46 protein-coding genes and 1 rRNA gene (1 of these 47 cut by a window edge) are annotated in these 45485 nt (G+C 70.7%); 32 read left to right on the top strand and 15 right to left on the bottom strand.

What is annotated here, in order from left to right; all coding sequences use genetic code 11:
• From rrf to ABT112_RS10895, 10 genes are all read left to right on the top strand, one after another.
• Nucleotides 1-84: ribosomal RNA gene (gene rrf / locus ABT112_RS10940) — 5S ribosomal RNA — on the top strand; the annotation flags it as partial.
• Between the two features lie 200 nt (nt 85-284).
• The gene (locus ABT112_RS10935) at nt 285-932 is read left to right on the top strand and encodes an HAD family hydrolase (RefSeq protein ID WP_351507897.1); all 648 of its coding nucleotides are present in this window, start codon (nt 285-287) and stop codon (nt 930-932) included.
• Nucleotides 933-975: 43 nt separating this feature from the next.
• Nucleotides 976-2247 (top strand): MFS transporter, encoded by a 1272-nt coding sequence (locus ABT112_RS10930; RefSeq protein WP_351507896.1) that lies wholly within the window; start codon nt 976-978, stop codon nt 2245-2247.
• Nucleotides 2198-3370 (top strand): acetoin utilization protein AcuC, encoded by a 1173-nt coding sequence (locus ABT112_RS10925; protein ID WP_351507894.1) that lies wholly within the window; start codon nt 2198-2200, stop codon nt 3368-3370. Before ABT112_RS10930 ends, ABT112_RS10925 begins: the two co-directional genes overlap by 50 nt.
• A 160-nt stretch (nt 3371-3530) precedes the next feature.
• Nucleotides 3531-4346 (top strand): phosphatase, encoded by an 816-nt coding sequence (locus ABT112_RS10920; protein ID WP_351507893.1) that lies wholly within the window; start codon nt 3531-3533, stop codon nt 4344-4346.
• A 127-nt stretch (nt 4347-4473) separates the two neighbouring features.
• Nucleotides 4474-4683 carry a helix-turn-helix domain-containing protein gene (locus tag ABT112_RS10915; RefSeq protein ID WP_351507891.1) on the top strand — a complete coding sequence of 70 codons (210 nt, stop codon included), beginning with the start codon at nt 4474-4476 and terminating at the stop codon, nt 4681-4683.
• A 111-nt stretch (nt 4684-4794) separates the two neighbouring features.
• A complete protein-coding gene (locus ABT112_RS10910) occupies nt 4795-4893 on the top strand; it encodes a 30S ribosomal protein bS22 (protein WP_003948845.1) in 99 nt (32 codons plus the stop codon).
• Nucleotides 4894-5100: 207 nt separating this feature from the next.
• On the top strand, nt 5101-6153 hold the full coding sequence (locus ABT112_RS10905; RefSeq protein WP_351507890.1) for an NAD-dependent epimerase/dehydratase family protein: 1053 nt from the start codon (nt 5101-5103) through the stop codon (nt 6151-6153).
• Between the two features lies 1 nt (nt 6154).
• On the top strand, nt 6155-7165 hold the full coding sequence (locus ABT112_RS10900; RefSeq protein WP_351507888.1) for a lysophospholipid acyltransferase family protein: 1011 nt from the start codon (nt 6155-6157) through the stop codon (nt 7163-7165).
• Nucleotides 7166-7244: 79 nt separating this feature from the next.
• Nucleotides 7245-7643, top strand: a complete 399-nt coding sequence (locus ABT112_RS10895) for a hypothetical protein (protein WP_351507886.1) — start codon at nt 7245-7247, stop codon at nt 7641-7643.
• 208 nt (nt 7644-7851) lie between these two features.
• On the opposite strand, the gene ABT112_RS10890 is transcribed toward ABT112_RS10895, so the two are convergent.
• From ABT112_RS10890 to ABT112_RS10875, 4 genes are all read right to left on the bottom strand, one after another.
• The gene (locus ABT112_RS10890; protein WP_351507884.1) at nt 7852-9054 is read right to left on the bottom strand and encodes a DUF5667 domain-containing protein; all 1203 of its coding nucleotides are present in this window, start codon (nt 9052-9054) and stop codon (nt 7852-7854) included.
• Between the two features lie 218 nt (nt 9055-9272).
• A complete protein-coding gene (locus tag ABT112_RS10885; RefSeq protein WP_351507882.1) occupies nt 9273-10061 on the bottom strand; it encodes an ECF subfamily RNA polymerase sigma factor, BldN family in 789 nt (262 codons plus the stop codon).
• Between the two features lie 488 nt (nt 10062-10549).
• A complete protein-coding gene (locus tag ABT112_RS10880; protein WP_351507881.1) occupies nt 10550-11491 on the bottom strand; it encodes an HAD family hydrolase in 942 nt (313 codons plus the stop codon).
• A 140-nt stretch (nt 11492-11631) separates the two neighbouring features.
• A complete protein-coding gene (locus ABT112_RS10875; protein WP_351507879.1) occupies nt 11632-11910 on the bottom strand; it encodes a glutaredoxin family protein in 279 nt (92 codons plus the stop codon).
• 357 nt (nt 11911-12267) lie between these two features.
• Here ABT112_RS10875 and ABT112_RS10870 point away from each other — a divergent pair, with 357 nt between their 5' ends.
• Genes ABT112_RS10870 through hemB form a run of 5 tightly spaced genes read left to right on the top strand, consistent with a single transcriptional unit; the run spans nt 12268 to nt 18044 of the window.
• Nucleotides 12268-13035 carry a redox-sensing transcriptional repressor Rex gene (locus ABT112_RS10870; protein WP_351507877.1) on the top strand — a complete coding sequence of 256 codons (768 nt, stop codon included), beginning with the start codon at nt 12268-12270 and terminating at the stop codon, nt 13033-13035.
• A complete protein-coding gene (locus tag ABT112_RS10865) occupies nt 13032-14378 on the top strand; it encodes a glutamyl-tRNA reductase (RefSeq protein ID WP_351507876.1) in 1347 nt (448 codons plus the stop codon). The genes ABT112_RS10870 and ABT112_RS10865 overlap by 4 nt, the downstream gene beginning before the upstream one ends.
• Nucleotides 14375-15397 (top strand): hydroxymethylbilane synthase, encoded by a 1023-nt coding sequence (gene hemC, locus ABT112_RS10860; RefSeq protein WP_351507874.1) that lies wholly within the window; start codon nt 14375-14377, stop codon nt 15395-15397. Before ABT112_RS10865 ends, hemC begins: the two co-directional genes overlap by 4 nt.
• The gene (locus tag ABT112_RS10855; protein ID WP_351507873.1) at nt 15394-17052 is read left to right on the top strand and encodes a bifunctional uroporphyrinogen-III C-methyltransferase/uroporphyrinogen-III synthase; all 1659 of its coding nucleotides are present in this window, start codon (nt 15394-15396) and stop codon (nt 17050-17052) included. The genes hemC and ABT112_RS10855 overlap by 4 nt, the downstream gene beginning before the upstream one ends.
• Entirely contained in the window at nt 17049-18044 is a 996-nt protein-coding gene (gene hemB, locus ABT112_RS10850) for a porphobilinogen synthase (RefSeq protein WP_351507871.1), read from the top strand. The genes ABT112_RS10855 and hemB overlap by 4 nt, the downstream gene beginning before the upstream one ends.
• A 110-nt stretch (nt 18045-18154) precedes the next feature.
• On the opposite strand, the gene ABT112_RS10845 is transcribed toward hemB, so the two are convergent.
• The gene (locus ABT112_RS10845; protein ID WP_351507868.1) at nt 18155-18760 is read right to left on the bottom strand and encodes an AMIN-like domain-containing (lipo)protein; all 606 of its coding nucleotides are present in this window, start codon (nt 18758-18760) and stop codon (nt 18155-18157) included.
• 119 nt (nt 18761-18879) lie between these two features.
• Nucleotides 18880-19077, bottom strand: coding sequence for a DUF397 domain-containing protein (locus tag ABT112_RS10840; RefSeq protein WP_351507866.1), 198 nt, complete (start codon nt 19075-19077; stop codon nt 18880-18882).
• 309 nt (nt 19078-19386) lie between these two features.
• Between ABT112_RS10840 and ABT112_RS10835 the strand changes: the two genes are divergently transcribed.
• From ABT112_RS10835 to ABT112_RS10825, 3 genes are all read left to right on the top strand, one after another.
• A complete protein-coding gene (locus ABT112_RS10835) occupies nt 19387-19578 on the top strand; it encodes a hypothetical protein (protein ID WP_351507864.1) in 192 nt (63 codons plus the stop codon).
• Nucleotides 19579-19742: 164 nt separating this feature from the next.
• Complete coding sequence (locus ABT112_RS10830; protein ID WP_351507862.1) at nt 19743-20369, top strand: hypothetical protein; 627 nt, start codon at nt 19743-19745, stop codon at nt 20367-20369.
• Nucleotides 20370-20392: 23 nt separating this feature from the next.
• Nucleotides 20393-21463 carry a hypothetical protein gene (locus ABT112_RS10825; protein WP_502975312.1) on the top strand — a complete coding sequence of 357 codons (1071 nt, stop codon included), beginning with the start codon at nt 20393-20395 and terminating at the stop codon, nt 21461-21463.
• A gap of 69 nt (nt 21464-21532) precedes the next feature.
• Here the strand turns inward: ABT112_RS10825 and ABT112_RS10820 are convergent, their stop codons facing one another.
• Both ABT112_RS10820 and ABT112_RS10815 read right to left on the bottom strand, forming a co-directional pair.
• Nucleotides 21533-21739 carry a DUF397 domain-containing protein gene (locus ABT112_RS10820; RefSeq protein WP_351507858.1) on the bottom strand — a complete coding sequence of 69 codons (207 nt, stop codon included), beginning with the start codon at nt 21737-21739 and terminating at the stop codon, nt 21533-21535.
• A 13-nt stretch (nt 21740-21752) separates the two neighbouring features.
• Nucleotides 21753-22604 carry a helix-turn-helix domain-containing protein gene (locus ABT112_RS10815; RefSeq protein ID WP_351507856.1) on the bottom strand — a complete coding sequence of 284 codons (852 nt, stop codon included), beginning with the start codon at nt 22602-22604 and terminating at the stop codon, nt 21753-21755.
• Between the two features lie 268 nt (nt 22605-22872).
• On the opposite strand from ABT112_RS10815, the gene ABT112_RS10810 reads away from it, so the two are divergent.
• Both ABT112_RS10810 and ABT112_RS10805 read left to right on the top strand, forming a co-directional pair.
• Entirely contained in the window at nt 22873-23295 is a 423-nt protein-coding gene (locus ABT112_RS10810; protein WP_351507854.1) for an ATP-binding protein, read from the top strand.
• A 125-nt stretch (nt 23296-23420) separates the two neighbouring features.
• On the top strand, nt 23421-23975 hold the full coding sequence (locus tag ABT112_RS10805) for a Uma2 family endonuclease (RefSeq protein ID WP_351507852.1): 555 nt from the start codon (nt 23421-23423) through the stop codon (nt 23973-23975).
• A gap of 142 nt (nt 23976-24117) precedes the next feature.
• Here ABT112_RS10805 and argS read toward each other — a convergent pair whose 3' ends face one another.
• Entirely contained in the window at nt 24118-25884 is a 1767-nt protein-coding gene (argS, locus tag ABT112_RS10800; RefSeq protein WP_351507850.1) for an arginine--tRNA ligase, read from the bottom strand.
• Between the two features lie 266 nt (nt 25885-26150).
• Here argS and lysS point away from each other — a divergent pair, with 266 nt between their 5' ends.
• A complete protein-coding gene (gene lysS, locus ABT112_RS10795; protein ID WP_351507920.1) occupies nt 26151-27911 on the top strand; it encodes a lysine--tRNA ligase in 1761 nt (586 codons plus the stop codon).
• A gap of 280 nt (nt 27912-28191) precedes the next feature.
• Here lysS and ABT112_RS10790 read toward each other — a convergent pair whose 3' ends face one another.
• The 3 genes from ABT112_RS10790 to ABT112_RS10780 form a co-directional block, all read right to left on the bottom strand.
• Nucleotides 28192-29769 (bottom strand): DUF2637 domain-containing protein, encoded by a 1578-nt coding sequence (locus ABT112_RS10790; RefSeq protein ID WP_351507848.1) that lies wholly within the window; start codon nt 29767-29769, stop codon nt 28192-28194.
• A 307-nt stretch (nt 29770-30076) separates the two neighbouring features.
• Nucleotides 30077-30931, bottom strand: a complete 855-nt coding sequence (locus ABT112_RS10785) for a DUF3558 domain-containing protein (protein ID WP_351507846.1) — start codon at nt 30929-30931, stop codon at nt 30077-30079.
• A 27-nt stretch (nt 30932-30958) separates the two neighbouring features.
• On the bottom strand, nt 30959-32023 hold the full coding sequence (locus tag ABT112_RS10780) for a hypothetical protein (RefSeq protein WP_351507844.1): 1065 nt from the start codon (nt 32021-32023) through the stop codon (nt 30959-30961).
• Between the two features lie 161 nt (nt 32024-32184).
• On the opposite strand from ABT112_RS10780, the gene ABT112_RS10775 reads away from it, so the two are divergent.
• Complete coding sequence (locus ABT112_RS10775) at nt 32185-33378, top strand: RtcB family protein (RefSeq protein ID WP_351507842.1); 1194 nt, start codon at nt 32185-32187, stop codon at nt 33376-33378.
• A gap of 239 nt (nt 33379-33617) precedes the next feature.
• Here ABT112_RS10775 and ABT112_RS10770 read toward each other — a convergent pair whose 3' ends face one another.
• Nucleotides 33618-34373: an SDR family NAD(P)-dependent oxidoreductase gene (locus ABT112_RS10770; RefSeq protein ID WP_351507840.1), complete on the bottom strand. Its 756-nt coding sequence runs from the start codon at nt 34371-34373 to the stop codon at nt 33618-33620.
• Between the two features lie 337 nt (nt 34374-34710).
• On the opposite strand from ABT112_RS10770, the gene ABT112_RS10765 reads away from it, so the two are divergent.
• Nucleotides 34711-35307 carry a hypothetical protein gene (locus ABT112_RS10765; protein ID WP_351507838.1) on the top strand — a complete coding sequence of 199 codons (597 nt, stop codon included), beginning with the start codon at nt 34711-34713 and terminating at the stop codon, nt 35305-35307.
• 112 nt (nt 35308-35419) lie between these two features.
• Here the strand turns inward: ABT112_RS10765 and ABT112_RS10760 are convergent, their stop codons facing one another.
• Nucleotides 35420-35755: a YnfA family protein gene (locus tag ABT112_RS10760; protein ID WP_351507836.1), complete on the bottom strand. Its 336-nt coding sequence runs from the start codon at nt 35753-35755 to the stop codon at nt 35420-35422.
• Nucleotides 35756-36005: 250 nt separating this feature from the next.
• Here ABT112_RS10760 and ABT112_RS10755 point away from each other — a divergent pair, with 250 nt between their 5' ends.
• The 4 genes from ABT112_RS10755 to ABT112_RS10740 all read left to right on the top strand — a co-directional run bounded on the left by ABT112_RS10755 (nt 36006) and on the right by ABT112_RS10740 (nt 40127).
• The gene (locus ABT112_RS10755) at nt 36006-36785 is read left to right on the top strand and encodes an SDR family NAD(P)-dependent oxidoreductase (RefSeq protein ID WP_351507834.1); all 780 of its coding nucleotides are present in this window, start codon (nt 36006-36008) and stop codon (nt 36783-36785) included.
• A 707-nt stretch (nt 36786-37492) separates the two neighbouring features.
• The gene (locus ABT112_RS10750) at nt 37493-37951 is read left to right on the top strand and encodes a hypothetical protein (RefSeq protein WP_351507832.1); all 459 of its coding nucleotides are present in this window, start codon (nt 37493-37495) and stop codon (nt 37949-37951) included.
• Nucleotides 37952-38226: 275 nt separating this feature from the next.
• Nucleotides 38227-39456 (top strand): AAA family ATPase, encoded by a 1230-nt coding sequence (locus ABT112_RS10745; protein ID WP_351507830.1) that lies wholly within the window; start codon nt 38227-38229, stop codon nt 39454-39456.
• Nucleotides 39453-40127, top strand: coding sequence for a hypothetical protein (locus ABT112_RS10740; protein ID WP_351507828.1), 675 nt, complete (start codon nt 39453-39455; stop codon nt 40125-40127). Before ABT112_RS10745 ends, ABT112_RS10740 begins: the two co-directional genes overlap by 4 nt.
• A gap of 87 nt (nt 40128-40214) precedes the next feature.
• On the opposite strand, the gene ABT112_RS10735 is transcribed toward ABT112_RS10740, so the two are convergent.
• Nucleotides 40215-40769, bottom strand: coding sequence for a hypothetical protein (locus ABT112_RS10735; RefSeq protein WP_351507826.1), 555 nt, complete (start codon nt 40767-40769; stop codon nt 40215-40217).
• Nucleotides 40770-40885: 116 nt separating this feature from the next.
• On the opposite strand from ABT112_RS10735, the gene hemL reads away from it, so the two are divergent.
• The 5 genes from hemL to ABT112_RS10710 all read left to right on the top strand — a co-directional run.
• On the top strand, nt 40886-42202 hold the full coding sequence (hemL, locus tag ABT112_RS10730; protein WP_351507824.1) for a glutamate-1-semialdehyde 2,1-aminomutase: 1317 nt from the start codon (nt 40886-40888) through the stop codon (nt 42200-42202).
• Entirely contained in the window at nt 42199-42927 is a 729-nt protein-coding gene (locus ABT112_RS10725; RefSeq protein WP_502975309.1) for a histidine phosphatase family protein, read from the top strand. The genes hemL and ABT112_RS10725 overlap by 4 nt, the downstream gene beginning before the upstream one ends.
• A 98-nt stretch (nt 42928-43025) precedes the next feature.
• A complete protein-coding gene (locus ABT112_RS10720) occupies nt 43026-44258 on the top strand; it encodes a polysaccharide deacetylase family protein (protein WP_351507918.1) in 1233 nt (410 codons plus the stop codon).
• A 136-nt stretch (nt 44259-44394) separates the two neighbouring features.
• Complete coding sequence (locus ABT112_RS10715; protein WP_351507820.1) at nt 44395-45012, top strand: TlpA family protein disulfide reductase; 618 nt, start codon at nt 44395-44397, stop codon at nt 45010-45012.
• Between the two features lie 10 nt (nt 45013-45022).
• Nucleotides 45023-45485 carry the 5' portion of a cytochrome c biogenesis CcdA family protein gene (locus ABT112_RS10710; protein WP_351507916.1) on the top strand. It continues 299 nt past the right edge of the window, so the window shows 463 of its 762 coding nt (coding positions 1-463); its start codon is at nt 45023-45025; the stop codon falls past the right edge of the window.

The following is a 45485-nucleotide window of genomic DNA, read 5'->3' as shown; positions in this document are numbered from 1 at the left end:
TACATTCCGAACCCGGAAGCTAAGCCTTTCAGCGCCGATGGTACTGCAGGGGGGACCCTGTGGGAGAGTAGGACGCCGCCGAACAATCATTGAGACTCAACCCCCGGGCATGTGCCCGGGGGTTGAGTCATTTCCGGACCCGTTTCCCTGCACGCCCGGGACCGGATTCCCGTATCCCTGGGGCCCGGATTCCCGTTTCCCGCACCCAACACCGCAGCCCGATGCGGACCTTGGCAGGAGAAGAGCGGAGCTCCCGCACAGAGACCTGCGTTTAGGCTTCCCGCATGCGCTACGACGTGGTGATCTTCGACAATGACGGCGTGCTCGTGGACAGCGAGCCGCTCTCGAACGCGATCCTGGCCGGATATCTCACCGAGTCGGGCCACCCCACCACGTACGAGGAGTCGATCCGCGACTACATGGGATCGGCCATGCACCGGATCCACGACCTGGTGCGGGAGCGTTCCGGGAAGCAGTTGCCGGCCGACTTCGACGACGTCTTCCACGCCCGGGTCTTCGACGCCTTCCGCCGTGAACTCCAGGCCGTCGCAGGAGTCGAGGAGGTGCTGGAGAAGCTGACGGCGGACGGTGTCCCCTACTGCCTCGCCTCGTCCGGCAGTCATGACCGGATCCGCGTGGCCCTCCACAAGACCGGGCTGTACGACCGCTTCGGGGAGGAGCGCATCTTCAGCTCGCAGGACGTCGGGCGGGGCAAGCCGGCGCCGGACCTCTTTCTGCACGCCGCCCGCACCATGGGGGTCCGTCCCGAGCGGTGTGCCGTCGTCGAGGACAGCCCGCTCGGGGTGCAGGCCGCGGTCGCGGCCGGGATGGACGTGTACGGCTTCACCGCGATGACGCCGCCCGCCCGGTTCGAGGGACGGGCCACGGCGCTCTTCTCGGGCATGGGAGAGCTGCCGCAACTCCTGCTGTGAACGGCCTACCCAGCGGTAGCGGCGGGCCGTACGCTCCTCGGCCATGGACGCAGCGCTGCGGCACGGCAGGGTCTCGTTGACGGTCGGATTCCTCGCGCAGGGTGTGGTGTTCGCGCTCCTGGTGACCCGCATTCCGGCGATCCAGGAGCGCTACGGCATGTCCGACGCGCTGCTGCCGGTCTTCCTCGCCGCCGTTCCGGTGCTGGCGGGGGTGGGGAGCGTGGCGACCGAGGGCCTCGTCCGGAGGCTGCGGCCGAGTGCCGTGCTCCGCTGTGCGCAGCCGGTCGTGGCGCTCGCTCTGGTGGCCGTCGGCGCCGGCCGGGGCCTCCTGCAACTCATCGCGGCCCTCGCCGTGTTCGGACTAGCCCTCGGTGCGCTGGACGCCTCCATGAACATGCTCGGCGTCAGTCTTCAGCAGGCGTACGGGCGGAGCATCATGCTCGGCTTCCATGCCGCGTACAGCCTCGGCGGCATCCTCGGGGCCTCGCTCGCCTGGGTGGGTGCACAGGGGGAGTTACCGCTCGCCGCGCTCTACGGGCCGGTGGTGGTCGTGCTGATCCCGTTGGCACTCGTCGCGAGCCACTGGTACGCCGATGGGGCGCGGGCCCGCGTCCCGCGGCCCCGTGAACCCGGGTCCGCCGGCGTGCCGCTGACGGCGGGACAGAGCGACGGCGCCGCGCGGGAGTCCGTACCGTCGCCCGTCGCGATGCGGGTGCTGATGCCCCTGTGCCTGGTGATGGCCTGTGTCTACATCGGTGACTCCACGGTGGCCAACTGGAGCGCGAAGTACCTCCAGGACGTGCTCGGCAGCTCCGAGCAGCTGGCCACCGTCCCCTACAACGTCTACATGGTCACCACGCTCCTCGGACGGGCGGTCGGCGACCGCGGGGTACGGCGCTTCGGCGCGGTGCCGGTGGTGCGCGGCGGGACGGTGCTGGCGGCCGCGGGCTTCGCCGTGGTCGCCCTGGCACCCGGGGCGGCGGTCGGGATGGCCGGCTTCACGCTGCTCGGGCTGGGGCTCTGTGTGATCGTTCCGCAGACCTTCGCGGCCGCGGGGCGCCTCTTCCCCGGCTCGTCGGACGCCGCCGTCGCCCGGCTGAACATCTTCAACTATGTCGGCTTCCTGGTCGGCTCACCGCTCGTGGGCGTGCTGGGGGACGCCTGGAGCTACCGCGGGGCGATGCTCGTGCCGATGGTCCTGGTGCTGGTGACACTCCTGTACGCCAGTTCGTTCGGCGCCGAATCGACCCGATACGGTGGCGAGCATGAGCGGCCGCGCACAGCTGATGTGGGACGAGGCAGTAACGGGCTATGACTTCGGGCCCGGGCACCCGATGGATCCGGTGCGGCTGGGGCTGACCATGCGCCTGGTCGAGGCGTTCGGTCTGGACCGGGCGCTGGACGTGGCGTCCGCCAAGTCCGCCGGCGACTCCACGCTGCGGCTCGTGCACCGCTCGGACTACATCGACGCCGTGCGGCGCGCGTCGGCCGACCCGAAGTCCGCCGAGGCGTCGTACGGCCTGGGGACCGAGGACGACCCCGCGTTCGCCGGCATGCACGAGGCGTCGGCGCTGATCGCCGGGCAGTCGGTCGGGGCGGCGGAGGCCGTCTGGCGCGGTGAGGTGCAGCACGCGGTGAACTTCGCCGGCGGACTGCACCACGCGATGCCCGGCGGGGCGGCCGGGTTCTGCATCTACAACGACGCGGCGCTGGCCATCGCCCGGCTGCTGGAGCTGGGGGCCGAGCGCGTCGCCTATGTGGACGTGGACGTGCACCACGGCGACGGCGTCCAGGCCGCCTTCTGGGACGACCCGCGCGTGCTGACCGTCTCGCTCCACGAACACCCCCGGACGCTCTTCCCGCAGACGGGCTGGCCCGAGGAGACGGGCGGCACGGCCGCCGAGGGCAGCGCGGCCAACATCGCGCTCCCGGCGGGGACCGGGGACGAGGGCTGGCTGCGGGCGTTCCACGCGGTGGTGCCGGAGCTGATCGAGGCGTTCGCGCCGCAGGTGCTGGTGACCCAGCACGGGGCGGACACGCACTTCGAGGACCCGCTCGCCCACCTCGCGGTCAGCCTGGACGCCCAGCGGGCGGTGGCGGAGTCCTGTCACGACCTGGCCCACCGGCACGCCGACGGCCGCTGGGTGGCGCTGGGCGGGGGCGGATACGCGGTCGTGGAGGTCGTGCCCCGCTCCTGGACGCATCTGGTGGCGATCGCCGCCGGACGCCCGATCGCACCGACCACCGAGGTGCCGGAGGAGTGGCGGCACCATGTGTACGCCAAGACGCGGCAACCGGCCCCGTACCGGATGACGGACGGGCGGGAACCGCACTGGCGGGACTTCGAAGGCGGCGGTTACGACCCGGCGGACCGGCTGGACCAGGCGATCCTGGCCACGCGCCGCGCGGTGTACCCGTCCCACGGGCTGCTGCCGTAGACCCGTCACCGTCGTGGCTCCGCCCGTGCCGTAGTCCGTCACCGCCGCAGCCCGGCCACTGCGTCCCGGTGCCGCCATGGCACCGTCACCGCCATGTCCCCGTGACTGCCACGCCCCTGTCCCCTGCCGCGGGGGCCCTCTTGTGGCCGGCATCGTGGGCGTGTTGAGTGCTGGAGCGCTGCGTGCCCATCTGCCGGAGGCCCGGTTGGCGGGGTCCATGGCGACCTCACGGGAGACCGGCCCGCGGAGCCACCGGCTCGTCGCCGCCCGTGACCCGAGGGTGCTGCTCGGGCTCGGTCCGGAACGGACCTGGCGGCAGCCGGAACCGCTGCGGCTGATGGCCGGCCGGTGCGGTGTCCCGGGCGACCCGGAGCCGGCGTCCGGGCCCGACCGGATCGACCCCGACCGCACCCCGGCCGATCTCGGGGCGTTCGCCGACCGGCTCCGCGCCGCTGCCCGCGCCCGTGCGCGTGTCCTGCTCGGCACCGGCCACCCGCACCGTCTCCTGGGCTTCTACGCCGCGTTGGCCCGCTCTCTCTCGGCGGCGGGATGCCCCGATCTCACCCCGGCGCAGGGGCGATGTATCGACATAACGACCCGGTTCGGGGTACGCACCCGCACCCTCGCCTACGCACGAGGGGACGCGTCGGTGTGCGCGGGGCGGGGCGCCGCGGAGGGCTGTGGAACCGGCGTGCACACCCACTCCCCGCTCCCGGTTCGGACCGCCCTCGGGGCCGCCGCCGACGCCGGAGGGCTCCTCCCCGCGCTCGTCGTCGGGGACCACGGCTGGGTCTGCGGAGCAGGTCAGCCGGGGATCGAGGCCATCGGCCCGGCCGGCACGGACGACCCGGCGCTGTTCGTCGGCGAGGCCGAGGACCGGGTGGCGGTGGCTGTTCCGCTTGATGACGCTGTGCGGTCCGGTTACTACCGACCGCTTACTCGCTATGTACTCAATCGAGCGTGTCTGTCACAGTAGGCGGCCGATCGCTACTCCTCTTCCCCACTTGCATCACACGCCCCTAATCTGGGGAGGAGCGCACAGCGACGCGAAGTCACCGGAGGGGAAGCCGGTGACCGTCATGTGCGGAAGGTTCAGGTGTGTCATGGCTGCTGGCGAGAGGCCTCTGAACGAGGTGCAGTTCCTGACTGTGGCGGAAGTCGCCACAGTGATGCGCGTATCCAAGATGACCGTGTACCGGCTGGTGCACAGCGGTCATCTGCCTGCGATCAGGGTGGGGAGGTCCTTCCGGGTGCCGGAGCAGGCGGTGCACGACTACCTCCGCGAGTCCTATGTGGGGGTGGAGACCGCCTGAGGGTGACCCGCGGATTACGCTCCTCAGTCGGCGCCGGGTAGGCTGGGCCGACGTAGGTAGTGTGGGCTCGGACGCCCCGCACCGAGTGATTCGAAGTGAGCGAGGGTAGTCGTGGGCTCTGTTATCAAGAAGCGGCGCAAGCGGATGGCGAAGAAGAAGCACCGCAAGCTGCTCAAGCGCACCCGCGTTCAGCGTCGCAACAAGAAGTAAGCGAACGCCGAGCGTGACACGCCGCCCTCCTGCCGTTCCGGTGGGAGGGCGGCGTCGTCGTATCGGGGGAAGAGCGTCCGGCATCCGGCCGAAATGTAGCTCTGTGCATCCTTCGGTCACCACAGCGCAACAACCACCCGATACGGTGACCGCTGCGGGAAGAAACACGCCAGCCGCGATCCGGATGTGGAAGGAAGGCGCTGAATCTTGGGCAAAGTCGTGCTCGTCACCGGTGTCGCCCGGCAGCTCGGGGGACGATTCGTACGACGCATCCAGCGGGAGCCCGGTGTCGACCGGGTGATCGGAGTGGACGCGGTGCGGCCCGAGCACCATCTCGGCAGCGCGGACTTCGTCCGGGCCGACATCCGCCAGCCCACCATCGCCAAGGTCCTCGCCGAGCACACGGTCGACACCGTGGTGCACATGGACGTCACCGGCACCCCGCTGGGCACCCGCGGCAGCCGGAGCACGATCAAGGAAACGAACGTCATCGGCACCATGCAGCTGCTCGGCGCGTGCCAGAAGGCGCCCTCCGTGCAGCGGCTCGTGGTCAAGTCCAGCACCAGCGTGTACGGCTCGGCGCCGCGTGACCCCGCCGTCTTCACCGAGAGCACGCCGCCCAAGTCCCTGCCCAGCGGTGGCTTCGCCAAGGACGCCGTCGAGGTCGAGGGGTACGTCCGCGGCTTCGCCCGCCGCCGCCCCGACGTCGCCGTCTGCGTACTGCGGTTCGCCAACATCCTCGGGCCCCGGGCCGAGTCCCCGCTCATCGACTACTTCTCCCTGCCGGTGCTGCCCACCGTGTTCGGGTACGACCCGCGGCTGCAGTTCGTGCACGAGGACGACGTCGTCGAGGTGCTGCGGATCGCCTCGTCCGAACCGCGCCGCGGCACGCTCAACAGCGGCACCTTCAACATCGCCGGCGACGGAGTGCTGCTGCTGTCGCAGACCGCGCGGCGGCTCGGCCGTCCCACGGCGCCCGTGCTGCTCCCGGCCGTCACCTGGGTCGGCTCCGCGCTCCGCTCCATCGGCATGACCGACTTCTCCCCGGAGCAGCTCCGGCTGCTGACCCACGGCCGGGTGGTGCAGACCACGCAGATGCGGGAGACGCTGGGGTTCCGGCCGGAGTACACGACCGCCGAGACCTTCGCCGACTTCGCCCGCAGCCGCGGCCCCGGGCTGCTGCCGCCCGAGACCCTCGCCCGTACCGTCGACCGGCTCGCGGACCTCGTCTCCGCCGGCCCCAGTGAGGAGCGCACCTGACATGGCCGACGCCAAGGTCATTCCCTTCGGTGACGACCCGAGGTCGCGGCGCGGCAAGCCCAAGCCGAAGTCCCGGGTGAACGGGCGTGCGTCGGGGCCGCTGGCGCCCGTCCCCGAGCAGGCCGTGTCCCCCGATGCGGCGGCCGCGGCGGCCGGGGACGGGCCGCGGAGCGGCCCGTGGGAGCGCCGGCTCGCGCACGGGCTGTCGTTCCTGCGCCGCCGGGTCACCGGGGACTACGAGGTCGACGACTTCGGCTACGACGAGGAGCTCACCGACCAGGTCCTGATGTCCATGCTCCGCCCGGTGTACGACAAGTACTTCCGCGTCGAGGTGAAGGGCATCGAGAACATTCCGGACACCGGTGGCGCGCTGATCGTCGCCAACCACTCCGGGACCCTGCCGCTGGACGGGCTGATGCTCCAGGTCGCGGTGCACGACCACCACCCCGCCGACCGTCATCTGCGGCTGCTCGCCGCCGATCTCGTCTTCATGCTGCCCGTCGTCAACGAGCTGGCGCGCAAGGCGGGCCACACCCTGGCGTGCTCCGAGGACGCCCAGCGGCTGCTGGAGCGCGGCGAGGTGGTCGGGGTCATGCCGGAGGGCTTCAAGGGCATCGGCAAGCCCTTCTCCGAGCGGTACAAGCTGCAGCGCTTCGGGCGGGGCGGGTTCGTCTCCACCGCGCTGCAGGCGGGGGCGCCGATCGTGCCGTGCTCGATCGTCGGCGCGGAGGAGATCTACCCGATGATCGGGAACGCCAAGACGCTCGCGCGGCTGCTCGGCTTCCCGTACTTCCCGCTGACGCCGACGTTCCCCTGGCTCGGCCCGCTCGGTGCCGTACCGCTGCCGACGAAGTGGACGATCCAGTTCGGCGAGCCGATTCCGACGGACGGCTATCCGCTGGAGGCGGCCGAGGACCCGATGCTGATGTTCAACCTGACCGACCAGGTCCGGGAAACGATTCAGCACACGCTGTACAAGCTGCTCGTCCAGCGGCGGTCGGTCTTCTTCTGACCTGTTCTTCCGGCCTGAGTCCGGTACCCGGGCGGCGGACGGCCGGGAACGCCGTGTCCGGCAGGGCCGTTCGCCGGATGTGGCAAACGACATCATCTTCATCGCGGGCACCCTCGCAGCCCTGGGCGCCGCCGGGTTCCTCGCCGATCGCCTGCTGTTATGGATGGAGCGCCGCGGCTGGATCTACTGGCGCAAGCGCAAGGGGCTGTCGGGGATCGGCGCCGACTTCCTGCAGGGCACCAGTCCGCAGGCGCAGGCCAACAAGAGGGCCATGGAGCAGGAACGCGTCCGCAAGAACGTCCGCCCCGCGGAGGAGCCGCCGTTCTCGGTGGATCTGGACGCCGGCGTGGTCCGGCTGCGCCGGCCCGAGGGCAGAGGCGGCGCAGGTCGCGAGGACGGCAGCGGGCGCGGGAGCGCTGCCCACGCTGACACCGGCTCCTGGTCCGGGGGCGGCGGCCGGTCCGGGGCCGATCACTGACGGACGCCCTGAACGCCTTGGCGCCGTGCCTCCGCACAGCCCCCGCCCCGGAGCGCAGCCGCTCTCTATGGAAGACGCCCGTATGCAGCCGCCCGGGCACAGCCGGCATGGCGAACGGCGCCCGGTCCTCCGGCGCCGTAGCGCGGGGGACCGGACGCCGTCCGGAGAGCGGGAACCGCCGGGCGAGGGGCGGCAGGCGCGGTGCTGCCTACCGGGCGTCCTCGCCCTCGATGCCCAGGCCCGGCAGCAGGCCGGGCAGTACGGGCGGCAGGGTGACGTCCGGCTTGGCCGGGGCGCTGCCCTTGCCGCTGTCCCGGCCGGAGGGCGACGGGCTGGCCTTCGGCGGGTCGAGCAGATCGTCGGCGCCGTCGATGAGCCCGCCCTCGGACTGTCGCGACTCCGACGGGTGCGGCTTGCTCTCCTTGCCGCGCCGCCGCTCGGACGGGGCGTCGGTCGCGGGCTCGGACTGCCGTGACCGGCTGTGCGAACCGGTCGGGCCCGAGGAGCGGCCGGAGTCCGTCCGGGCGTCGTCCCCGCCGGGCGGGGTGGGGAGGAGCGACTTCAGGGGGCCGACCTCCTCGTCCATCGCGTCGAAGACCGAATTCACCTGGTCGCCCACGTCCGTGAGCTGGGCGGGCAGCCGGTCGCGGAGCTCCCGCCAACTGCGCCGGTGCGAGGCCGAGAAGGACTCCAGGGTCTGGATCGGGCCCAGCGAGCCGTCCTGCGCGTAGGCCTGGGACAGCAGCCGGTGCCCCTCCGAGGCGTCGTGCCGCATGCCGGAGAGTGCCCGGCGGACCTCGCCCAGCGACTCGTGGTCGAGGTCACCGGCGCGGCCGCGCTCCATGAGCCTGCGGGCCTCGTACATCCGCGTCGAGGCCTGGTCCAGATACACCTTGCCCCGGTCGGAATCGCCGTCCGCCAGGCCGCGCTTCATGTCCTCCATGCCGCGCTTGAGCCCGTACAGCGAATCCCCGGGCAGGGCGTCGGAGCTGGCCGCGGCCACACCGCTGAACGCCCCGGCCGCGACACCGACCGTCAGCCCGCCCGCGGCGAGCCCCTTCGACCAGCGGGACCGCGGACGGAGCGACCGGCCCGGTCCGGCCCGGTGGGCGCCCTTGCCGGAGTGCTGGCCGGAGCGCTGGCCGGGCAGTGCCGGGCCCTCGCTCGCGGTGCCCTCGGCGAGCATCGCCTCCATGGCAGCGACCAGTTGTGCCCGCTGCACCGTCCTGACGTCCGGATCCAGCTCCGGCTTCGGCAGCCGACCGAGCCCGCCCGCCAGGGCGAGCAGCTGGTCCTGCCGGATGTCCGCCGTGGCGTCGGACCGCTCGGCCGTCCTGTCCTGGTGAGCCTGCTCGTCCAGGACGTGGGCGAAGGCGTTCGCCCGCCGGTGCGCCGATACGTTTGCGATCACAGGCGGCACCTCCTCTCGTCATCACCCTCGACTCCCCGGCATGGATGGAAGGTTGCGCACCTTGAGCGCAACCACTCGATCGAGTGAGCAGAAGCGATCAGGGGACGACTAGAGGGAGCCTGCAATCCGGACAACGAGCAGCTCGGCAGTCGGGTTACGCGCGGACGATGATCGGACCGGGGGGTCATGTTGGGTCACCGTAGGGGTTGTCGTGGTGGTCAGCGGGCGTCGTCGGGGAGCAGCCGCGCCAGCGTCCGGACGGCCCGGTACTGGAGCGTCTTGATCGCGCCTTCGTTCTTCCCCATCACCCGGGCGGTCTCCGCGACCGACAGGCCCTGGAGGAACCGCAGGGTCACGCACTCCTGTTGCTGCGGGTTGAGCTTGCGGACGGCCTCCAGCAGGGCCGCGTTGGACAGCGATTCGAGGACCGAGTCCTCGGGGCTGCGCTCGACCTCGTTGGCGTCGAGCATCTCGCCGGTGGTGATCTCGAGGCGGAACCGGCTGGACTTGAAGTGGTCGGCGACGAGGTTGCGGGCGATCGTCACCAGCCAGGCGCCGAAGTCGCGGCCCTGCCAGGTGAAGGTGCCGATCCGGCGCAGGGCGCGCAGGAACGTCTCGCTGGTGAGGTCCTCCGCGGTGGCCTTGCCGCCCACCCGGTAGTAGATGTACCGGTACACGGTGTCGGCGTACTGGTCGTAGAGGCGGCCGAAGGCCTCGGCCTCGCCGGCCTGGGCGCGTTCGACGAGGTCCATCATGCGACGGCTGTCGCTGTCGGCGGCTGGGCGGCGAGCGGCGGGGGCGCCGGTCCGGGTGCGTCGGCCGACCGCGGCGGTGCGCTCGGCGAGGGCATAGGCGGGGCCGACGGGTCCGGTGGGTCCGGCGGCAGGGACAGGCACGGCGAAGGCGGGGACGGCGTACGCGGCAGGGACGAAGCCGCGCAGATGGTCGGCGACCGTCGCGCGGAGCGTAGCCAGGCCCGAGGCGTCAACCCCGACGTGTGGGTACACGGGACTCCCAGAGGCAGAGCTTCCATCACGTGCAGTACGGATACATTCACCCGTCGTAGCGACGTGCGGGTACCCGTTTGCGTCTGAGGAGAATAACGCTTCGTACAGGCAGTGCTACACCGAGTTGCTCAAATCACCGCTTCGGAGCGCTCTGTTATGGATTGATGACCGATTGCGTAGAGAACGCAGTGCGCAGAGCGATCGATTCGCTGCGCAAATTGCTCGATCGCGGGTCAACTTGTGGCGATGCGGCGGCATTGGGACTGGCGGGGAGCCGCGGGGGGTAAGAAGGCCGGAATGGCCGCGCGTCGCACCGGCGCAGCACGGCCGGGCCGGAGCGGGCGGTGCGGTCCGCGGGGTCGTTGCCCTGAGTGCGGCCGGATCTCCGGGCGGAGCGGGGCAGTTCCTCGTCGTTGCAGGCCGGTCCGGCGGGGCGGTGACCGGACCGTCGCGGTCGGGGACCGGCGGCGGGGTGCGAAGAGGGTGCGTCAGCGGCGGCGGCGCTGGAGGGCGACCGCGGCGGCCGCTCCGCCGGCCAGCGCACCGACTCCGGCGGCGGCCGGGATGCCGACCTTCGCCGCCTTGCGGCCCGTGCGGTAGTCGCGCAGCCGCCAGCCGTGCTCGCGGGCGTGCTTGCGCAACCGCGTGTCCGGGTTGATCGCGTACGGGTGCCCGACGATCGACAGCATCGGGATGTCGTTGGCGGAGTCGCTGTACGCGGCGCAGCGCGAGAGGTCGAGCCCCTCCGCGCCGGCCAGGGCCCGTACCGCCTCGGCCTTCGCGGGGCCGTGCAGCGGTTCGCCGACGAGCTTGCCGGTGTAGATGCCGTCGAGGGACTCGGCGACGGTGCCCAGCGCGCCGGTCAGGCCGAGCCGGCGGGCGATGATCGTCGCGGTCTCCACCGGGGCGGCGGTGACCAGCCAGACCTTCTGGCCCGCGTCGAGGTGGGCCTGGGCGAGGGCGCGGGTGCCCGGCCAGATCCGCTCCGCCATGTACTCGTCGTAGATCTCCTCGCCCATCTCCATGAGCTCGGAGACCCGGTGGCCCTTCACGATGGACAGCGCGCTGTTGCGGGCGTCCTCCATGTGCGCCGGGTCCTCCACGCCCGCCAGCCGGAACCACGCCTGCTGCCAGGCGAAACGGGCCAGTTCGCGCTTCTGGAAGAAGCGTCGCTTGTAGAGGCCGCGGCCGAAGTGGAAGAGGGCCGCGCCCTGCATGACGGTGTTGTCGAGGTCGAAGAAGGCGGCGGCCAGGTGGTCCCCCGCGACGGGGAACTCCGGCTCGCCGGCGGCCTCGGCGCTCTCGCTCCCGGCGTCCCGCGCGGCGTCGAGCGAGGACTTGCGGGCTGCCTCGGCAGCCGCTTCGCCTGCCAGCACGCTGCGTGCCGTGGCGGAGCGCCTTCGCGGTGTGAGCCATCCCAGTGCGGCCATGACGTGAGCATAGCCAGTGACCTCCCCCAAACCGGAGTCGGGAGGATTCGGGCGCGTGAACTTCCTGCGGCGTTTCTGTTTCCGGTCCGTGTGTCCGCTGTGCCGGTGTGTGACCACCGGCAGCCGTCGCCGGACGGGCCTCAGCCGCCCAGGGCCGTGCGCAGCCGCTTCGGGTCGACCCGCCAGAAGTCGTGCTGGGCGCCGTCGACGAGGACGACCGGGATCTGCTCCCAGTACTTGCGGTGCAGGTCCGCGTCCTCGGTGATGTCCTTCTCCTCCCAGGCCGCCCCCAGCTCGGTGCAGACGGAAGAGATCACCTCCCGGGCGTCGTCGCAGAGGTGGCAGCCCGGTTTGCCGATCAGGGTGACGGTGCAGTCGGCGGGGTTCTTGCGGGGCGTGCGGCGCAGCAGCGGGCTCATGACTGCATTGTGCAGCGCGCGGACGTGCGCCGGGGAGCGGCCTCCGGTTGGATGGCGGCATGGACGATTCGGGTGGTTCGGGGGCGAAGTCGTAGGGAACGTGGCCACGCACCCCTGCCGGCCGCGGGTCCGTCCCGGCGGCCGGGGGTGGGGGTCCTCTCCCGGCGGCGACCGGGGGAGATCCGCATTGTGGGCGGTTCCGCGATCATGCGATCGATACGCGTGACCCCGGTCACTTTGGTCGGACAAAGCGGACACCATCTTTGTGCACGCGTTCACAAAGACATAGCCTGCTGTCGACGGGGTGGCCCTGGGACGTGTGGCCGCCTGCAGCCCCGCTCTACCCGCAGGAGCACCGTGGCAACTGGCCGAACTCACCGACCGGCGACCCGTAGCCGAGGGATTCCCGAGGCCACCGTCGCCCGGCTTCCGCTGTATCTGCGTGCGCTGACGGCGCTGTCCGAGCGTTCGGTTCCGACGGTCTCGTCGGAGGAGCTCGCGACCGCGGCCGGGGTGAACTCCGCCAAGCTCCGCAAGGACTTCTCCTACCTCGGCTCGTACGGCACGCGTGGTGTCGGCTACGACGTCGAGTACCTCGTCTACCAGATCTCGCGCGAGCTCGGCCTGACCCAGGACTGGCCGGTCGTGATCGTCGGTATCGGTAACCTCGGCGCCGCCCTCGCGGGCTACGGCGGCTTCGCCTCCCGCGGCTTCCGGGTCGCCGCGCTGATCGACGCCGATCCGGCCATGGCCGGCAAGCCGATCGCCGGGCTGCCCGTCCGCCACACCGACGAGCTCGAAGCGATCATCAACGACAACGGCGTCTCCATCGGGGTCATCGCCACCCCGGCCGGCGCCGCCCAGCAGGTCTGCGACCGGCTCGTCACCGCCGGCGTGACCTCCATCCTCAACTTCGCCCCCACCGTGCTGTCGGTGCCGGACGGGGTGGACGTCCGCAAGGTCGACCTCTCGATCGAACTCCAGATCCTCGCCTTCCACGAGCAGCGGAAGGCCGGCGAGGACGGTGCGCACGAGGGCGCCGTGGCGCCGCCGCCGCTGCGCGCCGGAGCCGACGGGGGCCGGAAGGGGCCCGACGGGGACGTGCCCGCCGTGATGCCGGCATGAGTCTTCTGGTCGTCGGGCTGAGCCACCGCAGCGCGCCGGTGAGCGTGCTGGAGCGGGCCGCCCTCGCCGCCGACACGCAGGCCAAGCTGCTGCAGGACACCCTCGCCGCCGAGCCGGCGGCCGAGGCCGCGGTGCTCGCCACCTGCAACCGCATCGAGCTCTACGCCGACGTGGACAAGTTCCACGCCGGTGTCGCCGAGCTGTCCACGCTGCTCTCCGTGCACTGCGGGGTCGGCATCGACGAGCTCACCCCGTACCTCTACGTGCACTACGAGGACCGGGCCGTCCACCACCTGTTCTCGGTGGCCTGCGGCCTGGACTCGATGGTCGTCGGCGAGGGCCAGATCCTCGGCCAGATGAAGGACGCCCTCGCGCTCGGCCAGGAGCTGCACAGCGCCGGGCGGCTGCTGAACGACCTGTTCCAGCAGGCGCTGCGGGTCGGCAAGCGGGCGCACAGCGAGACCGGGATCGACCGGGCCGGCCAGTCGTTGGTCACCTTCGGTCTCGAACAGCTCGCCGCGGGCGGCCCCGTCGAGCCGTGGGCGTCCGGCAAGCGCGCCCTGGTGATCGGCGCCGGATCGATGTCCTCGCTGGCCGCGACCACGCTCGCCCGCGCGGGCGTCGTGGAACTGGTGATCGCCAACCGAACGATCGACCGCGCCGAGCGGCTGGCCGCCGCGCTCGCCGACCAGACCGGTCCCGGCCTCACGGCGCGCGCCGTACCGATGGACGAGGTCCCCGGCGAGCTGTCCCGCGCCGACCTCACCGTCTCCTGCACCGGCGCGACCGGGCTGGTGCTCACCGGCGAGGCCGTGGCCACCGCGGTCGCGGAGCGCGCCGGGGAGAGCTTCCTGCTCGACCTGGCGATGCCGCGCGACATCGACCCGGCGGCGCACCGCGTCGACGGCGTCCGGCTGGTGGACATAGAAACCCTCGCCGAGGCCTCCGCCGACGCTCCCATGGCCGCCGATGTGGACCGGGTCCGGGGCATCGTCTCCGAGGAAGTCGCCGCGTTCGGCGCCGCTCAGCGTGCCGCCCACATCACCCCCACCGTCGTCGCCCTGCGGACCATGGCCGCCGACGTCGTCGCGAGCGAGATCGCCCGCCTCGACGGCCGCCTCCCCGGACTGGACGACAAGCAGCGCGCCGAGATCACCCAGACCGTGCGCCGCGTCGTCGACAAGCTGCTGCACGCGCCCACCGTGCGGGTCAAGCAGCTCGCGGGCGAGCCCGGCGGCGCCGGGTACGCGGACGCGCTGCGGGAACTCTTCGACCTCGACCCGCAGGCGGTCGCCGCCGTCAGCCGGGCCGACAGCACCGACCCCGGGCAGGAGCGGGCATGAACGACACCACCACCCCCGCCACCACCGCGCGCGAAGCGGCCGGCTCCGGCAGCGGTCCGCTGCGCCTGGGCACCCGCCGCTCCACCCTGGCCATGGCCCAGTCCGGGCAGGTCGCGGACGCCGTCCGCCGGCTCACCGGACGCCCGGTCGAGCTGGTCGAGATCACCACGTACGGCGACACCTCCCGGGAGCAGCTGGCGCAGATCGGCGGCACCGGGGTCTTCGTGACCGCGCTGCGCGACGCGCTGCTGCGCGGCGAGATCGACTTCGCCGTGCACTCGCTCAAGGACCTGCCGACCACGCAGCCCGAGGAGCTCGTGGTCGCCGCCGTGCCGCCGCGCGAGGACCCGCGGGACGCCCTCGTCGCCCGCGACGGCCTCACCTTCGAGCAGCTGGCGGACGAGGCCCGGAAGGCTCCGGTCCGCATCGGCACCGGCTCCCCGCGCCGGATGGCGCAGCTCAACGCGTGGGCCCGCACCCTGGGCCGCGACATAGAAACCGTTCCGATACGCGGCAACGTCGACACCCGTATCGGATACGTGCGCTCCGGCAAGCTGGACGGCGTCGTCCTCGCCGCCGCCGGGCTCACCCGGATCGGCCGTATCGACGAGGCGACTGAGAAGCTGCCCGTCGACAACGTCCTGCCCGCCCCCGGCCAGGGGGCACTGGCGGTCGAGTGTTCCGCGTCCGACGCGGGCCTCGCCGCCCGGCTCGCCGAGCTCGACGACCCGTACACCCGGGCCGCCGTGACCGCCGAGCGATCCCTGCTCGCCGCCCTGGAGGCCGGCTGCAGCGCACCTGTGGGGGCGCTGGCCGACCTTCTGGCCGACGGGCAGGTTGTCACCGAAATGCGCCTGCGCGGCGTCGTCGGCACGACCGACGGCAAGACGCTGGTGCAGCTGTCCACCACCGCTCCCGTACCCGCGTCTCACGACGACGCCCTGCAGCTCGGCAGTGAACTCGCCGCCGAACTGCTCGCCAAGGGTGCGGCCGGTCTGATGGGGGAGCGAGCACTTTGAGCCCCACTGCCGCAAAGATCCAACGAGCACCACAGGCTGGTCTCGGTCACGTCACCTTCCTCGGTGCCGGACCCGGAGATCCGGGACTGCTGACGCTGCGCGCCGTCGAGGCGCTGGCGACCGCGGACACCCTGGTCGCCGATCCCCAGGTGCTCGACGTGGTGCGTACGCACGCCAGGGCAGGGGTGGACATCCCGCAAGCGGGGCATGACGCGTCGTCAGCCCCTGCGACGGAGCCCGCCTCAGGGGATGCCGCCAATCTTGTCATGGGGGCCGCACGGGGCGGCAAGCGGGTCGTGCGGGCGGTCGCGGGCGACCCCGGCATGGACTGCGACGCCGCCGCCGAGATGCTGGCCTGCGCCGCCGAGAACATTCCGTTCGAGGTGGTGCCCGGCGTGGCGACCGCGGTGGGTGTACCCGCGTACGCCGGTGTGCCGCTGCGCAACGGGACGGGCGCCGACGTCCGCTTCCTGGACGCCCGGACCGCCACCGACCGGTCCTGGAGCGAGGTCGGCACCAGCGACGCCACCGCCGTCGTCTCGACCACGCTGGACTCGGTCGCCTCGGCCGCCGGTGAACTCGTCGCCGCCGGGCGGAAGCCGGACACCCCGATGACGGTCACCGTCGCCGGCACGACCACCCGGCAGCGCACCTGGACCGCCACGCTGGGCACGGTCGCCCAGGTGCTGAAGTCCGCGAAGGTGCTGCCGTCGCCGGACGGCGGGCAGTCCGTGATAGCCGTCGTCGGCGAGCACAGTGCCGCGGAACGGCGCGACCAGCTCTCCTGGTTCGAGTCGAAGCCGCTGTTCGGCTGGAAGGTCCTGGTCCCGCGGACCAAGGAGCAGGCGGCCTCGCTCTCCGACCAGCTGCGCAGCTACGGCGCGGTGCCGCACGAGGTGCCCACCATCGCCGTCGAGCCGCCGCGCACCCCGCAGCAGATGGAGCGCGCGGTCAAGGGCCTGGTCACCGGCCGCTACGAGTGGATCGCCTTCACCTCGGTCAACGCGGTGAAGGCCGTCCGGGAGAAGTTCGAGGAGTACGGGCTCGACGCCCGCGCCTTCGCCGGGATCAAGGTCGCGGCCGTGGGCGAGCAGACCGCCAAGGCGCTGGTCGACTTCGGTGTGAAGCCGGATCTGGTGCCCAGCGGCGAGCAGTCGGCGGCAGGCCTGCTGGAGGACTGGCCGCCGTACGACCCGGTCTTCGACCCGATCGACCGGGTGTTCCTGCCGCGCGCCGACATCGCCACCGAGACCCTGGTGGCCGGTCTGATCGAGCTGGGCTGGGAGGTGGACGACGTCACGGCCTACCGGACCGTGCGCGCCTCGCCGCCGCCGGCCGAGACCCGTGAGGCGATCAAGGGCGGCGGGTTCGACGCGGTCCTGTTCACCTCGTCCTCCACGGTGCGGAACCTCGTCGGCATCGCCGGCAAGCCGCACAACGTCACCGTCATCGCCTGCATCGGCCCGGCCACCGCGAAGACCGCGGAGGAGCACGGCCTGCGCGTGGACGTCCTGTCGCCCGAGCCGTCGGTGCACAAGCTGGCCGAGGCGCTCGCGGACTTCGGCGCCCAGCGCCGGGACGCCGCCGTCGAGGCGGGCGAACACGTCACCAGGCCGAGCGAGCGCCGGCCCGGATCGCGCAGGAGGCGCACGTGAGTGTTTACGGACGCTTTCCCGGGGCCCGTCCCCGACGGCTCCGTACCACCCCGGCCATGCGACGGATGGTCGCCGAGACCCGGCTGCACCCGGCCGAGCTGATCCTTCCCGCCTTCGTGCGGGAGGGCATCAGCGCGCCGGTGCCGATCTCGGCGATGCCGGGCGTCGTGCAGCACACCCGCAACACCCTGCGGAAGGCCGCCGCGGAGGCGGTCGAGGCCGGGGTCGGCGGGCTCATGCTGTTCGGCATCCCGGAGGTCAAGGACGCGGTCGGCAGCCAGGGCACGGACCCGAACGGGATCCTCCAGGTCGCCATCCGGGACGTGAAGGCCGAGGTCGGCGACGACCTCGTCGTCATGTCCGACCTGTGCCTGGACGAGTACACCGACCACGGCCACTGCGGCGTGCTGGACGACGACGGCCGGGTCGACAACGACGCGACGCTGGAGCGCTACGCCGAGATGGCGCGGGTGCAGGCGGACGCGGGCGTCCATGTGGTGGGCCCGAGCGGCATGATGGACGGCCAGGTCGGGGTGATCCGCGAGGCGCTGGACGGCACCGGGCACCAGGACGTCGCGATCCTCGCCTACACCGCGAAGTACACCTCGGCGTTCTACGGGCCGTTCCGCGAGGCCGTCGCCTCGTCGCTGAAGGGCGACCGGAAGACGTACCAGCAGGACCCGGCCAACGCGCGGGAGTCGCTGCGGGAGCTGGCGCTCGACCTCGAAGAGGGCGCCGACATGGTGATGGTGAAGCCGGCGCTGCCCTACCTGGACATCCTGCGGCAGATCGCCGACACGGTGGACGTGCCGGTCTCCGCGTACCAGATCTCCGGCGAGTACGCGATGATCGAGGCCGCGGCCGAGAAGGGCTGGATCGAGCGGGACCGCGCGATCATGGAGACCCTGACCGGGATCAAGCGCGCGGGCGCGGGCACGATCCTGACGTACTGGGCGACGGAGGTCGCGCGGCGGTTGCAGGGCGGGGAGTAGTTCTCCCGGCCAGGATCGCGGGATGTGAACGGGCTTGTGAACGACGGCGGCGCCTCCGTACTCGGTACGGGGCGCCGCCGTCGTCATGGGCCGTGCGGAGGTGCTTTCGGTCAGCGCGCGGTGGACCAGGTGTGGGCCACGTCGATCACCAGGCGGTCGGGGAGCTGGAGCACGCGGAACGGCAGGCGGGCGCGGACGCCGAGGCCGATCTGGGTGTCGCCCTCGAAGCTGCCGACGAACCGGGTGTCCTTGAACGTCCGGTAGCCGCTGATGTTCACGCCGGGCAGCGGCTTGCCGGCGCGTCCGGGGTACGTCGCCGCGCCCGTCTCGGGGTCGTAGCTCGGCGCGGCCACCCGGACTTCGAGGACGGCGCCGCCGCCGACGGGGATCGCCGTGCCGGAGCCGTCCTGGTAGACCTTGTCGACGTACCGCACCTGGTAGCCGACCTTGTTGCCGCCCGCGGCGCGGGTGTCGATGACCATCCGGTCGTAGCAGTCGTGCCGGCCGGTCCTGATGTTCGTCAGCGGCGTGTACGCGGTCACGTCCGCGGTCTTGTCGCCGCTGCCCCAGGCGGTGGCGCAGGCCTCGGCCCGGGTGTTCGCCTTCGTGGCCGTGGCCGTGGCCGTGGCCGTGGCAGCGGTCGCCGAGGCGGCCGTTGCCGTCAGTCCGGCGGCGGCGAGCACGAGCGCGGCCGCCGCGGTACCCCAACGTCGCATGATGTTTCCCCCCTGGAAATCGATCGGATGCGGTGTCGCCGGGTTGGACGGCCGGATTCGCCGGATGGTTGTTCGGGTGGGGGGATTTGGCCGGATCTGGGGGGTGCTGGGAGTTTCGGTCACGAGATGAGGTGGTCGAACTCTCCTGCCTTGATGCCGAGGATGAAGGCTCGGAGCTTGTCGGGGGTGGTCGTGACGATCACGTCGGGCTCCGCGCTCTCGCGGAGGAGGACCGTTCCGTCGGGGCCGAGGGCGAGGCCGAGGCAGTTGCTTGCGCCTTGGCAGAGGGAGGAGGTTTGCCAGTGGGGTGTGGGCATCGTTTTCTCGCTTTCGTGATGAGGGCGTGAGCAGCCAGGTGGGGACGCGGTGGTGAGTGTTCGCGCCGAAGGCTTTGAGTCCGGTCGACATCTGCCGGGAGAGCCGTCCGAACACTGCTCCGACACCTGTCCGCGGAGGGGCAGGGCGCGGGATGGGGAACGGGTGCCCCGGTTGGTGGGGAAGTGGAACACGGTTGTTCCGTGTTCCACAGGGTTAGGCGGGCCGTCGTGGGCGCTGAGGCCGATGCCTTCCGCGCTTCTCACAGTGTGAGGTCGTGCAGTGAGTGAAGCCAGGTCTGGGATCGCTCAGTGCTGAGCAGCGGACGCATCGAGCGGGACGTGGATCGCGACTGTGCCCAGGTCAGCTTCCGCAAGCCCGCCAAGAAGCCTGATGCGCGCTTGAACAACGCGGAGTTGTTGCTGGTGCCGGGCAAGGGGACGGTCGGATTCCCTCCCGCCACCCGGTTCGGTGCAACTGGTGTTGAGTTTCACCGAAGTTGACGCTTCACATGTCCGCGTTCCGGGAGAATTGCGCACTATGTGGTTCCTTTCGAAGGAATCGCCACGCATCACCCGTGAGTTGGGCCTCGCTTATCCCGCTCGATGGTTCACTCCGTGCCGTACTACTGTGGGTACTCCTTGTCACTGTTCTGGAGGGGAAGCTCTTGACTGCCCGACGCCTGACCGTCGCCGCTACCGCGATTGCCGCTGCCATGGTGCTGACGGCCTGCGGGGGTAGTGAGAGCAGACCAAAGGACGGCAAGATCAGTGGGGCTGAGGAAGGGCCTGGCAAGCCGAGCGCGTCGCCGTCCGCTGGTGTCGACCGTCCGGAAGTCAAGCTCCCGAAGAGCTTTCAGATGAACTTCGAGAATTGGACGAATGGCGATCCGAAGCTTCAGGCGATCCTCGACGACGGGAAGGAAGAGCTGCGGGCCGACCACGCCGCGATCATCGAAAAGGATCTCAACTCCGAAGCTGTCAAATTCTATAATGCCCCCAAGGCGCGCAAGACGTCCCACGAATACGTCAAGGGGTACGTGGACGATGACGTGACGCTCGTCGGAAAGGCCCGGGTGTTCAACCCCCAGGTGCGCATCAGCAGCGAAGGGTTCGGGATCCTCTTCTATTGCGTTGACGAGAGTCGTGGATACACGAAGGATCGGAAGACTGGTAAGCGTACGGGAACTCCTTCCAATGTGAATCCACATGTCCAGTACCGGACCACGCTGGCTAAGCATCGCAATGGTGTATGGGTGACCACTCATTCCGAGACGGAGCGAGGGGGCTGCTGATGGCGCATGTTCTGTGGCGCCGGATGACGATGGTCCTGATGCTGTCTCTCGTAGTGCCTGTCATGGCGCATGATTTGGCGTATGCGTGGGGAGAGGACGGCGACAAGGGTCCAAGCAAGCCACAGGACTCCGTCGGGGGCGGCTCGGGCAGTCGGAGCCTGATGGCGTCGGTCTCTCGTTCGAGCATCGTGGTGAAGAACTCAGGAAACGGGACGTCCAAACGTGTGGGTGAGCTCGCCCCTGCCGACATCAACTGGGAGCCCCCGGCCTGTTGGTACGAGCCGGCCCTCTCGCCCCAGCAGCTCAAGGCCGCTGTGAAAGGCGGTGACGGTGGATATGTGAATCCGCGTGAATGGTGGAGTAATCGAATCTTCGTAGACCACTATGACAAGGGCATACCGCAGGAGAACTTCAGCGCCAAGGATCCCGTTCACAGTAAGTGGAAGGGATACAAGAACTATAACCTTGGCAAGGACGGGATGTTCTGGCGGAGCGTGGTCCGCAAGGGTCACGAGAGTGACGACAGGGCGTGGGACTGCGGCCGGATCATGTTCTGGCAGGACGCCGGTACGGTCCCGGACGATAAGAACGCTCCGACCCCGAAGGTCCTTGCCTCCTACGCCTACGACAAGATCCGCGTGCCGGACACCGAGGTCGAACTGAATCCCAAAGCCCGGTCGACCGTGAACCTGCCCACCTGGGCGTGGCTGGACAAGGGGAAGTTCAAGGACGTCAAGGTCCGTGCCGAGCTGCCGGGTACCGGACTGTGGGCGGAGACCACGGCGAAGCCGGTCGGGCTGCACTTGGAACCGGGGACCAAGGACGCCCAACTCCACCCCGCCTCCGGGGAGTGCGCGATCAATGACGACGGCAGCATCGGGACCCCGTACACGAAGGGCCAAGGGGACAAGACCCCGCCGTGCGGGATCACGTACCTGCGAGCGACGAGCGGGAAGCCGTACGCCATGAAGGCATCCGTGACCTGGGAGGTCTCCTGGGAAGGGTCCGGGGGTGCGAAGGGCGACCTGCCGAACGGCACCTTCGAGACCACACAGGACGTGAACGTCCAAGAGCTGCAGGCTGTGGACCGCTGACCCTTTGGGGCAGTCGGAGGCTCCGGACGATGTGCGCTGCCCCGCCCGTGGAGGGCGGGGCACTGCTGTTCAGGGCGCCGGCTTCACGAGGTGGTCGAACTCGCCTGCCTTGACCCCGAGTATGAAGGCCTTGAGCTTGTCCGGGGTGGTCGTCACGATCACGTCGGGGGATTCGCTCTCGCGGAGGAGGATGGTTCCGTCGGGGCCGGTGGCGAGGTTGAGGCAGTTGTTCGCAGCCTGACAGTAGGAGGACTGCTGCCAGTTCGGAGTCGTCATTGCAGTTCGCCTTTCAGAGATCTCGTGCGATCTCGTGGATGAAGTCGCGCGATGCATCGGGTTTCAGAGCCAGGTCCTCCAGCCGGTCCAGAATATTGCGGTACTTGTCCAGCTGGGCCGTGGCGTCGAGAAAGACCGGTCCGTGCACCTCATCGAGTTGAACGGTGTCGAGTTGGGGCACTGAGCCCGTCGCATAGAAGATGGTCTGGCCGGGTGCAGGGATTGCGCCGGCTGTGAACGGAACGACCCGCACGGTGATGTTGTCCCGCTCGCTCATCTCCATGATGTGTCCGAGTTGGGCTCGGGCAGTGGCGGCGCCTCCGAACTGCATGCGCAGAGCGGCTTCATGGATGGTCGCCGAATAGTGGGTGGGGGTGTCCCCGTGCAGAACCGCCTGGCGCTTGATGCGGTGGGAGGTGCGGTGCTCGACTTCGTGGGCAGGTAGGGGCGGTACGGACTCTGCGAAGATCGCCCGCGCATGGTCGGCCGTCTGGAGGAGGCCGGGCAGCGTGGCTGTCTGCGCGGTGCGCATCCGGGTGGAGTGGTGTTCGAGTTCGGCCAGGTCGAGGAAACCGTTGGGCAGCACACCCCGATACTCGTCCCACCAGTGCCGCATGCGACCGACGGTCATTGCTGCGAGCGCCGCGATGAGCGGTTCGTCCGTGCAGCAGTAGTGACCGGCGAGTGTGCGGACCCGCTCCGCGCTGAGCCCAACCCTCCCCGTCTCGATGCTGCTCATCTTGGCGCGGTCGACCCCGAGGAGAGCGGCAGCCTCGGTGGGGGAGAGCCCTGCGCGTTCTCGCAGCTTGCGGAGCTCGACCCCGAGTCGCTGTTGACGGGGTGTTGGGGAACTTCTCGGTGGCATGCACCTCTCCTCGATCGATCACAGTCTGACGCCGTCAACCCGGAGAATCCAGGGAGTACTAGTTTTCCGAACTTGGGAGTACAGGTACCCCCGAACCCTCTACTGTGTGTGGCACGTCACTCACGTTGTGTCGCTGTCCGTCCGGAAGTGCACCGTATCCCTCCCTGTCCTGCTGCCCTGGCACAGGTATGCCCTGGGAGATGCGGTAGAGCCACCGCACGGCGCCGGACTGGCGTGGGTCAACCATCCCCGCACACAGGAGAGTTGCATGATCCGCGCCCCGCAGGGACCCGACTGGGACTACACCCTCCAGATCCCGCACGACCCCATCGCCCCGCGCATCGCCCGACGTACCCTGCGAACGATCCTCGACGCCTATGACGTCCGTGAACCGGCCGACACCGCCGAGCTGTTGGCGTCGGAGCTCGTCACCAACGCCCACCGGTATGCGCCCGGGCCCGCCTCGATGCGGATCTGCCAGGACGGCAAGCTGCTGCGGGTCAGCGTGTGGGACACCGATCCCACGCTGCCCGGGCTCGATGCCTACGATCCTCCGGGGCCGGAGCAGGAGGGAGGGCGGGGGCTGCCGCTGGTGCGGATGTGTGCCGACGACTGGGGTGGGTTCGCGTTGGGTGAGTCGCCGTACGGGCTCAGCGGCAAGCTGCTCTGGTTCGAGCTGGGGGGAGGGTGATGCGGACCCGTTTCGCCGTAGCGCCGTGCCCTTGCGGCCTTACGATGCAGAGGACGGTTCCAGCCCCGACCATCAGCTTCCGTCCTACGGTGCTGCCGCTCCGTACCGCAGAGGGAGAACGCCCGATGAGCGCCATGTCGCATGACTATGCGGATGTCGATCCGGAAGCCGCCCTGAAGTATGCCGTTCAGCACATCAAGGGCGACCGTGCCCAGATCGTCGAAGGAGTCATCGAGCCGGTGTCGCCGACGTGGGATCACGAGGCCGCAGCCGACGCCGTCCGGCTGCAGATCGCGCCCAGGGTGCAGGAGCTGAAGTGTGTGGCCGGGTCCGGGAATCTTGATCTGCCGGGCAGCAGCAACTGGTACGTGCCGGACATCGCCGTCGTGGAGCGGTCGGTGGCCAAGGGCGGGGGCGCGTTGCTGCCCGATCAGACCCTGCTGATCGTCGAGGTGACGAGCGAGTCGAACGCGGAGACGGACCGTACGGTCAAGCGCCGCCGGTACGCGGAGTACGGGGCTCCGCTGTATCTCCTGGTGGACCGGCAGGAACGGACGTGCACGCTGTTCTCGGAGCCCGGGGAGCTCGGATACACACGGGCGGAGGGGCCGTTTCCGTTCGGTACGCCGGTTCAGCTGCCGCAGCCGTTCGGTCTGGCTCTCGACACGGCCGACTTCTGAGGTTTTTGGTCGCCGAGCCGGGTCAAACACGGCCCTCGGCGCCAACGCGCCACCCCCGGACACGCGGAACCCCGCCCCCTGAGCCAAGGGGCGGGTTCCGTCGACGGATCGTCGGTCCGCGCAGCGTCAGAGCAGCGCAGTGTCAGAGCCGCTCGGGCGTCCGGATGCCCAGCAGGGACATGCCCTGGCGCAGCGTGCGGGCGGTCAGGTCGCAGAGGAACAGGCGGTTCTCGACCATGGCCGGGGTCTCCGCCTTGATGACCGGGCACTGGTCGTAGAACGTCGTGTAGTGCGAGGCCAGCTGGTAGAGGTACGCGGCCAGCTTGTGCGGCTCGTACGTCTCGGCGACGGAGGACAGCACCTCGGCGAACTCGTCCAGGTGCAGGCCCAGCGCGCGCTCCGCCGGGGCCAGCGGGAGCTCCGGGTGGGCGGCCGGGGCGACGTCGCCCGCCTTGCGGAGGATCGACTGGATCCGGGCGTAGGCGTATTGGAGGTAGACGCTGGTGTCGCCGTTGAGCGAGACCATGCGGTCCAGGTCGAAGATGTAGTCGCGGGACATCGAGGTCGACAGGTCCGCGTACTTCACCGCGCCGATGCCGACCTGGCTGCCGCGCTCGACGGTCTCCTCCTCGGAGAGGCCCAGGTTCTCGCTCTTCTCGCGGACGACCGCGGTGGCCCGCTCGATCGCCTCGTCGAGCAGGTCGACCAGCCGGACCGTCTCGCCCTCACGGGTCTTGAACGGCTTGCCGTCCTTGCCGAGCACGGTGCCGAACGCGAGCTGCTTCGCGGTGTCCTCCGGCAGCCAGCCGGCCCGGCGGGCGGTCTCGAAGACCATCCGGAAGTGCAGCGACTGGCGGGCGTCGACCACGTACAGCAGGGTGTCGGCCTTGAGGGTGCCGATGCGGTTGCGGATCGCGGCGAGGTCGGTGGCCGCGTAGCCGAAACCGCCGTTGGACTTCTGGACGATCAGCGGCGTCGGGTTGCCGTCCGGGCCCTTCACGTCGTCGAAGAAGACGCAGAGCGCGCCCTCGGAGCGGACGGCGACGCCCGCCTCCTCGAGGTCCTTCACGACGGCCTGGAGGTCGTCGTTGTACGCGCTCTCGCCGACGATGTCCTCGTCCACGATCTCGACGTCGAGCTTGTTGTAGACGCCCTGGAAGTAGATCTTCGACTCGTCGACGATCTTGTGCCAGAGGGCCAGGGTCTCGGTGTCGCCGGACTGGAGCGCCACGACCCGGTCCCGGGCGCGGGTCTTGAACTCCTCGTCGGAGTCGAAGAGCGCGCGCGAGGCCTTGTAGAGGCGGTTGAGCCGGGACATGGCCGCCTCGCCCTCGCCGTCGGCGGCGTCGGACTCGTGGTCCAGCTCGTGCGGGTGCTCGATCAGGTACTGGATGAGCATGCCGAACTGGGTGCCCCAGTCGCCGATGTGGTGGCGCCGGACCACGGTCTCGCCCCGGTGCTCCAGGATCTGCACGACCGCGTCGCCGATCACGGTGGAGCGGAGGTGACCGACGTGCATCTCCTTGGCCACGTTCGGCTGGGAGTAGTCGATCACCGTGGTGCCCGGGTTCTCCGCGTACGGGACGCCCAGCCGGTCGTCGGCGGCCCGCGCGGCCAGGGTGGAGACGATCGCCGCGTCGGTGATCGCGATGTTGAGGAAGCCGGGGCCGGAGACCTCGACGTCGGCGAGGACGCCGTCGGCCGGGAGCCCCTGGACGACCTGGGCCGCCAGCTCCCGCGGGTTCGCCTTGAGCTTCTTGGCGAGCCCCAGCACCCCGTTGGCCTGGAAATCCGCCCGGTCGCTTCGTCGCAGCAGCGGGTCGGCGGCGCCGGCCTCCGGCAGTGCAGCCGAGAGGGCGTCCGCGACGCGCTGGTGGACCGTAGCGGCGAGCGAGGGGACCGAAGCCATGGGGTGCGTACCGTTCCGTCGTGGGGAAGGGGATTCCGGCCAGTATCCCACGCTGCCGCCCCCGCCCCGCCAGGCAATAACCGGGGCCGACGGGAAGGGCCGTGACCGGGGCGGCGGCCGGGCCGCCCGGCCGGCAGGAACCGCCCCGCCCCGTCGGTCGGAACCGCCCCGCCCCGCCCGGCGAAAACCCCGTCCGCCCGTCCCGGGCCGTCTGGGACAATGGGTCCGCCAGGCTTTCGAGCATGAGGAAGCAGAGGAAGAAGGAAGTGCCAACCGTGGCTCAGAGCACCGAGGCCGACTGGGTCTCCCGTTTCGCGGACGAGGTCATCGCCGAGGCGGAGCGACGAGCCCCGGGCAAACCGATCGTCTGCGCCTCGGGCCTCAGCCCGTCCGGGCCGATCCACCTCGGCAACCTCCGCGAGGTCATGACCCCGCACCTGGTCGCCGACGAGATCCGCCGCCGCGGCCATGACTGTGTGCACATCCTGTCCTGGGACGACTACGACCGGTTCCGCAAGGTGCCGGCCGGCGTCGACCCGTCCTGGTCCGAGCACATCGGCAAGCCGCTGACCAGCGTCCCGGCCCCGCCCGGCAGCCCGTACGCCTCCTGGGCCGAGCACTTCAAGGCGCCGATGATCAAGGCGCTCGACGAGCTGGGCATCGAGTTCCACGGGATCAGCCAGACCGAGCAGTACACCTCGGGCGCCTACCGCGAGCAGATCCTGTTCGCGATGCGCGAGCGTGCGCGGATCGACGCCGTCCTCGACCGCTACCGGACGAAGGACAAGGACAAGGACAAGGCCAAGGGCGCCCAGGGCAAGAAGCCGCAGCAGCAGAAGGGCAAGGTCGACGAGGCCGACGCCGCTGCCGCCGAGGCCGCGGCCGAGGGCTCCGGCGCGGCGAGCGAGGACGACGGCACGGCGGCGGCGGGCTACTTCCCGTACAAGCCGTACTGCTCCGTCTGCGACCGCGACCTGACCACGGTCACCGCCTACGACGAAGAGACCACCGAGCTGAGCTACACCTGCCAGTGCGGTCACTCCGAGACGGTCCGGCTCTCCGAGCACAACCGCGGCAAGCTGGTCTGGAAGGTCGACTGGCCGATGCGCTGGGCCTACGAGGGCGTGGTGTTCGAGCCGTCCGGTGTCGACCACTCCTCGCCGGGCTCCTCGTACGTGGTCGGCGGGCAGATCGTCAAGGAGGTCTTCGGCGGCGAGCAGCCGATCGGCCCGATGTACGCGTTCGTGGGCATCAGCGGTATGGCGAAGATGTCCAGCTCCAAGGGCGGGGTGCCGACCCCGGCCGACGCGCTGGAGATCATGGAGGCGCCGCTGCTGCGCTGGCTGTACGCCCGCCGGAAGCCGAACCAGTCCTTCAAGATCGCCTTCGACCAGGAGATCCAGCGGCTGTACGACGAGTGGGACGCGCTCAACCGCAAGGTCGGGGACGAGAGCGTCCAGCCGGCGGACGCGGCCGCGTACAGCCGGGCCGTCCGCACGGCCGCGGGTGAGCTGCCCCGCACCCCGCACCCGCTGCCGTACCGGACGCTGGCCTCGGTGGTCGACATCACCACCGGCCACGACGAGCAGACGCTCCGCATCCTGCGCGATCTCGACCCGGAGAACCCGGTCGGCTCGCTGGACGACGCGCGGCCGCGGCTCGACCGGGCCGAGCGGTGGATCACCACCCAGGTCCCGGCCGAGCAGCGCACCCGGGTCCGGGACGAGCCGGACACCGAGGCGCTGTCCGCACTCGGCGACACCGAGCGGGAGTCGCTGCGGCTGCTGCTCGACGGGCTGGACGAGCACTGGTCGCTGGACGGCCTGACCACGCTGGTCTACGGCGTGCCGAAGGTGCAGGCCGGTCTGGAGCCCGACGCCAAGCCGACGCCGGAGCTGAAGGTGGCGCAGCGGTCGTTCTTCGCGCTGCTGTACCAGCTCCTCGTCGGACGGGACACCGGGCCGCGGCTGCCCACGCTGCTGCTGGCGGTGGGCGCGGACCGGGTGCGGAAGCTGCTCGGCGCGTAACGGTTGCGCAGGCTGCTCGGCGCGTAGCGGCGGCGGGGCGCGGGCGTACTGCCGGGGGCGGTGCGTGTGTCGTCTGGTGGGTGTCGCCCGGTACGTGTACCGCCGGTGCGGTGCGGTGCCGCGCTCGGCGTCGTGGCCGTGGAGTCGTCGGAGGGTCGTCAACCCGAGGCATTGCTTCTCGGGGCGGCGGCCCTTCGTGCTGTCCGGAAACCGCCGGTGGCGGTGGTGATGTCGGCCGGTCGGGTCAGGCTCTCCGGGCCCGTCCTCCGGGCCCGTCGGCTCACGGGGAGTGTTCGGTCTGCATCTCCATCCGCAGCCGGTCGCGGAACTCCCGGGTGTAGCCCCGCAGGTAGTTCTCGCTGAGCGGGCCGCCGCTGCGCCCCCGGACGCGGTACCGCTCCAGAAGGTACCGGCCGAACTGGCGGGCGTCGGGCCAGACCCCGCTCTCCGCGACGTACTGGCGGTAGGCGGCGAAGTACGCCTCGTCGCGCGGTACGTCGTCGGGCAGACCGGCGACCGGGTCGTCGGCGTCGGTCCCGGTGCCGGCGAACGGGTCGACGAACAGCTCGTGGTCGGGCGTGGGCACCGGGTCCCGCGGCTGGGCCGCCTCGCGCGGGGGCACCTCCGGCCGGGGCACGTCGGCCCGTACGTCCCCCCGTATGTCCTGTTCCTGCCCATCCTGTTCCTGCCCATCCTGTTCCTGCCCGTCCCGTTGGGGCGCGTCCCGGTGCGGTGCGGGGTAGGCGCCGGTCCCGGCCGAGTAGCCGGTGAGCTGGGCGTTGCGCAGGGCGCGGACCCGGCCCGGCGCGACCGGCACGGTCACCTGCTGCATCGGTGGCCCCTCGGGCACCTGCTCGCCGGAGGGCACAACGGCCTCGTCCCGCGGGGCGGCGCCCCATGCCGGGTCCGTCAACAGGCCGGCGCCGGGCCCGTTCTGCGGACTCCCGGACTCCGGGGGCGTCCGGCCGTCCTCCTGCGCCGGCGGGTGCGGCCGCGCGCCGAAGTCGGTCCCGTCCGGCGCGGACACCGCGGTGTGGCCGTCCGACCGTTCCGGACCACCGGACCGCCCTGCCCGCTCCGGGTCGCCGGGCCGGCCGTCGGCCCCGGACGCCGGCAGCGCGGCCTGCCCGGTGCGGTCCGCGGACGGGCCGCCGGCCGACAGCACTGCCGGGTCGATGCCGGCGGCTGCCAGCCCCGCCGCACCGGTACGGGAGAGCGGCACGCCGTAGCGCGCGAGCCGGAGCGGCATCAGGGACTCGACGGGTGCCCTGCGGCGCCAGGAGCGGCCGTAGCGGGCGCGGAGCCGGGCCTGGTAGACCAGCCGGTCCTGTTCGAGCTGGATGACCTCGTCGTAGCTGCGCAGCTCCCACAGCTTCATCCGCCGCCAGAGCCGGAAGGTGGAGGGGAAAGCCAGTAGCCAGCGGGCGACGCGGACCGACTCCATGTGCCGGTCGGCGGTGATGTCGGCGATCCGGCCCACCGCGTGGCGGGCCGCTTCGACGGCGACGACGAAGAGGACGGGGATCACCGCGTGCATGCCGACGCCGAGCGGATCCGGCCAGGCGGCCGCGCCGTTGAACGCGATGGTCGCGGCGGTCAGCAGCCAGGCCGTCTGCCGCAGCAGGGGGAACGGGATGCGGATCCAGGTCAGCAGCAGGTCCAGGGCCAGCAGGACGACGATGCCCGCGTCGATGCCGATGGGGAAGAAGGCGGAGAAGCTGCCGAAGCCCTTCTTCGCGGCGAGCTCGCGCACCGCCGAGTACGAACCGGCGAAGCCGATGGCCGCGATCACGATCGCGCCGGCGACGACCACGCCGATCAGTATGCGATGTGTGCGTGTGAGCTGCGTCGCGGCCACCCGCGATCCCCTCCAACGGTCGGCATCAGGCGCGGACACTCTGGCACACGCGTACGAACAGCGGTGCCCGGGTCCATGGGAACCCGGGCACCGCTGTCGGCGTATTCGGTGATATGCGGCTCAGGTGCCGGAGCCGGACCTGCCGGAGCCGGCACCCTCGGAGTCCGCGCTGCCGGAGCCGGTCCGGCCGGCGTCAGGCCTCGTCGCGACCTCAGGCCTCGTCGACCTCAGGCGCTGACGACCTCAGGCCCCGTCCGGCTCAGGCCTCGTCGACCTCAGGCCCCGTCCGGCTCAGGTCCGGCCGACCTCAAGCCTTGTCGGAGTCGTCCTTGTCCGAAGCGGACGGATCCGTTCCGGTCTTCTCGGAGTCGTCCTTCTCGGAGTCGCCCTTGTCGTCCTTCTCCGCCGCGTCGTCCTTTTCCGTGTCGTCCTTGCCGGAGTCGGCCGGGGCGCCGGCGCCGTTGGCCTCGGCCACCGACGCGACGACCTCCTTGGCCGCCTTCTCGGCGTCCTTCAGCAGGTCCTCGCCCTTCGGCGTCTTGCCGCTCTCGTAGCCGGCGCCGTTGTAGTTGAGCGTGATGACGACGTTCTCGGTCCGGACCACGACGGTCTGGTTCCGGAAGTCCTCCTTGTCCTTCTCCAGTTCGAAGCGGAAGGTGGCCGCCTCGTCGCCGACGCCGGCGGCGGTGCCGCTCTTGAGGCCCTTGGAGCCCTTCTCGTCGGCGGCACCCTTCGCGGCGTCGACCTGCTTGGCGTAGGAGGCCTCGGCGCGGCTCTCGCCGCTGCCCAGGGTCCGGTCGGAGTCGAAGCGCTGCAGCGCGACGTCGAGCCAGCGGTACTGGAAGCCGTCGAGGCCGTTCCAGGAGCACAGGCCCCGGGCGTTGCTGTCGTCGGACTCGCCCGTCGTGCCGCCGGCGTCCTTGGCCTTCGGGACGATGTCCTTGATGGTCTTCTCGGACAGCGCCTTGCAGGGCTGGGGCAGCTTGGCGTACTTCGCCGCTTCGACGGACGGCTCGGCGCTGGGCTCGGAGGACTTCGACGCGCCCGAGCCCGTGTTCTTCGAGCCGGAGTCGGAGTCCGAGGAGCAGCCGGCGACGAGCATCACCGGGACGACGGCCGCGCAGGCGAGTAGACGGGCGAGTGGCGTGCCTGTTCTGTGCATGATTCCTTCGCTCATCGGGGGACAGGTCTATTCACTGATGCGCCCGACCAGTTCCTGGGCGAGGCGCTGGGCCTTGCTCTGCAGGTCCTGGCTGTCGGGCTGGTCGGACTGGGTGGCCGACCACTGGTCGTATTCGACGGTGACGATGACGTTCGACGCCCGGAACACCACGGTGACGTCGCGGTGGACGCCGGAGTCGGCGGTGGCCAGGCGGTCGTCGAGGTAGGCGACGTCGGCGAGGTTGTCGAGGGGGCGGGGCGCGGTGTCGGGGCCGGCGTCCGCGGGGGCGGAGGAACTCCCGCTGCCGGGCTTGCCGCCCGACCCGGGCTCGTCCTTCGCCCCGGGCTTCGCGGTGTCCTTCGCGCCGGGCTCGGCCGATGCGTCGTCTTTGCGGACGGCGCCCTTCGACGCGTCGTTCCCGTCGGCCGCCGCGCCGCTCCCGCCGGAGCCCCCGGTCCTGCCCGTGCCCGAACTCTTGCCCGTATCCGAGCTCTTGCCCGAGCCCGAGCCCGAGCCCGAGCCCGAGCCCGAGCTCTTGCTCGCGCCCTCGGCCTTGTCGGCGCCCGCGGCGGCGGACTCGGAGGCGGAGGCGGACGGCTTGTCCTGGCTCTCCGCATTCTGGCCGCCGGACGGCGACGCCGCGGGGATGCCCGCCGCGGTGGCCTTCCGGTCGTAGAGCTCCTGGGCGCGGTCGTCGTCGCTGACGGCGGCGTCGTAGGAGACGATCCGCTCGAAGTCGATGTTGAGGTGGCGGGTGCCGGCGTCCGAGACGGACTTCCAGCGGCAGCCGACGCGGCGGTCCGTGTCGAATGTCACGGCGGCCTGGCCGTCGTAGGCCTTCTTCCGCTCCTCCTGGGCGAGGTCGTCGATGCCGGGCAGCATCGCGCGCAGTGTGCCGGTGCCCACGGCCCCGCACGGCTCGGGGAGGGTCCGGTACCTGCCGGGCTCCGCGTCGGGCGCGGAGGCGGACGGCCCGCCGGGCTTGGAGTCCTCGGGGGTGTCGCCGTCCGAGGCGCCCGTACAGCCGGTGAGCCCCGCGGTGAGCAGGGCCGTCAGCAGCACGGCACCCGGTACGTACGACCTTCGCTGCACGGTCCTCGGCTCCCTTCGGGCAAAAACTGGTTGCCGCCGTTCCGCGGCCAATGGACACAATGTGTACCGCACGTGCTGCCGCGCTCGCCGTCCCTCCGACAGGTATCGGACGGTAAGTCCGGCTTTTGCGTTTTTTAGCTTTTCGGGGGAATGGGGAAGTCATGGCATACACCGAAGTGCCGGGTGCGCGGGTGCCGATCCGGATGTGGACGGATCCGTCGACGGTCGAGGACGGCGCCATGCAGCAACTGCGGAACGTCGCGACGCTGCCGTGGATCAAGGGCCTCGCCGTGATGCCGGACGTGCACTACGGCAAGGGCGCCACGGTCGGCTCGGTGATCGCGATGCACGGCGCGGTCTGCCCGGCCGCGGTGGGTGTGGACATCGGCTGCGGCATGAGCGCGGTCAAGACCTCCCTCACCGCGAACGACCTTCCCGGCGACCTGTCCCGGCTCCGCTCGAAGATCGAGCAGGTGATCCCGGTGGGCCGGGGCATGCACGACGCCCCGGTGGACCCGGGCCGGCTGCACGGCTTCCCCACGGCGGGCTGGGACGACTTCTGGTCCCGGTTCGACGGCGTGGCGGAGGCGGTCAAGTTCCGTCAGGAGCGGGCGACCAAGCAGATGGGCACCCTGGGGTCGGGGAACCACTTCGTGGAGTTCTGCCTCGATGAGGAGGGTTCCGTCTGGCTGATGCTGCACTCCGGCTCCCGCAACATCGGCAAGGAGCTGGCGGAGTACCACATCGGCCAGGCGCAGAAGCTGCCGCACAACCAGGGCCTGATCGACCGCGACCTCGCCGTCTTCGTCGCCGACACCCCGCAGATGGCGGCGTACCGGCACGATCTGTTCTGGGCGCAGGAGTACGCCAAGCACAACCGGGCGATCATGATGGGGCTCTTCCAGGACGTCGTCCGCAAGGAGTTCAAGAAGGCGAAGCCGGCCTTCGAGCCGGTCATCTCCTGCCACCACAACTACGTGGCCGAGGAGCGGTACGAGGGCATGGACCTGCTGGTGACCCGGAAGGGCGCCATCCGCGCGGGCTCCGGCGACTACGGCATCATCCCGGGATCCATGGGCACCGGCTCGTACATCGTGCGGGGCCTGGGGAACGCCGCCTCGTTCAACTCCGCGTCGCACGGCGCGGGCCGCCGGATGAGCCGGAACGCCGCGAAGCGGCGCTTCTCCACGCAGGACCTGGAGGAGCAGACGCGGGGTGTGGAGTGCCGGAAGGACGCGGGGGTGGTCGACGAGATCCCCGGCGCGTACAAGCCGATCGAGCAGGTCATCGACCAGCAGCGGGATCTGGTGCAGGTCGTCGCGAAGCTGAAGCAGGTCATCTGCGTGAAGGGCTGAGGCGGAGGCGCCGAGCTCGCACGGACTCCTCAGGAGACCGTGCGAGCCATTCCCCCGCCGCCCGTGGCGACGCCGCCGCTCGGCGCGGGCGAGGGGCGGCGCCCGGCCGGACCACCTCGGCGTCGAGGCCGGGACGGCCGGGGAGGCGACGGCCGGGGAAGCGGCGGCCGGGGAAGCGGCGGCCGGGGAGACGACGGCCGCCGCCGGACGGCTGAGGGACCCGGGCCCGGAGGCCCGGGTCAGCGCTCCCGGTGCACCTTGTAGTTGGAGGCCTGGGCGCGCGGCCGGACGACCAGCAGGTCGATGTTGACGTGCGGGGGCCGGGTCACCGCCCACTCGATGGTGTCCGCGACGTCGTCGGCCGTCAGCGGCTCGGCCACCCCCGCGTAGACGGCCTCCGCCCTGTCCTCGTCGCCCCGGAAGCGGGTGAGCGCGAACTCGTCGGTCTTCACCATGCCGGGGGCGACCTCGATGATGCGCACCGGCTGCCCGTTCAGCTCCAGCCGCAGGGTCTCGGCGATGACATGGGCGCCGTGCTTGGCGGCGACGTAGCCGCCGCCGCCCTCGTACGTGGCCAGCCCGGCCGTGGAGGACAGCACCACGACCGTGCCGTCGCCGGAGGCGGTGAGGGCGGGGAGCAGGGCCTGGGTGACGTTGAGCACGCCGAGGACGTTGACCTCGAACATCGTGCGCCAGTCCTGCGGGTCCGCGGACGCCACCGGTTCGGTGCCGATGGCCCCTCCGGCGTTGTTCACCAGGACGTCGCAGCGGTCCAGCGACGCGGCGAAGGCGTCGATGGCGGCCCGGTCGGTGACGTCCAGGGGGTGGGCGAGCGCCCGGTGCCCGGCCGCGGTGAGTTCGGCGGCGAGCGACTCGATGCGCTCCTCGCGGCGGGCCGTCAGGACCACCCGGTAGCCGGCCGCCGCGAGCCGGCGGGCCGTGGCCGCCCCGATCCCGCTGCTCGCCCCGGTCACGACGGCGGTACGGGTGCTCATGCGGTGCTCCTCACGGCGATGACATCGATCCCGAGCAGCATAAATCGATCGCCACAAGTGTGCTTGACGTCAACTCCTGTCGCTTCTTTCCCCGTTCTCTACCCGTTCTGGTCGGATGACCTGTTTTAACATCAACTACAACTTTGCCATTTCTTGGTGTTGCGCACATCACGTGTTGCGTCAGTCTCATTCGCAACAGGCAGTGATTCCAAGCCCATTGGCGTCACTGGCCCCCAAAGGCAAGGCGAAAGGCACGATCATGGCGATAAATCGAGCGATCAGGCGTGGAGCGAGACTGCTCGCGCTGTCGGCATCGGCGTTGGGCATGGTGGGGGCCATGGCTCTCCCCGCATCGGCCGCCGACGAACCCACGCGGGATCAGCTCATGGCCGATTGCAGCTCCGGCAAGGGGAAGTGCAGCTTCAACGACCCCCAGCTCGGCGAGGCGTACCTCGGCGAGTTCCACAAGGTCTCCGACGCGCTCTACAACTGCACCACGTCGGACGCCAGCCAGACGATGGGCTGGACCGACACCGTGGGGTCCACCGACTCCGCCGGTGTCTCCGTCACCGCGGGCGGCAACATCGCGGGCATCATCGACCTCAGCGTGACCGCGACGTACAGCCACACCTGGACGAACACGCACGCCGAGAACAGCTCGCTGAACATGACGGTGAAGCCGGGCGAGGTCGGATGGATCTCACGGGCCCAGGTGATGCAGAAGGTGACCGGTACCTGGCAGACTCACTACGACGACCCGCAGTGGGGCCACTACTACTGGTTCGTTCCGGACACCGTCACCGGTCCGGCGGCGAACGGTACCGATGGCAAGAACAATGCCGTGGTCGTCAAGTCCCGCAAGATGACCGCTGCGGAGAAGGCTTCCTGCTCCGACGAGTCCGTGCAGGCGAAGAACAAGGTCTTCCGGCGGTAGCCGCTCACCCGTGGCGATGCCGGAGCCTCTGACCCCTGGAAGAGGCTGACAGAGGCGGCCCGCGCCGTGACCCGGCGCGGGCCGCTGGTCATTTCCGCGGCGGCCCGGGGGCTCACCCGCCGCGCGGGGCGTACATGATGACGGCGACCCCGGCCAGACAGATCAGGGCCCCCGTCACGTCGTAGCGGTCCGGGCGGTAGCCGTCCGCGACCATCCCCCAGGCCAGCGAACCCGCGACGAAGACCCCGCCGTACGCCGCCAGGATGCGGCCGAAATCGGCGTTCGGCTGGAGCGTGGCGACGAAGCCGTACACGCCCAGCGCGAGGACACCCGCGCCGATCCAGGCCCAGCCGCGGTGCTCGCGCACCCCCTGCCAGACGAGCCAGGCGCCGCCGATCTCGAAGAGCGCGGCGAGGACGAAGAGAGCGACCGACCGGATCACGAGCATGCGCGCAGCGTACGGGTGGACGGGCCGGATGCCGGCGCGGCGGTGGGAGCGGGGCGGGGGAACGACGGCGGGAGCCGGACGGGGGGTCACCCTCCGGCGACGGCGGGGGTGGGGAGCGCCGGGGGCTCGTCGGCGGTCGGACGCCCCGGCCGAGAAGGCGCGTCGGGCCGAGGCCGCCGGTGCTGTCCACAGGATGGGAATCCGCCCTCCGGATACGGTCGTTGGGGCCGCGCCGTTCTAGGGTTCGGGCATGACCTCGCAGCCGTATCTCTCCGAACTCTTCTCGCTGGACGGGCTGGTTGCCGTGGTGACCGGCGGCAGTTCCGGCATCGGCCGCGCCATCACCGGCGCGTTGGCGCGCGCCGGGGCGAGCGTGGTGGTCGTGGCGCGCCGGGAGGCGGAACTGACCGCCACCGCGGACGAGCTGACGGCCGACGGCTGCCGGGCCTCCTGGGTCAGCGCCGACCTGAGCACCCGCGACGGTGTGCGCGCGGCGGCCGAGAAGGCGGCAGCGGTGTACGGGGAGCCGCACATCCTCGTCAACTCCGCCGGAATCAACCTGCGCCCGCCGCTGGACGAGCTCGACGACGCGACGTGGGACGCCACGATGGCGGTCAACCTGGAGGCGCCCCACCTGCTGGGACAGCGGTTCGGCCCCGGCATGGCCGAGCGGGGCTTCGGGCGGATCATCCACATCAGCTCCCAGCAGGCGCACCGGGCCTTCGTGCGCAGCGGCGCCTACGGCGTCTCCAAGGGGGCGCTGGAGTCGCTGGCCCGGTCCCAGGCCGAGGCCTGGTCGCCGCACGGCGTCACCTGCAACACGCTCGTGCCGGGGTTCGTGATGACGCCGCTCAACACCCGCCTGTCCTCCGACCCCGAGCGGGTGGCGGCACTGGCCGCGCGCACCCTGGCCGGGCGCAACGGCATGGCCGAGGACTTCGCGGGCGCCGCGGTGTTCCTGGCGAGCCGCGCCTCCGGCTACGTCACCGGGCAGTCGATCTGCGTCGACGGCGGCTTCTCCGTCCACTGAGCCGGGCCTCCGAGTGCGGGGGCTCCGCTGCGGCATGGGCTCCGCCGTGCCCTGGGGCCCGCCGTGCCCTGGGGCCCGCCGCGCCCTGGGGTCCGCCGTGCCCTGGGGTCCGCCGTGCCCTGGGGCCCGCCGTGCCCTGGGGTCCGGTGTTTCGTCCGCTGGGCTCCCGAGCCCCGTGGACCGACCGTGGCGCCGGTCGCTGAGCCCCGCCGACAGCTCTCCCGAGCCTCGCCGGCCGGGCCCGGACCCTGATCGGGGCACAGGGCACAGGGCACAGGGCACGGGGCACGGCCCCGGGGGCGTCCCCGGCCAACCGGGACGGGACCGTCTTCCCGCGGCCGGACGAGATCGACCCCGACCGGCCCTGACCGATCCCGACCCGTCCTGACCGGTCGCCCACCTGGCCTTCCTCGGGGGAGACCACCGGCGCCCGGGACGGGCCCGGCCCGGGTGGGGCTCCGGGGCGCCTCCCGGCCGGCGGCAGCGGCTCACCCGTGCGGACGCGATCATCAGGAGGGAAGCCGGATTTCCCGCGACACGCCGCAGGCGCTGCGAGAACTCCCCCGGACGCACAGGAACTGATCCGGCATCAGGGTGACGTCGGCGTGGCGCTCGCGTCGCGCGCCGAACGCTCCTCGCTTTGCATCGGACTGTGCCGGAAATCCCGAGGGTGGCCACCGGAGCCACGGCCGGCACAGGAGGAGTCCATGCGACCAGCTCGTGTATTCGCCACCACGGTCGCGGCCACCGCGCTCGTGGGTCTGGCCGCCCCCGCCGCCATGGCCAGTGTGGATCCGCACCGGGCCCGCCCGGGCCAGACCGTGCGGATCACCGACGACAAGAAGTGCGACAGCCGCCGGGGGGCGACGGCGTACTCGGCCGCCTTCGGGACGACCCGGCTCCAGCCCAGCGGCCGGCAGCTGGCCGGCACGGCGAGGGTCCTCCGGGACGCCAAGGGCAAGAACAAGGTCATCCTCCGCTGCGGCGACGGGAGGAAGTTCTTCGACTGGCTCACCGTCGGACCCACCGGGGGCTCCCGCGCAGGTGAGGGCGGCACCGGTCAGGGGCTCGGCAACCCGGAGTTCGTCGGCGGAGCCGCGCTGGTCGCCCTGGCGGCCGGCGGGAGCGCGATCGTCATCCGCCGCCGGGTGAAGGGCCAGTCGTGACCCGGTCCGCGGACCGACGGGACGACGACATATCACCGGCAGCGATATTAGTGAGGGGCACTCCGCCGCGCGGGGTGCCCCTGCCGGTGTCCGCGCCGGGTCGGGAGCGGTCCTGGCACCGCGATGCCTGTGCCAGGGCGCCCTGCAGTCCGTTCGCTGTGCCGTTCGGGTGACAGCGGTCGCATGCTCTTGTAGAACCGACCATCGCGGTCGGTGAAGGAACCGGCTTTGCCTACCTGTCTGTTCCACGCTCGCTCAACCGGTAGGTTCATCTCATGCCCGGCCGTCTCATGGAACTCCACGTTGAGAACTTCCGAAGTCTGCGCGATGTGACCATCCCGCTTGGCCCGCTGACCGTGCTCGTGGGCCCCAACGGGGTCGGAAAGTCCAACGTACTGAAGGTTTTCGACTTTCTCGCCGCCATCATTCGCACCGATCTCCGGCCCGCGTTGGACGAGCGTGACGGCTTCGACGAAGTCGCGTTCTGGGGCGGTGACAAGCCACCGACGTCCTTGAAGATCCAACTCAAGGCCAACTGGACGACGCACGCGAGCCTCAACGCGCCGGATGAGTATGCCCTGACCATTCGCAGGCGTGCTTCCTCCAGCGCGGACAGCAAGGAGCCCTACATCCTGTCGCGCCATGAGAGCTTCGCCTTCAAGCGTACGGGTGGGCGAGGGCGGCGCATCACCATTTCGGGTGAGGAAGCCACCGTTGTTGATGAGCGGGCGGGCCGTGAGTCCGGACGCGACAGGTTTGGCATTCAACGGCTGAGCAGCGGGCTTTCCACGTTGCCGCGGTTGGGTCCTTCCGACGGAGGTGACGAGGTCTCGAGGGTTGCCGAGCGTCTCTCCTCGTTCCGGGTGTTCGACGTGGATGTCGATGCGGCACGACAGCCCACCCGAGCCCGCTCCACGCTCGCCGGCCGCTTGGGGGCACATGCCGAGAATCTGGCAGCATTCCTGGTCCAGCTCAGCGCCGACGTGGAGCGCTGGAACCTGCTGACGGAGGACGCACGCAGACTGCTGCCGCAGCTGGAGGCCATTGAGTTCGAGCAGGTCGGCGGCTACGCGGACCGACTGGCTGTGGTACTCCACGAGAAGGGGCTCCGCCGTACGACTCCGCTCGCTCACGCCTCCTTCGGGACGGTGCGCCTGCTGGGCCTACTGGCCATACTCTATGACCCGCAGCCACCTGCGCTCACCTGCGTGGAAGAGATCGACCACGGTCTGCACCCGCAGGCGCTCGAACTCATCGTGGAGCGTATGCGGGAGGCCTCTGCGCGAACCCAGTTGATCGTTGCCACACACTCACCAGCCCTCGTGGACCGTCTGACACCGCAAGAGTTCATCGTCTGCGACCGTGACGACAGTGGCGCATCCATCATCCCGGCCCTTTCGGTGGACGAAGTCGAGGCCATCGTCGCGGAGACCGGCGACCAGCCACTCGGTGAACTCTGGTTTTCCGGTGTGCTCGGAGGAGACCTGACGGAGGACGAACTGTGAGCCGGAGGCGGACGGCCAAGGCTCCTGGCAAGGGGGTCGTTGTTCTCGCGGGAGAGAGTTCCAATGACCGCCGCATTCTTGCTGCCTTCATCAAGGCTCTCCACCCGGAGCTGGCTCGCACAGTTGTCCTCACTGAGATCAGTGATCCTGTGCGGCTACGGAAGAAGTCGGGTTCGGAACTGGCCACGGCCGCCGGGATTCTGGTGAACAAGGCCCGCGGTAAAGCCAAGCTGAAGAAGGGCGACCTGGTCGGCATTGCGATCCACGAGGACATGGATGCCTGTCCCGGCCCTGCCTATGACAACGCTCGGCGCATGGTGTCGTCGGCTCTGACCAATGCCGCCGGAAGCTGCGAATCGGTCTATGCCCTGGCGGCGGCAGAGTCCGAAGCCTGGCTGCTGCTCTTTCCGGACGCGTTCCCGCTCCACAGGCCGTCCTGGAAGCTTCCTGCTTCGTGGGAAGGCAGAGACACGGCTCGACGGCAGAAGCCCAAGGAAGACCTCGAAGCCGAGCTCAACAGCCCGCGCTTCCGGGAGAGCGACGGGCCGGAGATAGCCACGAAGGCCCTCGAGCACGGCCTGATCGAGCAGCCGAAGGGGACTAATCGGTCCTACAGCGAATTCGCCTCGGACCTTGGTGCGTGGTCGGTACCGTCCCCCGGGCGACGCTGAGGGCGGCCGGCCTGGGCCGCGCAGACGCTGCCGCGCAGCCGGCTCAACGGACGAAACCCCGGCGCAGGCCCGCACTGCGCCCGAACGTCAGGGCCACACCAGGCAGTACGGCTGGTGCCCCGCCTCGTGCAGCCGGTGCGAGAAGTCCTGCCACTCGTGGAGCAGCTGGTAGACGTTGAACGCGTCCCGCGGGCCGCCGCGGTCCGGGACCGTGGACCAGATGAAGGCCGCCGCGCCGACGGATTCCTCGCCCACGCCGCGCAGCGGGTCCACGACGGTCATCGGCAGCTTGACCACCGCGTAGTCCGGGTGCAGCACCACCAGCTCCAGCGGCGGGACCTTGTGCAGCGGTACGCCCTCGATGCCCGTGAGCACCATCGCCGCCATCGTCTCCGGCTTTATCTTGGTGAACATGCCCCCCATGCCGAGCTCGTCCCCACCGAGCTCCTCCGGGCGCATGGAGATGGGGACCCTGGCGGCGGTCGCCCCGTCCGGCGCACCGAAGTATTTGTAGGTCACCCCCACTCGGCCACCCCTGCTCCCACCAGTCCGCGCTTCGCCCTCGCGCCGGTGCCGCCCCCGCTGAGCGCGCTCGGGGCCCAGGTCATCGGTCCCCTCGCCCAGTCCGCCACCGCGCTGCATATCTCCACCCGACCACTCACGGCCATCGCCGCGCAACCCGATCATCGTGTCAGAGACCTCCCCCGCCGTCCGGCGGCGAAACGCCCGACGACGCATCCCCGCCGGGCTCTGACACCATGGCTTGCGTGACTTACTCGTACGATGCCCCAGTTTCGCAGACGCTGTTCGACCGTGCGGCCGTCGTGACGCCCGGCGGCGTGAACTCTCCCGTCCGCGCCTTCCGCGCCGTCGGTGGTACGCCCCGTTTCATGGTGTCCGGTACCGGTCCGTACCTCACCGACGCCGACGGTCGCGAGTATGTCGACCTGGTGTGCTCGTGGGGACCGATGATCCTCGGCCATTCCCACCCTGAGGTGATCGAGGCGGTGCAGGCGGCCGTCGCCCGCGGCACCTCCTTCGGTACGCCGGGTGAGGGTGAGGTCGCGCTCGCCGAGGAGATCGTCGACCGGATCGCGCCGGTGGAGCAGGTGCGGCTGGTGTCCTCCGGCACCGAGGCGACGATGTCGGCCATCCGGCTCGCCCGCGGCTTCACCGGCCGCGCCAAGGTGATCAAGTTCGCCGGCTGCTACCACGGGCACGTGGACGCGCTGCTGGCCGCGGCGGGCTCGGGGGTGGCGACGTTCGGGCTGCCGGACACCCCGGGCGTCACCGGGGCCCAGGCCGGCGACACGATCGTCCTTCCCTACAACGACCTGGACGCCGTCCGGCACGCCTTCGCCCGCCACCCGGGCGAGATCGCCTGTGTGATCACCGAGGCGTCGCCGGGCAACATGGGCGTCGTGCCGCCGCTGCCGGGCTTCAACGCCGGGCTGAAGTCGCTGTGCGCGGAGAGCGGCGCCCTCTACATCTCCGACGAGGTCATGACGGGCTTCCGGGTGTCGAAGTCCGGCTGGTACGGCATCGACGGTGTCGAGCCGGACCTGATGACCTTCGGCAAGGTCATGGGCGGCGGCTTCCCGGCCGCGGCGTTCGGCGGGCGCGCCGACGTCATGGCCCACCTCGCCCCGTTCGGCCCCGTCTACCAGGCGGGCACCCTCTCCGGGAACCCGGTCGCCACCGCCGCCGGCCTCGCCCAGCTGCGGCTGCTGGACGACGCGGCCTACGAGCGGGTGGACGCGGTCTCCGCCGAGCTGCGCGGGCTGGTCACCGAGGCGCTGGCCAAGGAAGGGGTGACGCACCGGCTGCAGACCGCCGGGAACATGTTCTCCGTCTTCTTCACCGACGAGGACGTCACCGACTACGACAAGGCCAAGGCCCAGCAGGCGTACCGTTTCACCGCGTTCTTCCACGCCATGCTCGCCCAGGGCGTCTACCTCCCGCCGTCCGCCTTCGAGTCCTGGTTCGTCTCCACGGCCCACGACAGCGCGGCGGTCGAGCGGATCGCGGCCGCACTGCCGACCGCGGCGCGGGCCGCCGCCGAGGCCTCCGCATGATGGACGACATGACCAACGCGAGTGCCCCCGAGGGGCAGAGCAGCACCACCGTCGTGCACCTGGTGCGCCACGGCGAGGTGCACAACCCGGACGGTGTGCTCTACGGGCGCAGGCCGGGCTACCACCTCTCGGAGCTCGGCCGGCAGATGGCCGACCGGGTCGCCGAGCACCTGGCCGACCGGGACATCCGGTACGTCGTCTCCTCCCCGCTGGAGCGGGCCCAGGAGACGGCGACGCCGGTCGCCAAGGCGCACGCGCTGGACCTCGCCACCGACGAGCGGCTGATCGAGGCGGGCAACGTCTTCGAGGGCAAGACCTTCGGGGTCGGGGACGGCGCCCTGAAGCGCCCGGCCAACTGGCGTCACCTCACCAACCCGTTCCGGCCGTCCTGGGGTGAGCCGTACATCGACCAGGTGGTGCGGATGATGTCGGCGCTCGGCGCCGCGCGCGACGCCGCGCGGGGGCACGAGGCGGTGGCGGTCAGCCACCAGCTCCCGATCTGGATCGTCCGGAGCTTCGCCGAGCGGCGCCGGCTGTGGCACGACCCGCGCCGCCGGCAGTGCACCCTGGCGAGCGTGACCTCGTTCAGCTTCCAGGGCGACCGGCTCGTCTCGGTTGGCTACAGCGAACCCGCCCGGGACCTGGTCCCGCCGCATCTGCTCGCCGGTGCCCAGAAGCGCTTCGGCAGGGGTGCTGTCAAGGGCAGCAAGGGATTCGGAGCGTAGAAAACGCGCCGTTTTCCGGAACCCGCCTCTCGCCCCCTCCCTCTTAGCCGGTGTCCGTTCGTACGAGGAACGGACACCGGTACGTGGATGGGGACACAATGCGCGACATCAGTCGTCGGGGACTGCTGGGCATGGGACTGGGCGCGGTGGCCGCTGCGGGAGCCGCGGGCTGCGGCCCGGACACGGGCTCCGGCACCGGACGCGGAGGAAGGGCTTCCGGAGGGGGCGGCGGGAGTGACCGGCCCGCGGAGAAGCCGATCGGGGACGGTTCGACCGCGCACAGCGGGCGGCAGCCCCACCAGCCCAAGGCCGAGCGGCTCGAACCGGGCCAGACCCCGCCCCAGTTCGTGATCTTCTCCTGGGACGGCGCGGGCGAGGTCGGCAACGGTCTCTTCCCGCGCTTCCGCAAGGTGGCCCGGGATCACGGCGCGGCCATGACCTTCTTCCTCTCCGGCATCTATCTGCTGCCCGAGTCCAAGAAGCGGCTGTACCACCCGCCGAACAACCCGGTCGGCGCCTCCGCCATCGGCTACCTCACCGACGACCACATCCGGGTCACCCTGGAGAACCTGCGCAAGGCCTGGCTCGAGGGCCACGAGATCGGGACCCACTTCAACGGCCACTTCTGCAGCGGCACGGGCTCGGTGGAGAACTGGACCCCCGCCCAGTGGCGCTCCGAGATCGACCAGGCTGTGTCGTTCGTCACCAAGTGGCGGACCAACACCGGCTTCAAGGACCTCCCGTCGCTGCCCTTCGACTACACGAAGGAGCTGGTGGGCGGCCGGACCCCGTGTCTCAAGGGGCAGGGCCGGCTGCTGCCGACGGCCAGGGAGCTCGGCTGGCGGTACGACGCCAGCTCGTCCGGCGGCCTTCAGGTCTGGCCCAGCAAGAAGCTGGGCATATGGGACCTTCCGCTCCAGCAGATACCTTTCCCCGGCCGCAGCTTCCAGGTCCTGTCGATGGACTACAACATGATGGCCAACCAGTCGCAGGCCGCGACCCAGAGCGATCCGTCGAACTACCCGGGCTGGGAGAAGCAGGCCCGCGGGGCGCTGATCCAGGGCTTCCAGCGGGCCTACGAGAGCAACCGGGCGCCGTTCTTCGTCGGCAACCACTTCGAGGAGTGGAACGGCGGCATCTACATGAACGCCGTCGAGGAGGCGATCAAGCACATCGCCGACGAGAAGCGGAAGGACGTGCGGCTGGTGTCCTTCCGGCAGTACGTGGACTGGCTGGACGCCCAGGACCCCAAGGTGCTCGCGAAGCTGCGCCGGCTGGGCGTCGGTGAACAGCCGACGGGTGGCTGGAAGTCGTACCTCTCGACCGTCTGATCCCTCCGTCGAGCCCCCGTCGAGCCCTCAGTCGAGTCCTCCGTCCGGGCGATTCGATGCCGCCCCTGACAGGGGGTTTCGGGTGGGTTGAGGGGGGTGCGAATTCTCCCCGGAAGCGCCATGCGAAACTTTTCACATGAGTGCTCGCCGTGTGCCCCGACGCCGCACGCCCCTCCGCCGGACCGTCCTTCCGGCCGTGGGCGCGGCGGCCACCGCGCTCGTCCTGACGTCCTGCCTCGGCGGCGGCACGTCCGGAGGCTCCGCCGGGACGAAGTTCGTCGCCGGAACCGGAGGCATCGACACCGCGAAGAAGGCCGACCGGCAGCCGCTCCCCGACATCTCCGGCACCACCCTCGACGGCAAGAAGCTGAACCTCGCCGACTACAAGGGCAAGCTCCTCGTCATCAACGTCTGGGGCTCCTGGTGCTCGCCGTGCCGGCTCGAGATGCCGCACCTGGTGAAGGTGGCCAAGGCCACCAAGGCGGACGGCGTGGAGTTCGTCGGGATCAACGTCCGCGACCCCAACAAGCCGCCGGCCGTGAAGTTCCAGAAGGAATTCGGCGTGCCCTACCCGAGCCTCTACGACCCGGTGGGGAAGCTGATGCTGCGCTTCCCGGCCGGAAGCCTCAACCCGAAGGCGATCCCGTCGACGGTCATCGTCGACCGGGACGGCAAGGTCGCGGCCCGTGCCCTGAAGGCCCTGAGCGAGGACGAGCTGCGCAAGGCGCTCGACCCGCTCATCGCGGAGAAGTGATCGTGTGAGCCTGCTCGCCGCTGCCGCGACCGACCCGAACGACACCGTCATGACGGGGGCTCTGCTGCTCGCGGTGCCCATCGCCCTCCTCGGGGGGCTCGTCTCCTTCTTCTCCCCGTGCGTGCTGCCGCTGGTGCCGGGCTATCTGTCGTACGTGACCGGCGTCACCGGCACCGACCTGGCCGAGGCCCGGCGGGGCCGGATGGTCGCCGGGGCCTCGCTGTTCGTCCTCGGCTTCACCGCGGTCTTCGTCTCCGGCGGCGCCCTCTTCGGCCAGGCCGGGCTGACCCTGGAAGCGCACAAGGAGACGATCACCAAGATCCTCGGCGCTCTGACGATCGCCATGGGGCTGATCTTCACCGGCGTGCTCGGCGGGTTCACCCAGCGCGAGCTGCGCTTCCACACCAAGCCCGCGGTGGGGCTGGTGGGCGCGCCGATGCTCGGCGTGCTGTTCGGCCTCGGCTGGACCCCGT

The organism is Streptomyces sp. NPDC002055, from assembly GCF_040296705.1.
Taxonomy (GTDB): Bacteria; Actinomycetota; Actinomycetes; order Streptomycetales; family Streptomycetaceae; genus Streptomyces.
Note: the sequence above shows the minus strand (reverse complement) of the source record. Positions and strands in the feature narration are given on the sequence as shown.

Coding starts and splice junctions, on each gene's coding strand:
- ABT112_RS10935 (WP_351507897.1), top strand. CDS start 285: ATGCGCTACGACGTGGTGATCTTCGACAATGACGGCGTGCTCGTGGAC.
- ABT112_RS10930 (WP_351507896.1), top strand. CDS start 976: ATGGACGCAGCGCTGCGGCACGGCAGGGTCTCGTTGACGGTCGGATTC.
- ABT112_RS10925 (WP_351507894.1), top strand. CDS start 2,198: ATGAGCGGCCGCGCACAGCTGATGTGGGACGAGGCAGTAACGGGCTAT.
- ABT112_RS10915 (WP_351507891.1), top strand. CDS start 4,474: ATGGCTGCTGGCGAGAGGCCTCTGAACGAGGTGCAGTTCCTGACTGTG.
- ABT112_RS10900 (WP_351507888.1), top strand. CDS start 6,155: ATGGCCGACGCCAAGGTCATTCCCTTCGGTGACGACCCGAGGTCGCGG.
- ABT112_RS10880 (WP_351507881.1), bottom strand. CDS start 11,491: ATGGCCGCACTGGGATGGCTCACACCGCGAAGGCGCTCCGCCACGGCA.
- ABT112_RS10875 (WP_351507879.1), bottom strand. CDS start 11,910: ATGAGCCCGCTGCTGCGCCGCACGCCCCGCAAGAACCCCGCCGACTGC.
- ABT112_RS10865 (WP_351507876.1), top strand. CDS start 13,032: ATGAGTCTTCTGGTCGTCGGGCTGAGCCACCGCAGCGCGCCGGTGAGC.
- hemC (WP_351507874.1), top strand. CDS start 14,375: ATGAACGACACCACCACCCCCGCCACCACCGCGCGCGAAGCGGCCGGC.
- ABT112_RS10845 (WP_351507868.1), bottom strand. CDS start 18,760: ATGCGACGTTGGGGTACCGCGGCGGCCGCGCTCGTGCTCGCCGCCGCC.
- ABT112_RS10840 (WP_351507866.1), bottom strand. CDS start 19,077: ATGCCCACACCCCACTGGCAAACCTCCTCCCTCTGCCAAGGCGCAAGC.
- ABT112_RS10825 (WP_502975312.1), top strand. CDS start 20,393: ATGACGATGGTCCTGATGCTGTCTCTCGTAGTGCCTGTCATGGCGCAT.
- ABT112_RS10820 (WP_351507858.1), bottom strand. CDS start 21,739: ATGACGACTCCGAACTGGCAGCAGTCCTCCTACTGTCAGGCTGCGAAC.
- ABT112_RS10815 (WP_351507856.1), bottom strand. CDS start 22,604: ATGCCACCGAGAAGTTCCCCAACACCCCGTCAACAGCGACTCGGGGTC.
- ABT112_RS10810 (WP_351507854.1), top strand. CDS start 22,873: ATGATCCGCGCCCCGCAGGGACCCGACTGGGACTACACCCTCCAGATC.
- ABT112_RS10805 (WP_351507852.1), top strand. CDS start 23,421: ATGAGCGCCATGTCGCATGACTATGCGGATGTCGATCCGGAAGCCGCC.
- argS (WP_351507850.1), bottom strand. CDS start 25,884: ATGGCTTCGGTCCCCTCGCTCGCCGCTACGGTCCACCAGCGCGTCGCG.
- ABT112_RS10785 (WP_351507846.1), bottom strand. CDS start 30,931: ATGCACAGAACAGGCACGCCACTCGCCCGTCTACTCGCCTGCGCGGCC.
- ABT112_RS10775 (WP_351507842.1), top strand. CDS start 32,185: ATGGCATACACCGAAGTGCCGGGTGCGCGGGTGCCGATCCGGATGTGG.
- ABT112_RS10770 (WP_351507840.1), bottom strand. CDS start 34,373: ATGAGCACCCGTACCGCCGTCGTGACCGGGGCGAGCAGCGGGATCGGG.
- ABT112_RS10765 (WP_351507838.1), top strand. CDS start 34,711: ATGGCTCTCCCCGCATCGGCCGCCGACGAACCCACGCGGGATCAGCTC.
- ABT112_RS10760 (WP_351507836.1), bottom strand. CDS start 35,755: ATGCTCGTGATCCGGTCGGTCGCTCTCTTCGTCCTCGCCGCGCTCTTC.
- ABT112_RS10755 (WP_351507834.1), top strand. CDS start 36,006: ATGACCTCGCAGCCGTATCTCTCCGAACTCTTCTCGCTGGACGGGCTG.
- ABT112_RS10750 (WP_351507832.1), top strand. CDS start 37,493: ATGCGACCAGCTCGTGTATTCGCCACCACGGTCGCGGCCACCGCGCTC.
- ABT112_RS10745 (WP_351507830.1), top strand. CDS start 38,227: ATGCCCGGCCGTCTCATGGAACTCCACGTTGAGAACTTCCGAAGTCTG.
- ABT112_RS10735 (WP_351507826.1), bottom strand. CDS start 40,769: ATGCAGCGCGGTGGCGGACTGGGCGAGGGGACCGATGACCTGGGCCCC.
- hemL (WP_351507824.1), top strand. CDS start 40,886: ATGGCTTGCGTGACTTACTCGTACGATGCCCCAGTTTCGCAGACGCTG.
- ABT112_RS10725 (WP_502975309.1), top strand. CDS start 42,199: ATGATGGACGACATGACCAACGCGAGTGCCCCCGAGGGGCAGAGCAGC.
- ABT112_RS10720 (WP_351507918.1), top strand. CDS start 43,026: ATGCGCGACATCAGTCGTCGGGGACTGCTGGGCATGGGACTGGGCGCG.
- ABT112_RS10715 (WP_351507820.1), top strand. CDS start 44,395: ATGAGTGCTCGCCGTGTGCCCCGACGCCGCACGCCCCTCCGCCGGACC.